We start from the raw sequence: 57,116 nt of genomic DNA on the forward strand, positions 1-57,116 counted from the left end.
CGGACGGGTGGGGTGAAGTGACCGCTCAGGCAGGCGGGGTGAGGTGGCGGTTCAAGCGGGCGGGGTGAAGGTGGCGGATCAGGCGGGCGGGGTGAAGGTGAAGCGCAGCGACCTGACGCGGTGGTCGAAGCTGGACGGGACCAGCTCCGGCTCACCCGCCGAGCGGACGTCCGGGAGCCGGGTGAACAGCTCGCGGTACAGCGCCTTCATCTCCTGCCGGGCGAGGTGGGCGCCGAGACAGAAGTGCGGGCCGCCGCCGCCGAACCCCAGGTGCGGGTTGGGCGACCGGGTGATGTCGAAGGCCTCCGGATCGGTGAAGACGGCCTCGTCGCGGTTGGCCGAACCGAAGAACAGCACCACCTTGTCGCCCGCGGCCAGCGGCGCGCCGTTGAGCACGTGGTCGGCGGCCAGGGTGCGGCGGAACTGGATGATCGGGGTGCTGTGCCGGACGATCTCCTCCACCGCGCCGCCGAGCCGGCCGTCGAGATCGGCAGTCAGCAGGGCGCGTTGCTCCGGGTGCTCGGTCAGCAGGTGCAGTCCGTGGGCGAGCGCGTTGCGGGTGGTCTCCACCCCGGCCACCAGCAGCAACGAGAAGAAGGCGCCCAGCTCACGGGAGTTGAGGCGGCGGCCGTCCACGTCCGCGGTGACCAGCGCCGAGATCAGGTCGTCGGCCGGGTGACGGCGGCGCTCCCGTCCGAGCGCGGCGATCACCCCCTGCATCCGGGCCAGCGCCCGCAGGCCCCGGCCGGGCACCCGGATCCGGCTGCGGGCCACCCCGGTGTGCTCGGAGGCGTGGTTGACCTGCGCCAGGATCTCCCGGCGCTGGCGCTCGGGAATGCCCATCATGTTGCAGATCACCTGGTACGGGAGTTCGGCGGCGACCGCGGTGACGAAATCCTGCGGCCGGTGCTCGACCACGTCGTCGACGATCCGCGCGGCCACCGCCCGGATGTCGTCCTCGACCCGGGCGATCAGCCGCGGGGTGAACGCACGCGACACGATCCGGCGCAGGTCGGCGTGGCGCGGATCGTCCAGGTTGACCATCGAGTCGCCGAACACCGCCCGCACCCAGCGGGCCGGCTCCGGCGTGGTCACCCCGGGCCCGCTCAGGAACACGTCCGGCGTCCGGCTGGCCGCCACCACATCGGCGTGCCGGACCAGCGCGTGGAAGGCGCGGCCGGTGGCCCGGTCGGTGAAGACCGCCGGGCGCTCCAGGGCGCGCAGCCGGGCGAACGCCTCGGACCGCTCGGCGGCCGGCCGCCGCCAGAACGCCGGATCGGCCAGATCGGTCGGATCGGTCCCGGACGGGAAATCGGTGCGCACCGGTGCACTCATGAGGAGATTTATCGTGCACCGGCGGACGCACTGTCAAATTGCCTGGGAATTCGAATAATTGGCCGCGCCTGCTATTCCCGTCCTATTCCTTGGAGAAATCGATCGGCCGTTCCGCGACCGTCCCGGGCCCGTTCCCCAAGTCGTCCGCCGGCTCGCCCTCGGGCTCGTCCTCGGACTCCGGCGCGGCCAGCTCCCGGCCCAGCAGGGTGGCGCCGGCCACCGCGCCGGGCATCGCCAGCACCGTCACGAAGGGCACCAGGAACAGCAGCGTCACGCCGACCCCGAAGCCCAGTGCCAGCGGCATCCGGCGGCGCAGCAGCCGCAGCCGCTCGCGCTGGCCGATCCCCCGGCGCTGCAGCGCGACCGCCGACAGTTCGGCGGTCAGGTAGTACCCGGACACGCAGACCCCGAGCACCGGCACCACGGTCTGGCCCACCACCGGGATGAACCCGGCGGCGAACAGCAGCAACCCGAAGCCCGCCACCCGCAGCAGCACCTGGAGACTGTCGCGGGCCGACACCAGCAGCTCGCGCCAGAGCGGCACGTCCGGCGCCGGCGGGGCGCCGCCCTCGCTCGCGTCCACCTTCTCGCACAGCGACTCGTAGAACGGCTGCCCGACCAGCAGCGTCACCGCCGTGAACGTCACCAGCGCCAGCAGCCCGCCGCCGGCCACCAGAGCCACCACCACCAGACCGCGCAGCAGTCCCTGCCAGGGCGAGGTCCAGTGGTCGGCGAACGGCGTCGCCCAGTCGGCCACGTCACCCGACCACACCACCAGCGCAGCCAGCGCCGCCACGTACCCGACCAGCGTGATCAGCGCGGGAATCATCCCGAACCCCCACCACCGGCCGTGCCGCGCCACCCAGCGCTGCCCCTGGAACAGATAGCCGACCCCCGCCGCAAAATCTCGCATGTCCGCAGCCTACGGGGGTCGGGACGGCCGCCATCCGGCGGATCCCGGGGCGGGCTCCGGCGGTGAGGACCTGACGGATCGGGTGGCGGCGGTGCGGCGGGGCCGTGGCGGAGCGGCCAAGCGGGCCGGAGCGGCGGGCCATGGCGGAGCGGTGCGGCGCGGGTTCAGCCGCGGGCGGCGGGACCCGGGTACGGGAAGGCGCGGCTGACGGCCAGCCACCGGGCGAGGTCGCCGGCGGCGCCCGCCCGGGGCAGCCGGAGCAGGTCGCGCGGGTCGACCGAGCCGTTGCGGACGGACGTACGAGCGGTGGTCGTGGTGCGCGGAACGGCCGCTGCTCCGAGGGGAGTCCGCGGTCCGCGCATCGCTCCGGGGTACGGGTCGGCCGCATGGCCGACGAGGGTCACGGCGCCGACCGGGCCCGTACGTCGTGCCCGGACGCCGGGCGCCGTGGGCGGCGCGCGGCCAATCCAACCCGTCGGACCTTGCCGCCCCGTGGCGCGGTGTGACACCCGCGTGAATTCCGCGCGAACGGACGGCCGGGCCGGGTCGCCGGTGCGGCGCGGGCGGCCGCCCGGCCCGGGGCGCGAAGATGAGGTGTGGGGCGGCCCGGGCGCGGGCAGGCAGGTCCGGGGCGATGAAGGCGGTGAGCGGCGGTGGACATCGGACGGATGCTGGCGGTGGCGGTCGAGGAGGCCAGGGCCGGGCTCGCCGAGGGCGGGATCCCGATCGGCGCCGCACTGTTCGGGGCGGACGGGGAGTTGCTCGGGCGCGGCCGCAACCGCCGGGTGCAGGACGGTGATCCGTCGATGCACGCCGAGACGGCCGCCTTCCGGGCCGCCGGCCGGCTGCGCGGCTACCGGCGCACCACGATGGTCACCACCCTCGCGCCGTGCTGGTACTGCTCCGGGCTGGTCCGGCAGTTCGGCATCGGTCAGGTGGTGATCGGCGAGGCCAGGACCTTCGACGGCGGCCAGGCGTGGCTGGCCGAGCACGGGGTCGGCATCACGGTGCTGGACGACCCCGAGTGCGTCCGGATGATGAGCGGCTTCATCACCGCGCGGCCGGACCTGTGGTCCGAGGACATCGGCGAGTGACCGTCCACCCGTAGGGACGACCGTGCCCGCCCGGGCGGCGATCACCCGGGCGGGCACGGTCAGGACCAGCGGGAACGGCCTACGGCCGACGGCCTTCGGATCAGGCGCGAGCCTCGGTGACGGCGGCGCCCAGCGCCTCCTTGATCCGGGGCCCGAGCCGGGCGAAGCCCAGCTCCTTCATCGCGGCCCGCAGCAGCTCGTCGTCCGAGCGCTCCACACCGTCGGTGTCGATCCAGCGGACCAGCGCGGTCAGCTCGGCGGCGGAGTACGCGGTGACGGCACGGCCGGGCGTGAGCTCCGGCTTCTCCGGCCGCCCGGCCTGGTCGTTCGGCTCCTCCGCCTCGACGGCAGGCTCGGCCTCAACTACGGGCTCCGCCGCCACGACGGGCTCGACGTCGGCGACGGGCTCGGCCACCGGATCGGCCTCAACCTCGGCGACAAGCTCAACCTCGGCCTGGACCTCGACGACCGGCTCCGCCTCGGCGGCAGGCTCTGCCTCGACAGGCGCCTCGACGACCTCGGCCACCGGCTCGGCCTCAACCTCGGCGACGGGCTCAGCCTCGGCCTGGACCTCGACGGCAGGCTCAGCCTCGACAGCCGGCGCAGCCTCAGCGACCGGCTCGGCCTCGGTGGCCTCAGCGACCGGCTCAACCTCAGCCTCGGTGGCAACCTCGGCCTCGAGCTCAACCTCGGCGGCCTCAACAACCGGCTCAGCCTCGACCTCGGCGACGAGCTCGACCTCGGCCTCGACCGCCTCGGGCTCAACCTCGGCCACCGGCTCAGCAACGGCCTCGGCCTCGACCACCGGCACAGCCTCCACGACGGGCTCAACCTCAGCAACCTCCGCCACCGGCGCAGCGTCCGCGACGGGCTCGACCTCGGCGGCCTCGACCACCAGCTCAGCCTCGACCTCGGCGACGAGCTCGACCTCAGCCTCGACCGCCTCGGGCTCAACCTCGGCCACCGGCTCAGCAACGGCCTCGGCCTCGACCACCGGCACAGCCTCCACGGCAGGCTCGGCCTCGGCGGCCTCGACCACCGGCTCAGCCTCAACCTCGGCGACGAGCTCGACCTCAGCCTCAACCGCCTCGGGCTCAACCTCGGCCACCGGCTCAGCAACGGCCTCGGCCTCGACCACCGGCGCAGCCTCAGCCTCGGCCTCGGCGACCGGCTCAGCGTCAACAGCCGTCTCAACGGCCTCGGCGCCGGCCTCGGCATCGGCCGCGACCTCGTCGTCCGCCTCCGCCGGTGTGTCCTCGCCGTCCCGCGGCCCCGCCGCGAGTGCCTGCCGGGCCGTCTGCTCGTCGGTGCCGACGTGGCGGTCGTAGGCGGCGAGCGCCGCCTCGCGGTCGGCCTGGCGCTCGGTGAGCTCGGTGAGCAGGGGCTCCAGGTCGGCCGCAGCCAGCTCCTCGCGCAGGGCGCGGAGGGCGGGCAGGCGGTAGAGGGTGCCCTCGTCGGCGGCCAGGCGGTCGACGAGGTCGGCGAGTTCGCCGAGCGGCAGGGCCGGCAGGTCGCGCTCGGGCAGCAGGCGGCCGAGCGAGCGGACGGCGGTGCCGAGGGATTCGACGGCCTGCGCGGTCTCGGTGATCAGGGTGCCGCCGACCGGGACGACCGGCTTGGCGGTGCTCGCGTCCTCGGACAGGGCCGCCCAGTCGGTGCGGACCGCGGCGGCGGCCAGCAGCGCGGCGTGCAGGTCGGTCCGGCTGGTGCGGCCGCCGACGGTGAGGCCCTTGGCCTTGGACCGCAGCGACCAGCGGCGCCCGAGCGGCAGGCTGATGCCCTGCTGCTTGCGCCAACGGCCGTCCGCGGTGGCCGCGGTGAGCTGGTCCAGGTCGGCGTCGTAGGCGTCGGCGCTGAGGGTGCCGGAGGTGCGCTGGACCCGCTGGAAGAGGTCGAGCAGCAGGTCGAGGCCGTTCAGGGTGTCGGGGATGTTCAGTCCGGCCTTGGCGGCGAGTCCGGTGACTGCCGCGCCGACGGCGCGGATGTCTCCGTTGCGCAGCTCGGCCAGCACGGTGGAGGCGGCGCGGGCGTCCTCCGCTCCGGCGACGTGGTCTGCGGCCTCGATCCAGGGGTTGGTGTCGGTGGTCAGGGTGAAGCCACCCTGCTCGGCGTACCGACCGAGCTCCTCACGGGTGCTCCGGCGGCCTTCGCCGTCGGGGGTCTCCGCTGGGGCCGGCACCGTGGCGTCGGCGTCGTTCAGAAAGCGCACTGTCATGGCTGGTCCGGTTCTGGCGGGGGGCTGGCGGGGAACGTTCGGCGGTGTCGGGGCGTCGCGAGCAGCCCGGCTCGCGCGGCGCGGGAGGCCAGGATACGGGTGAGCGTTCGAGGCACGCACGCACCGGGGCCCTTATAACTCCCCGCGCCGCCGGGCGCCACCCGGACACCGGTCGTGCCGGGCGGGTTCACCGGTGCCGCCGGGGCAGCAGGTGGGCGACGTCGTGACGGCTCACCGGGCGGAGGTAGTCGCGGACCGGGGTGCGGTGCCACCAGTCCCCGGTGGCCCGGCGTTCGCTCCAGGAGGTGAACCGGTAGCGGTAGAGCCGTGCCCGGACGAAGGTGGGCGGCGCGCCGGGGAACGGGTTGTCGCGCAGCAGGGCGAGGGTGTCGCGGTCGTTGACCAGGAGTCTGGCCACGAAGGAGTCGAACCAGGGCCCGGCGTAGGCGGGTGAGATCGCGGCGAACCACATCAGCCAGTCGAGCCGCAGGTGGTACGGCGCGAACTGACGGGGCATCCTGCCGGGCTCGGTGGGTTTGCCCTTGAAGCCGTACTCGCGCCAGCCGGTGCCGTCCGTGACCACCGGCTCGTCGGTTCCTTCGAGCACCACCTCGTGGCGGAGTCGGCCGACCGTGCCGAACGCGCCGTACGCGTTGACCAGGTGGAGGCGGTTGAAGGAGCGGTTCATCTGCTGGTGGCGCGAGAGCAGGTTGCGGGCGGGCCAGTAGCTGAGGACGGCGATCAGCACGGTCAGGGCGATCACCAGTGCTTCGTACCAGTGCGGTTCGGCCAGGTGGCCGGGGGCGGCAGGCAGGGGGAGGTGGCGGGCGTCGACGGCGGACAGCGCGAGCGCGATGGTGAGCCAGTTCAGCCAGGCGAAGTTGCCGGAGAGCACCAGCCAGAGCTGGGTGGCGGTGATCAGGGCGCCGGCGATGCCCGCGACCGGCTGGGGCAGGAAGAGGCCGAACGGGACGGCCAGCTGGACCACGTGGTTCGCGGCCGCCTCGACGCGGTGCAGCGGCCGGGGCAGGTGGTGGAAGAACCAGCTGAGCGGGCCGGGCATCGGCTGGGTCTCGTGGTGGTAGTAGAGGCAGGTGAGGTCGCGCCAGCAGCGGTCGCCGCGCCATTTGATCAGTCCGGCGCCGAACTCGACCCGGAACAGCAGCCAGCGCAGCAGCCACATGCCGAGGACCGGCGGGGCGGTGTCGTCGTTGCCGAGGAAGACGGCCAGGAAGCCGGTCTCCAGCAGCAGGGACTCCCAGCCGAAGGCGTACCAGGTCTGGCCGACGTTGACGATGGAGAGGTAGAGCACCCACGGGACCGCCCAGAGCAGCATCGCGGCCCAGAGCGGCACCAGGTCGTCGGCGCCGGCGAGCAGGGCGGCGGTGACCGCGGCGCCGGTCCAGCAGACGGCGGCGAAGGCCCGGTCCGAGTAGTGCAGGTGGAACAGTCCGGGGGCCCGGCGGGCGGGGACGCGGGCGGTGAAGCGGGGCACCGGGAGCATGCCGTGTTCGCCGATCAGGGCGCGGAACTGGGCGACGGCGGTGAGGAAGGCGGTCAGGTAGACGGCTGCCAGCAGCCGCTGGAAGACCTCCCGGGCGAACCAGTACTCGGGTGCCGCGAACCAGTCCACCCGCACCTCTCCTCGGATCGGCCCCGCCGGGACGGCTCCCATCCGTACCACCCGCTCGCGCCGTCGCGCGGGGCGGGCGCACCCCGGCCGGGCGGCGTTCATCCGGTCGGCGCACCCGGCCGGCGGCGCCGGGTCCGCGGCGCCGGGGCCACGGGAACGGGCGAGCTGCGACGGGGGCTGCGTGTACGTCCGGCCGTGGATGTGGTCTCATACCCGCGCAGGGACCCAACAGGACCAAACTCGGGAGTCGCACATGTCATCCTCGGTTCCGCAGCGGCCGGCGGACACCCTCGCCCCCGGGTCGACCGTCGCCGCCCCGGTCGGGGCGCCCCGGATCGGCGGGGCGGTGTGGGCGGCGCTCGGCATCGTGTACGTGGTGTGGGGCTCCACCTACCTGGCCATCCGGGTGGTGGTGGAGACCATGCCGCCGCTCCTCTCGGCGAGTGCCAGGTTCTCCGCCGCGGCGCCGCTGCTGGCGCTGCTGCTCATCTGGCGCCAGGGGGTGGGCGCGCTGCGGGTGACCCGGCGCCAGCTCGCCTCGGCGGCGCTGGTCGGCGTGCTGCTACTGGTCGGCGGCAACGGACTGGTGGTCCTGGCGGAGCGCTCGGTGCCGTCCGGGATGGCCGCGCTGCTGGTGGCCAGCGTGCCGCTGTGGGTGGTGGTGCTGAACCTGGCCGGCGGCCGGCGCCCGGCAGTGGCGACGCTGGCCGGGGTGCTGCTCGGACTGGCCGGCCTGGCGGTGCTGACCTCGCCCGGGCTGAGCGGCCGGGTGAAGCTCGCCGGCCTGCTGTCGGTCGTGCTCGGGGCGCTGATCTGGGCCTTCGGCTCGTTCCTGGCGGGCCGGCTGGAGATGCCGGCCAATGCGATGGCGGCCAGCGTGTACGAGATGGCGGCCGCGGGCCTGGGCGCCGGACTGCTCGCGGTGGTGCGGCACGAACCGCAGCACTTCGACCCGGCCGCCGTCTCCGGCCGCTCCTGGGCCGCACTGGCCTACCTGGTCGTCTTCGGTTCGCTGATCGCCTTCACGGCGTACGCCTGGCTGCTCCAGCGCGCGCCGCTGTCGCTGGTGGCGACGTACGCGTACGTCAACCCGGTGGTGGCCGTGCTGCTGGGGTGGCTGGTCCTGGCCGAGCCGCTGACCTGGCCGGTCCTGCTGGGCGGCGCGATCGTGGTGAGCGGGGTCTTCCTGGTGGTCCGGGCCGAACGGTAGCGGGGCCCGGCTCGGGGCCCGGCTCCCCTTCGGGTGGGGGGAGTTGGGCACCTGCCTTGAAGGCTTGACCTATCCGAATTCCAGGGCCGGACGTCTCCGCAGGTCACGGGGGAAGATCATTCAAGAATGTAACGACTTGGTCGACATTGTAAGTGGGATGCTTTAATTATTGACGTCACATCGGGGTGCCAGCTTGACTCCCCTTCACTCGCCGCAGGCTGCGGCGCTGTCAGGGAGGCACCACCCACCATGAACGCAATGACGCGTCGCCTGCTCGTCGGCACGGCCGCTGTGTCGATGACGCTGTCGCTCGCCGCCTGCGGCTCGAGCGGCTCCACGCCGTCCGCCGGCGCCAACAAGACCATCGGTCTCCTGCTGCCCGAGCGCGCCTCGTCGACCCGCTACGACACCTTCGACAAGCCGCTGATCGAGTCCTCGATCAGCGGCCTGTGCACCAAGTGCACCGTCGACTACGCCAACGCCGACGGCGACGAGGGCACCCAGAAGCAGCAGTTCGACGACATGCTGGCGCGGGGCGTCAAGGTCATCCTGCTGGACGCGGTCAACGCCAAGATCACCGCCCCCTGGGTCGACGCGGCCGCCAAGAAGGGCGCCAAGGTCATCGCGTACGACCGCCTGGCCTCGGGCAACGTCGCCGCGTACGTCTCCTTCGACAACAAGCGCACCGGCGAGCTCCAGGGCCAGGCCCTGGTCGAGGCGCTCGGCAACAAGGCCGCCAATGCGCAGGTCGTCATGGTCAACGGCGCGGAGAGCGACCCGAACGCCGCCGACTTCAAGGCCGGCGCCCACAAGTCGCTCGACGGCAAGGTCAAGGGCATCGTCTACGAGCAGTCCGGTGAGTGGAAGCCCGAGGTGGCGGCCGCCAAGATGACCGAGGCCATCGGCAAGCTCGGCAAGAACGGCTTCCAGGCCGTCTACTCCGCCAACGACGGCATGGCGGCGTCCATCATCGAGACCCTGAAGAAGGCCGGCCTCGAGAACATCCCGGTCGGCGGCCAGGACGCCTCCCTGGACGCCATCCAGCGGGTGCTCACCGGCGAGCAGGCCTACACGATCTTCAAGCCGTACGCGCCGGAGACCGACGCCGCCGCCAACATCGCGGTCTACCTGGTCAAGGGCCTGGACGTGACCACCGTCGCGACCGCCATGACCGACAGCAACGGCGCCCAGATCCCGTCGATGCTGCTCAGCCCGATCGTCGTCACCAAGCAGCGGATCAACGACACGGTGATCGCCGGCGGCCTCTACACCGCCGCCCAGATCTGCGACCCCGCGCACGCGGCGGCCTGCAAGGCAGCCGGGATCCAGTAACCGTCCCGGCCGCCACCACCGGCCGCCCGCTCTCCGGGTCCGCGGCCGACGCCCCGACGGCGTCAGCCGCGGACCCGCTGGGTGACCGCGATGCAGCCCAGCACGGCCAGCGCGGCCACCGGCGCGGCCGGGGACGGCCGCTCCCCCAGCACCAGCACGGCCCAGCCCAGCGTCAGCAGCGGCTGGGCCAGCTGGAGCTGACTGGCCCTGGGCACCCCGATCGACGCCATGCCCCGGTACCAGAGCACGAACCCGCCGAACTGGGACACCCACGCCAGGTAGAGCAGGCCGGCCACCGCCTGCGGCCCGGCGTGCACCGGCTCCGCCGCCAGCGCGAACGCCGTCACCGGCACGGTCACCGGCAGCGCCGCCAGCACACCCCAGGCGATCACCTGCCAGCCCGGCATCCGCCGCGCCAGCCGGCCGCCCTCGGCGTACCCCGCCGCACACACCAGCAGCGCCGCGAACAGCAGCACATCGGCCAGGCCCAGCCCACCGTGGCTCTGCGTCACCGTGAAGGCCAGGACCGCCGCCGCCCCCGCCAGCGCCGCCCACCAGAACGCCCGGGCCGGCCGGGCGCCGCTGCGCAGCACCGCGAAGACGGCGGTGGCCAGCGGCAGCAGGCCGATCACCACGGCGGAGTGGGCGGCCGAGGAGATCTCCAGCGCGAGCGTGGTGAGCAGCGGGAACCCGACCACGCACCCCGCCGCGACCACCACCAGTCCGGCCCGGTCCGCGCGGCGGGGCAGCGGCGCCCTGGCGGCCAGCAGACAGCCGGCGGCGACCACGGCCGCCAGCACCCCGCGCAGACCGGTCGCGGTCCAGGGGCCGAACCCGTGCAGCGCCCAGACGGTCGCCGGGAAGCTGAAGGAGAAGGAGAGGACGGCGGTCGCGGCGAGCAGGGTACCGCCGACCGCCGTACCGCCGGGCGTGGTGCCGCCGAGCTCGGTACCGCCCACCGCAGTGCCGGGGACCGCTATCGCCATCGACCCGGTAGCGCTATCTTGTGCTGTCATGAACGAGCGTAGCAGCGGCGCGGAGCTGGCCGCCATCCTCCGCGGCGAGCTCAACCGCTACTCACCGGGTGAGAAGCTGCCGTCCAGCCGGGCCCTGATGGTGCGCCACCAGGTGAGCCCCGTGACGGTCTCCCGGGCCATCGCCGAGCTGGCCGCCCAGGGGCTGGTGGTCACCCGGCCCGGCGCCGGGGTGTTCCGCGCCGAGGCCGGGCCCGGCGCCGGCACGGAACACCCCGGCGGATCCGGCGGTACGGCGCCGCCCGACACCTCCTGGCAGGAGGTCGCGCTCAGCGCGGAGGCCGGGGTGCCGCCGAGCCGCAGCGCCGACGCCTCCGGGGTACTGGCCGCGCTCGCCCTCGCACCACCCGAAGTGGTCGATCTGAACAGCGGCTACCTGCACCCCGTGCTGCAACCCGAACGAGCGCTCGCCGCCGCCCTGGCCCGGGCCGGCCGCCGACCCGGCGCCTGGGAGCGGCCGCCGATCGACGGCCTGCCCGAGCTGCGCGCCTGGTTCGCCCGCGACATCGGCGGCGCCCTCACCGCGTCCGACGTGCTGATCACCGCCGGCGGCCAGAGCGCCCTGACCACGGCCCTGCGCTCGCTGGCCGCACCGGGGGCGCCCGTCCTGGTGGAGTCGCCGACCTACCCGGGCACGGTGGCCGTCGCCCGCGCCGCCGGGCTGCGGCCGGTCCCGGTACCGGTGGACGCGGACGGCCTGCGGACCGACCTGCTGGCCGACGCCTTCGCCGCCACCCGGGCCCGGGTGCTGGTCTGCCAGCCGCTGTTCCAGAACCCGACCGGCGCCGTGCTGTCCGAGGCCCGCCGGCCCGAGGTGCTGCGGATCGCCCGCGCGGCCGGCGCGTTCGTGGTGGAGGACGACTTCGCCCGGCGGCTGGTCCACGCCGACGCCCCCGCCCTGCCGGTCCCGCTCGCCGCCGAGGACCCCGACGGCGTGGTCGTGCACATCAGGTCGCTGACCAAACCGACCTCGCCGAGCCTGCGGGTGGGCGCGATCACCGCCCGCGGACCCGCCTACCAGCGGCTGCGCGCCGTCCAGGCGATGGACAGCTTCTTCGTCCCGCGCCCGCTCCAGGAGACCACCCTGGAACTGGTCGCCTCCCCCGCCTGGTCCCACCACCTGCGCACCCTGGCGGGCGCCCTGCACGAGCGCCGGCAGACCCTCGCCGTCGCCCTGCGGCAGCTGCTGCCCGACCTGCTGCCCGACCGGCTCCCGTACGGCGGCTACCACCTGTGGCTGCGGCTGCCCGACGGCCGGGACGACGGCGCGCTGGCCGCCGCCGCACTACGGGCGGGCGTGGCCGTCACCGCCGGCCGCGGGTACTTCACCGCCGAGGCGCCCGGGCCGCACCTGCGGCTCAGCTACGCGTGCGCGGACAGCCCCGAGCGGCTCACCGAGGGCGTACGGCGGCTCCACCGGGCGTACGGGGAGCCGCTCTGACGGGACGACGGCACGGGCGTCGGCGGCACGGGCGGGCCGGGCGGGCCGGGCGGCCGAGGCGGCCGACCAGGGGTGCGACCGGGCCGGTCGGGCGCGGGTCGGGGCCGGTCAGGGCCGATCAGGCGGTCCGCCAGGCGTCCGCGCACAGGGCGGTGGCCAGCTCCTCCCGGTAGCAGGACGCGGCGAGCCAGGCCAGCGCGAACGCCAGCGGGTCACCCTCCCGGAGCCGGCCGAAGACGTCGCGTTCGCGGTCGGCGGCCGCCGCGTACAGGGCCGCCAGCAGGTCGGCGGCGGTACCGAGGCCCGCCGCGCGCAGCCGGTCCGCCTCCGGCGCGGCCGGGCCGGGGGCGAGCGCGCGGCGGCCGGCCGTGACGGCCTGCTCCAGACGCCGGGTCAGCACCTCCACCGGGGGCTCCGGGACGGCACCGGCGGACGGCGGCGGCGCCGATTCCACCGGCTCCGGGGCGGACGGCAGGTCGGCCTGCTGGAGCCGTTCCAGACCGAGGCCGATCCGGCCCGCCCGGGCGTCCGGCAGCCGCAGACCCGCCGGGCCCGGCACCTGACCGGCCGCCAGCAGCCGCAGCCTCGGGTGGGCCGCCCGCTCCAGCCGGCCGATCACCCGCAGCCGCAGTCCCGGCACCGAGGCCAGCAGGGCCTGGTTGTCGCGGCACGGCAGCGCCGGGTGCGCGGCGGCCGGCGAGAGGGCCAGCGTCAGACCGGCGCAGTCGGCCAGGACCTCACCGGGCACCGGGCCGGGCCCGACCACCGTGACGTCCAGGAACAGCAGGTCCGCACCGGCCGGCCGGTCCTCCTCGGGCAGCCGGCCGGCCGCCAGCGCCCGGCGGGCCTGGGACGCCGCCGGCTCGGACCAGAGCGCCGCCGACGGCTGCTCGTGCCAGCCGGCACCGGCCGCCCGGACGGCCCGCACCTTCGCCCCGGCCCCCAGCCGGCCCGACTCCGTCCGGGTCGCCGACTGGACCACCAGCCCCGCCCGGGAGAACTCACGGTGGCTCAGCGAAGCGTCCCCCAGCCGCACCGGACGCGACCCGGCCGTCAGCGCGGCCTCGGCGGCGGCGTCGGCACCGGAGTGCGGGGTGACGTCGGAGACGGTGCTGAGCCGCCCGGCCGGGTCCACCGCCCAGGCCACCACGCCCGCGTGGGTCGCGGTCAGCACCGGCTCGGCGAACAGCCCGTACAGGCGCAGCCCGCCGCCTTCCCGGTAGGTCTGCCGGGCCGTACCGCGCAACCCGGCGGCGGGCGCCGGGCCGAGCAGCGCCGTGGTGACCTCCAGCAGCTCCCGCAGGACCGCCGCCAGGTCGGCGAGCCGGTGCTCGGCCTGCCGGGCCCGGGCGGCCCGCAGCCGGGTGGCCAGCGCGACGGCGAGCGCGGCCGGCCGGTGCAGGCCGAGCAGCCGCGCCTGGTGCGCCGCCCGCAGCACCTCGGCCTGCAGAACACCGCCCGCGCCGCCGATCCCGGCGGCGAGCACCTCGGCGGCGGCCGCCCGCAGCTGCCGCACCGCGTCTGCCTCACGCACGCTCAGCGGCGCGGGCGCGGCGGGGGGAGCGGGCGCGGCGGGGTCCCCCGGCTCCCCCGGCTCCCCTGGCGGCTCCGGCTGGTCCGGCTGGTCCGGCTGCTCCGGGTCACCCTGCTCACCCGGCGGCTCCGGGTCACCGGGCTGCGCGAGGTCGGCCGCGCTGACGGCGGCGGCCCGGTGCAGGCAGCCCGGCGCCAGCAGACAGCCGCAGCGGACATCGGCCGCCGAGGCGACCACGCCTCCGGGTGCGTGCAGGACCAGCTCGCTCTCCTCGTCGACCCTGATCCGCCAGTCGTCCCCGTCCCGGACGGCCGCCAGGCCGCCCAGCTTGGCGACCGCCCCGTCCAGCCGCTTGCGCAGCCTGGGCGTCAGACCGCCCACCACCTCGGCGGCCACCTCGGGCCGTACGGCGGGCAGGGTGCCGCCTCCGGTCATCGTTCCGGTCCCGGTCATCCGATCTTCTCCCCCACCCAGCGGGCCAGTTCCAACGGGCTCAGCGCGGCCACCGGCATCCCGGCGGCGACCAGCTGCCCGGCCACCGCCTTGGAGTACCGGGCCCGGCCGGTGTCGTCCAGGGCCGCGCAGCCGAGCAGGTGGCAGCCCTCGCCGACCAGCGCCCGGGTCTGCGCGAGCAGTCCGCCGACCGGGTAGCCCTCCTCGAAGTCGCTGATCACCGCGATCAGCGTGCGGGACGGCACCGTGACCAGCTCCCGCGCGTACGCCAGCCCGGCCGCGATGTGCGTGCCACCGCCGACCCGGACCTCCAGCAGCAGCCCGAGCGGGTCCGCCACCCGGCCGCTGAGGTCGGCCACCTCGGTGGAGAAGGCCACGAAGTGCGTCGTCAGGGACGGGACGCCCGCCAGGATCGCGGCCGTCATGGCGGCCCAGATGGTCGAGGGCTCCATCGAGCCGGAGACGTCCACCACCAGGATCAGGCGCCAGTCGGCGGACCTGGCCGCCCGGCTGCGGAACACCGGCCGCTCCGGCACCACCAGGGTGGTGCCGTCCGGGCCGGGGCGGGCGGTCGCCAGATTGGCGCGGATCGTCCGGTCGAGGTCGAGCGCGCCACCGGGACGGCGGCTCGGCCGCGGGACGGTGAGCCCGGTCAGGGCCGGACGCAAGGTCTGCGCCAGCTCCCGGGTCAGCTCCTCCACCAGCCGCCGCACCAGCGGCCGCAGGGCCGCCACCTTGGACTCGGGCAGGCCACCGGCGTGGTCCAGCACGGTCCGCAGCAGGTCCACGGAGGGCCGGACGCCCGCCGGGTCGAGGCTCGCCAGGACGTCGGAGCGCCCGTGCGCGGCGGCCGCCGCCAGGACCTCCTCGCGGATGCCGGGGCCGAACAGCGCGGCCAGCTCCTCGGACCACTCCCGCACCCCCGGGTACGGGGCCTCGCGGCCGCCACGGCCGCCCGGTGCGAGGTCGAGCCCGGCACCCTCGCCGCGGCCGTGACCGTACAGCTCGTCCAGCGCGGTGGCGAGCCGGCCGGCCGGGCCCGACGGCCGGCGGCTGCCGGGGCGGCCGAGCAGCAGCCGCCAGCGGTCGGCGGCGGCCAGCCGGTGCGAGGGCCCGGCGGGAACGCCGTCCGGCACCGGCGCCTGCACCCGGGGGCCGGCCGCCCCAAGGTCGGTGGTGCCGGCGGCGGGCAGCAGTCCCTTGGCGGCCAGTGCCTGCCGGGCAGCCAGGTCGGCCCTGGCCCAGGCACCGAGCACGGCGGGCGGCCGGTCGGCGGGGAGGGTGTCGACGTGCTCGCCGAGCTGCTCCTCGACCAGCGTCAGCAGCCGGTCCCGGGCGGCCGGGCTCAGCGCGTCGAATCCGCCGCGCAGGGCCGGCAGGCGGTCCAGGAAAGCGGTGTCGGGCAGCGCGGCCACCCGCTCAAGCAGCGGGGCGAGGGCGTCGGGCGCGCTGTCGAGCAGCCCCTCGGCCGCGGTCAGCAGACCGGTGAGCGCGCGGACCAGCGTGTGCCGGCGGTCGGCGTCGGTGGCGCCGTCCACCCAGGAGGCGACCCGGCCGCCGAGTTCACCGGCGGACCGCTCGCCCAGCAGCACCAGAACGGCCCCCGCGGCGCCCCGGACCAGCGGCGAACCCTGGTCGGCCAGCTGCCGCAGGGTGTGGCCCAGCCGCAGACCGCCCTGGCCGTGGGCCCGGCGGGCGAACTCCAGCAGCGCGTGGGCGTCCGCCGGGTCGTCGGAGCCGGCCAGGCCGTCGAGCCGGCCGACCGCGGCCGTGGTGAGCAGCACCGCGGTCGGCGCGGCGGCATCCGGGTGCGCCGGGCCGCTGCCCTCGGACGGGAAGTGACCGGCCGCCAGCTGGTCCACCAGGGCCAGGCCGGCCAGCAGTTCGGGCAGGCTGCCGGTGGCGGGCAGCACCTCGGCCAGCTGCTCCAGCCGCACCGCGGTGAGCGCGGCCAGCCCGCAGCCCGCCGCGTCGGCGAGACCGTCGATCACCTGACGGGCGGTCGGCCCGTCCGCCTCCCGCTCACGGCGCAGCCGCTCCCCGAGCGTGCCCTCGGCGGCCTGGGCGGCCGTCACCCCCCGGCTCCCGGCGACCGCCAGCATGGCCTGGACCGCCGGGGTCCAGCGCACCCGCCACCGGCTGCCGAGCGCCTCGGTGCCGCCCGCCCCGCCGGTGGCGACGCGCTCCCCGTACGGGACGCCGCAGACCTCGAGGCGGCGCAGCAACAGGGCGCGGCGGGCGTCCAGCGGGCTGCGCAGCGGGTCGAGCCGCAGGTCGCGCGGGGCCGCGTCGGCGCTGTCCGCGGGCCCGGGCAGGCCGAGTTCGGCGAGCTGGGCCTCGACGGCCGGGCCGAGTCCGCCGCGCGGGGCGGCGGGGGTCGGCCGGCCGGTGCGGGTGCCGACCAGGACCCGCTCCAGGGCGCGCGCCACCGCTCGGCCGCGGCCGAGCGGCTCGCCCTGGGCCAGCACCGTCCGGACGGCTTCGGCGAGTTCGCCGCGGCCGGGCGCGGGCAGTCCGCGCAGCCTCGCGAGGTCGCCGGCCAGCCGGACGATCTCCCGGGCGTCCGCCGGACCGGCCGGGTGGCCCTCGGCGCGCAGGCGCTCGCAGATCCGTACGGCCGTGCCGATCACGGCCTCCGCGAGGCGGTCCGGGTCGCCGCCGGCGCCGAGCACGGAGTGCTGCCACTCGGGGTCGCGGATGCCCGCCGGGTAGCCGGAACGGGAGTCCAGCAGCGGGTAGGTGTAGGGGATCAGCGAGACCACGTGGGTGCCGGGCGCCACCCCGGGTGCTTCCCCGGGCGCCGGCGCGGCGGGCGGCTGCGCACCGGGTGCCACTGCGCTCGTCGGGGCGGTGGGCGCCGCCCGGCCGGAGCCCGACAGGGCGGGGTGCGAGGGCCCGGCCGGCGCGAGCTCCGGCCGTCCCGCCGGGGGCTCGCCGTGGACCCCGGCGTCCGCCCGCGCGCCGGGGTCCGGCGACCCGGCACCCGGCTCGTCCGCCGCGCGCGTCCGCCCGGCCTCCGGCCCGCTGTGGGTGAGGTGGCCGTCACCGGCCGGCCCGGGCCGGTGGCCCGGCCCGGGCGCGGGCCCGGGCTGCAGCAGTGCGGGGGCGTGGAAGGCGCCGACCACGGCGGCGACCCGCCGGCCGTCGGCGCCGGCCTGCCGGATCCGCTCGCGCATCCACTCCTCCCGGCGCAGGTCGACCGGGTCGACGCCGCCGGACCGTTCGGCGTCCGCCCGCAGCGCCCAGCCGACCAGCAGCGCGGCGCGGCGCACCGCCTCCGGTGTGCTGCCGGGGGCGGGCGCCTCGACCAGGCGGTCCCACAGGTCCTCGCCGGGGCGGCCGGTGAGCCGCGTGCGCAGCGCGTCGGCGAGGCCCGGCGCCTCGGGGCCGGCGGCCCGGCGGTGCTCGGCCCGTTCGGCCAGCGGCAGGTCGCAGGCGACGGCGGGGACGCCGTGGGTGCGGGCCCAGCGCAGTGCGGCCAGCTCGGGCGAGAAGTCGGCGAACGGGTAGAACGCCGGGCCGGTGCCGTCCGGTTCGGGCCCGGCGGCGGCCAGGGCGACCGGGGCGCAGGTCCGCTCGTCCGCCAGCAGGCCGAGCCAGGGTTGGAACTCGGCGGGCAGCTCGACCAGCAGCACCTCGGGCCGGGCCGCGTCGAGCAGGTCGGGCAGCACGGCGGCGATCGAGGGCGCGTGGTGGCGCACCCCGACCAGGTACGGCCCCGGGGCGCCCAGGCCGGCGGCGGCGAGGCGGTCGGCCTCGGCCACCACCCGCGGGCGGACGTCGGTGGTCACCGCGGTCAGCCCTCCAGTACCGGGCGCAGGTCCCACAGGGTGCGCCAGGTCGCGGCGCCCTGCTCGGCGCGGCGGCGCACCGGACCGTCCCAGTAGCCGAGCAGCCGGGCCGCGTCGCCCGGGTCGTCCTTGCGGACCACGCCGATCAGCTGGCCGGGCAGGCCGCCGAGCGGGTCGCCGCCGGCGTCCAGGTAGGCCGCCGAGACGCCGAGCGAGGTGGCCACCGAGACCGCCTCGGCGGTGCTCATCACGGTGGACGGCCGCTCCACGTCCCAGCCCTCGACCGAGCGTCCGGTGCGCAGGTCGCGGAAGGCGGTGACCAGGGCCTCCAGCACGGTGTCGTCGACGCCGTAGGCCGCTCCGGCCCGGGCCACGGCGGCCGTGGACTGGCGGCGGACCAGCTCGATCTCGGCGGCGAGGTCGCCGATCGGGCCGACCGTCTCGAAGTTGAAGCGCCGCTTGAGCGCCGCGGACATCTCGGAGACGCCCTTGTCCCGCAGGTTGGCGGTGGCGATCAGGGTGAAGCCCGGCGCCGCGTGCAGCTGGGCGTCGGCGCTGCCGGCCAGTTCGGGCACCGCGATCCGCCGCTCGGACAGCAGCGAGACCAGCGCGTCCTGCACCTCGGGCAGGCAGCGGGTGACCTCCTCGACCCGGGCGACCGCGCCGGTGGTCATCGCGGTCAGCACCGGCGACGGCACCAGGGCCTCCCGGCTGGGGCCCTTGGCCAGCAGCAGGGCGTAGTTCCAGCCGTACTTGAGCTGGTCCTCGGTGGTGCCCGCGGTGCCCTGGACGGTGAGCGCGCTGCTGCCGCACACGGCGGCGGCCAGCAGCTCGGAGAGCATCGACTTGGCGGTGCCCGGCTCGCCGACCAGCAGCAGGCCGCGCTCGCCCGCGAGGGTCACCACGCAGCGTTCGACCAGCGCGCGGTCGCCGACGAACTTCGGCTCGATCAGCAGGCCGCGCCGGCCCTGCTTGAGCTTCTCGCCGTCGCTGCCGAGCACGAAGGTGACCACGGCCCGCGGGGTGAGCCGCCAGCCGGGCGGGCGCGGGCCGTCGTCGTACCCGGCGAGGAACTCCAGCTCGGCGGCGTACCGCTGCTCGGGCGGGACGACCTGACGGTCCGGGAGGCTGGTGCTGGTCATCGGGGTCCCTTCGAACGGGTGGTGGTGGTGCGCAGCTGCTCGTAGCCGGGGCGGTCGCCGTCGGCGATCCGCTGCCAGGCCCGGGCGAACAGCTCGGGGGCGGGCAGCGGCGGGACGACCGGCCGGCCGGCCGTGATCGGGTAGAGGCCGGCCTTCCAGGTCTCCACGGGCAGGCCGGGCGCCTTGGACTCCTGCCAGCCGCCGGGCAGGAACAGGGTCCGCCCGGCCCTGGCCCGCTTGGCCTGAAGGACCAGGTCGGTGGCGGCCAGTTCGGCCCGGGCCCGCTTCAGCCGGGCCGGCTTCCAGCCGGTCCAGCGGGCGGTGTTGCGGTCGGTCGGGTCGGGCAGGGCGAGGATCTGCAGGTAGAGCGCGGCGGCGTCGTCACCGAGGCCGTACGCCTGCGTCGCCTGCGCGACCAGCGCGGGGGCGCTGCGCTGCGGGTCCTGCGGGTGGCCCGGCGGCTCGTCGGCGGCGCAGCCGTCGGTGACCAGCCGCTCGATCGCGTCGCCGAGCAGGGCCCGCAGCGCGGGCAGGACCTGGTCGGTGAAGTGGCCGGCGGACAGGCCTTCCAGGAGGGCGAGTTGCGGGTCGTCCGGGCCGGTCAGCGCGGCGGTCCGCAGGTACGGCAGCTCGCCGCGGGCGTCGGGGGCCAGCACCAGTGCCTCGCCGACCGCGACCAGGCCGTCGGGGCCTGCCCCGCCGTGCTCGGGCAGCCCGGCCGCCTCCCTCAGCTGGGCGGCGAGCGTCCGGTTCCACACCCGGGGGGCGGCGTCCACCGACAGCAGCAGGCCGGGGTCGGCCAGCCGCTGCCGCAGCGCGGCCAGGGCCCGGGGCAGCAGCGGGCGCAGCGGGTCGCCGTACGGCAGGTGGTGGGCGAGCCGGTGCAGCGCGTCGACGGATTCGGCGAGCCGCCGGCCGCCGGGCAGCACCCGCGGCTGCTCGGCGACCAGCACCGGGACGCCGTCGACGGTCCGGATCCGCTGGCCGGTGGTGCGGGCGATCCACGGGGTGGTGGACCAGTTGAGCACCGCTTCGACCGCCTTGACGGGCACGGTCGTGAGCGCGGCCTGCGCCTCCTCGGAGAGGGTGGTGAGCCGGCCGCGCCGGGCCAGCCACTGCTCGGCGGCCGGGCCGACGGCCGGGCCGGTGCTCCACAGGTCGGCGGGGTCGGCGGGCAGCAGCGCGGCGCGGATCGACTCCAGCAGCGGCCGGTGGAGCTCGCGGACCCAGGGACCGGCGAGCCGGGCCTGTGCAGGGGTGAGCCCGAGCAGGGCCAGGCCGTCGGCGGTGGCCTGCTCGTCCCAGGACCAGCCGAGCAGGCCGCCGGGGGCGCCGACGATCAGGGCCGCGCGGGAGCGGCCGACCCCGGTGGCGGCGTCGAACCGCTCGGCGAGGGTGTGGTCCCAGGTGATCGGCCCGCGCTCGCGCAGCAGCGCCGTGAAGGCCGCCACCCACGCGCCGGACAGCTCGTCCACCACCCGCTGGTCCCCGGCCAGGCCGAGGTCGGCGACGGCGGTGAACTCACCGGACGGGTCGTGGTCGAGGGCCCGCCAGTGCCGCTCGTCCGCGGACTGCTGGTGGTGCTGGCCGCCGACGATCAGGACGGTGCGCCCGCCGTTGCGGAGCACCTGGCCGACCCGGAGCCGGGTGAGGTCGTTGCCCTTCGGCGGGAGCTTCTCGACCAGCCGCACCACCCGCAGTTCGGGGCCGCGGTCGGCGAGCCAGCCGCCGGCCAGCTCGTCCAGCAGCAGGGCCAGGGTGGCCCGCTCGGCGTCCCCGGTGGCGGCGGTGGCCGCGCCGACCGCGAACTGCGTGGTCCGGCCGAGCAGGTGGAGCCAGCCCTGGTACTCGGGGCCGCCGGGCAGGCTCAGCGCCCGGTCGTCCCTGGTCCAGCCGTCCCGCCAGGCGGACGAGTCGGCCGGCGGGCCGGCGGTGAGCAGCGTGGTGACGGCGCGCAGGCCGTTCAGCACGCGCCAGCGCGGTTCGGTGCTCCCGCCGCGGTCGGAGCCCAGGTCGGAGTAGGTGCCGAGGACGCCGCCGACGGCCGCGCGCAGCTGTGCGTCGCTCCCGTGCTGCGGCCGGTGGGCGGGTACCGGGGCGGCGGCCCGGCCGCCCTCCTCGGCGGAGGACGGGCGCGGGGCGAAACGGACGGCGCGGACGGCGAGTTCGACGGCCGCCTTGGCCTGGCCGGCGACCCCGGCGGCCAGCAGCGGATGGGCCAGCGCGGGCAGGACCGCGGCGACCGCCCCGACCGGGACGGCGGCGCGGGCCCGCTGCCCGGCCACCCGTCGCCGCACGCCGCGGACCGTCAGGTGCTCGGCCTGGGCGGGCGGGGTGTCCTCGGGACCGTCGACCGGCCAGGCCGCGTCGAACAGCTCGGCCGCCTGACCGTCGGTCAGCGCACGCAGCAGCGCGGAGCCCTCCGCGTCGCGCGGGCGCAGGACGTGCCAGTGGTCGACCGGGAGCACCAGCGGGGTACCGGCCGCGTCCGTGCCCGGGTTCTGCAGGGGGGTGAGTGCGGCGAGCACCTCGGCGCGGGCTCCGGTGCCCTCGCCCGGCAGCAGGACCAGGCCGTGGTCGCGGCGGGCGAGGGTCAGTGCCGCGCCACCGGGCAGCTCGATCCGGCCGAGCGGCCGGCGGTCGCCGTCGACGGGCAGCACGGCGGTCCGGCCGTCGGGGCCGTACGCCGTCACCCGGCCGCCGTGGGTGCGGATCCAGCCGCCGAGCACGGCGCCGTCGGTGCCGAGCGGGCTGCCGGCCAGGCCGGGGAGCAGCGGCAGCAGCCGGGAGTGCTCGTGGTCGAGCGCGCCCTCGCCGCCGGCCAGCCGCGGCGGGGTGCCGGCCCGCCCGTGGTGACCGGTGGCCGGGTCGTACTCCACGAGCGCGTACCCGCCGGCGGTGGACCGCACCCAGTGGCCGGTGCCGTCGCCCAGCACCTGCTGGCTGCCGGGCAGTTCGGTGTCGCCCGGGTGCAGGACGCGGCCGCCGGTGGCCCGGCCGCCGCCGGGCAGCGGGATCGAGGCGGGCGGGTCGTGGTGGAACGGCTGGTAGCCGACCGCCCAGGCGCCGGTCAGCCGGAACACCCGTTCGGGGCTGCCGGACCAGTAGGCGTGCTGCTCGCCGTCCTCGTACCAGATCACCAGCAGCTCACCGTCGACGAACCGCAACCGGGGCTGACCCCAGTGGCCGGTGGCCTTCGGCACCCGCAGGTCGTGCTCCAGCAGGACGCCCTCGGGGCCGACCACGACGGCCTTGCGGCCGCGGTGCAGGATCAGCGCCGGCCAGGCCTCGTCGACCTGCAGACCGTCCCGGCGGACCGTGCCGAGGGTGCTGCCCGGCGGCGGCGCGTCGTAGCCCAGACGGCCGAGCGCCTCCTCCAGGGCGGGCCAGCCGAGCTCGTCCAGGATGCCGGCGCGCAGGGTGCGGGCCAGCAGGGCGGGGACGTCCAGGGCCGCGATCCGTTCGGCGGCCGCCGGGTTGACCTCGCGGACGCCGCCGCGGACGGTGCCGAGCAGGCGCAGCAGCTCGTCCGCGCCGGCCAGGCCGGTGGCCGCGTGCAGCTCGGCGGCGCGGTCGTCGGCCCACTCGGCGAACAGCTCGCGCAGCACCGGCAGACCGTTCGCCCCCGGGCCGCTCCAGGCGCCGGGGACGGCCGCCTTGAGCAGCGGGCGGTACCGCCCGTCGGCGGCGACCGCCGCCAGGTCCCGGCGGCCGGCCACGCCGTGCGCCAGCCAGCCCGCCAGCGACAGGTCGAGCCGGGCGGGCGGGTCGGCGACCGGGACCTGCCCGGCGAGCAGCAGGTCGAGCAGGCTGAGCTGGGTGGCGTGGGAGTGCCCGGTGCCGTACACGGCGACGGGCTCGCCCTCCGCGCGCAGCCGTTCGGCCATCCGGGCGGCCAGCTCCAGCGTCGGCAGGGAGGCCTCGCGGGTCTGCCAGCCGCGGTTGAGATGGGCGGTCCAGCGCTCGAGCCAGCGGGCGGCCGGCTCGTCGAGCCGCACCTGCGGGTCCGTCAGCAGTTCCTCGGCGCCGCTCTCGGCCAGCAGGTGCAGCCAGACCTCGTCGAACGCGTGGTCGGCGGCGGCGGGCAGGATCTCCAGCAGCCGCAGCCGGACGGTCTCCTCGCGCCGGGCCAGCCCGGTCAGCGCGGACCGGGAGGCCTTCCAGAACGCGCCCGGCGCGCGGCCGATCGCCGGCGAGGCGATCAGCTCGGCGAGCAGCGCCTGCTCCTCCTGCGCCTGGTCCAGCCCGGCCGCCCTGATCAGCGTGCGGGCGTCCTCGGCCAGGCCCGCGTACGGTGCCATCCCGGCGGCGGACCGCTCGGCGCACAGCCGGCGGAAGCGCTGCCACGCCGTCGGACCGCCGAGCCGGGCCGCCAAGTCCTTGACGTACTGGCGCAGAGCCTTCACGGTCAGCGCGCCGGCCAGCGCGAACTCCAGGAAGACCGCGCGCAGCCGCTCCTCGTCGATCTCCAGGCCGAAGGTGCGTTCCGCCTCGCGGGCGCGGCCGAACCACGTCCCGGCGGACGCCTGGTTGCCCTGGGCCAGGAAGATCCGGGCGACCTGCTCGCAGTACGTCGGCAGGAAGTGCGGCACGGCCCGCCCGAGGCGGTCGGCCAGCTCCTCGAAACCCTCCTTGGCGGCCTTCGGCTTGGCGGCCACCTGCCGGGTCGGCCGCTCCATCTCCTTGACCACGGCGAGCGCGTGGTGGCCGTTGGCCGGGTCGTTGACCAGGGCCCACGCGGGGAAGCCGAGCGCCTCCCGCCGGACCTGCCCCACCTCGACGGGCGGCGCGTCGGCGCTCAGGCCGAGGAACTCCAGAGCCGCGTCCTCGGCGCCGCCGAGCAGCCCCGGCACCAGCCGGACCACCAGGCGGTCGTCCAGCACCGGATGGCGGTAGCCGCGGGCCGTCAGGACGTCCGCGGCGCTGTCGGGGCCGCCGGCGCCGGACAGCGTCCCGACCGGCAGTACGGCGCCCGCGTCGAGCAGCCGCTCGCCGTCCCGGGCGGTGTCCTGATCCTTGGTGTGCCCGGCGCTCATGCCGACTCCTCCCCTTCGACCGTGCGGCCGGCGTGCAGCGCGGCAGCCATCCGCATCCCCTCCGACCAGGCCACCGGCCCGACCTCCCGCAACGGCACCTGACGGCCGTCCGGACCGGCCCAGCTCAACGGGCCCGTCTCGCACTCGTCGTACTCGTAGTAGTCCCCCACCCAGACCCGGGCCTCCAGCAGCCGGCCGCCCTCCACCACCGACACCACCGCGGACCCGCCGCGGACCCGGTACCCCAGCCGCGCACAGCGGCCGACCAGTTCGCGCAACTCCCCGTACCGGGCGCCCGCGTACGTGTCGCACTCGACGGCCTTCGCGGCCAGGTCGGCCGGACGCGGCCACACCTCGCGGTGCAGTTGCTGCACCCGCTGGGCGACCCCGAGCTCCACCGCGAACTCCCGCAGGTCCGCCAGGTCCTCCAGCAGCGCCGGATGCGGGATCAGCACCTCGACGCCGGACAGCCGGACGGTGTCACCGTCCAGATCCACCACGCCGACGCCGCGGTCCCGGTCGGCGCCGCGCAGGAAACCGGCCGTCCCGTCCTGCGGGTCGGTGACCACCAGATCGCGCAGCACCGACTGCCAGGCGGGGTCCGGCCAGACGGCCGCGAGCACGGCGGCGGGCACCGGCAGCGAACGGATCATCCACCGCTCGACCGTGCCCAGGCACTCCTGCTCGTGGCCCTCCAGCCACTCGGCGAGCCGCCGCAGACGGCTCAGCGCGGGGTCGTCCTTGAGCTTCCCCGGCACCGATTTCAGCTGCCGCCCGGCCGCGTTGCGGCACACGACCTTCCGGTCGGAGTCAAGGGCGATCTCGTAGTCGCCCGCTGTAACCCACCCCACGGCGCTGCCTCCCAGCTGCGGTTTCCTCCGGCTGGCACAGAACGTAACGACCCGCACTGACAATCGACCGAGGAGGCGGAGCGCTGCGCGAGCAGCGAGCGCCGCACCCGTCGGCGGGCCACCCCGCCCGGAGCGCCACCGGTCGCGCCTCGCGGATCGCGCAGTTCCACCCCCAGCCTCCGGCCGGGGGTGCCCCGGGGTGCCCCCTGCGCCGCCCAAAACCCACCCCACCCACTGGACGGCGGAGCGCTACAGGAACACCGCGCCACGCGCCGTCGGGCGGGGTCAGCCGTGGGTGAGTTCGAGGACCGCGATGCCGGCGAGGACGGTGGCGCTGGCGGCGAGGCGGATGCGGCCGAGGCCTTCGTGGAGGACGAGTGCGCCGATGATCGCGGCGATCACGATGCTGGTCTCGCGCAGGGCCGCGACGGTGGCCAGGTCGCTGCCGGGCTGGGCCTGCGCCCAGACGACCAGGCCGTAGGCGGTGAGGGACATCAGGCCGCCCGCCAAGCCGCTGCGCCAGCCGGTGCGGAGCTGGCCGGCCAGGGCGCGTCCGCGCAGGGCGGTGGCGACGGTGAGCATCGCCGCGCCCTGGGTGAGGAACATCCACGCGATGTACCCGGACGGGGTGCCGGAGACGCGGACGCCGGTGCCGTCGACGACGGTGTAGCCGGCGATCATCACACCGGTGCCGACCGCGGCGGCCAGTGCGGGGAGCTGGGCACGGCCGGGGAGGCCGCCCGCGAGGGCGAGTCCGGCCAGGCCGAGCGAGATGACGAGCACACCGGCGAGTCTGGCCGCGGGCAGGCCCGGGCCGAGCACGGTGGCGGCGAGCAGCGCGACCACCAGTGGTGAGGTGCCGCGGGCGATCGGGTACATCTGGCCGAAGTCGCCCAGCCGGTAGGCCTGGAGCAGCAGCAGCTGGTAGCCGACCTGGAGGGCGGTGGAGGCGGCGATGTACGGCCAGGCGGCCGGGTCCGGCACGGGGGTGAGGCAGGCGAGTGCCGCGCCGCAGCCCAGGAAGGCGGTGTTCATCAGGGCGAACCCGGCCAGTTTGTCCCGGACCCCGTGGGCGAGCGCGTTCCACACGGCGTGCAGGACGGCGGAGGCGAGCACCACGAGCGGGACGGTCTGAGCGGGCACGCCGCTCCTTCCGGGTGAGGGAAAGGCGAAGGGGCCGGGAAGGCGAAGGGGCCGGGAAGGCGGGGGTCGGGGGGCGGTGCGGGCCCCGGCGCCACTGCCGGGCGCCGGGGCCGCGCCGCGCGTCGTCAGCGAGCCTGGATCGCCCAGAACTCGTCGAAGGACAGCAGGCCGTCCCGGCTGGTGTCGGCGTCGCTGATGAGCGCCTGGGCCTTGGGCACGGTGATGTAGGGGTCGCCCATCTCCGCCATGACCTTGGAGTACTCCTCCGGGGAGATGTGTCCGTCACCGTCGATGTCGAACCGGGCGAAGACCGCCTTGGCCGTGTCGATGTCCATCTGGCTGTCCTCCACTTGAGTGTCACTGTGACGGCGGTACCCTACCCGGCCGCCCCCGGGTGTCCGATACGTCCCCCCTCGGCCGCGGTGGCCGCCGGTCCGGTGGCGGGCGAGACTGGCGGTGTGCCGGAGCTGCCCGAAGTCCAAGCCCTGGCCGAGCGCATGACCGCGGACTGCGCCGGCCGCACCCTCACCCGGATGGACGTCCTGTCGGTGCAGGTGCTGAAGACCTTCGACCCGCCCGCCCACGCGCTGCACGGACAGGCCGTCACCGGGGTGGGCCGGTACGGCAAGTTCCTCGACCTGGCGACGGCGGACGGGCTGCACCTGGTGCTGCACCTGGCCCGGGCGGGCTGGATCCGGCACCGCGGGTCGTTCCCGGACCGCCCACCGTCCCGGCGCGGGCCGCTGGCGCTGCGGCTGGTACTGGACGACGGCTCGGGCTTCGAGGTGACCGAGCAGGGCACCACCAAGCGGCTCGCGGCGTACGTGGTGACCGATCCGCTGGCCGTGCCGGGGGTGGCCCGGCTGGGGGTGGATCCGCTGGGCGCGGAGTTCACGGTGGCGGTGCTGGCCGGGCTGACCTCCGGCGTCCGCAAGCGGCTGAAGACGCTGCTGACCGACCAGACCGTGCTGGCCGGCATCGGCAACGCGTACTCGGACGAGATCCTGCACGCGGCCAGGCTGTCGCCGTACGCACTGGCCGCCTCGCTGGACGAGGAGCAGCTGGGCCGGCTGTACACGGGGATCCGGGAGGTGCTGGCCGGGGCGCTGGAACGGGCGCGGACGGTGGCGGGGGCGGACGGGCTGAAGGCGGAGAAGAAGGCCGGCCTCGCCGTGCACGGGCGGGCCGGGGAGCGCTGCCCGCGCTGCGGGGACACCGTGCGGTCCGTCAACTTCGCGGACTCCTCGCTGCAGTACTGCCCGACCTGCCAGACCGGCGGGCGGATGCTGGCCGACCGGAGGCTGTCGCGACTGCTCAAGTAGGTGATTGAATGTGCGCGAAAATGCCATGTATCGCGCATGAAACGTCACTGGGGAGTCAGCAGTCGTGATCCTGATCGTCACGCCCAACCCCGCCCTCGACCTCACCTACACCGTCCCCGCACTCCGGCCGCACACCAGCCACCGGGTGTCGGAGGTCACCGCCCAGGCCGGCGGCAAGGGCGTGAACGTCGCCCGGGTGCTGACCGCGCTCGGCCGCGCCACGCTCACCGTGCTGCCGCTCGGCGGCCCGACCGGCACGGCCGTCGCGGACGGGCTGGCGGCGGCGGGGATCCCGTTCACGGCCGTACCGGTCGCCGGCGCGACCCGGCGGACCGTCGCCGTGGTCGACCCGGTGGACGCCACCCTGCTGAACGAACCCGGCCCCCGGCTCACCGGCGCCGAGTGGACGGCGCTGCGGCGCGAGGTGGACACCCGGCTGTCGGCGGCCGGCGTCCTGGTGCTGTCCGGCAGCCTGCCGCCCGGGATGCCCGAGGACGCCTACGCCGACCTGGTCGCCCTCGCCCGGCGGCACGGCGTACCGACCGTCCTGGACGCCGACGGCTCCGCCCTGACCGCCGCCCTGGCCGCCGGGCCGACCGTGGTCAAGCCCAACGCCGCCGAGCTGCGGGCGGCCACCGGCCTGGCCGACGTCCCCGCCGCGGCGGCCGAGCTGCGGGCCCGCGGCGCCCGTACGGTGGTCGCCTCGCTCGGCCCGGGCGGGCTGTACGCGCTCTCCGAGGACGGCGCCTGGCAGTGCGCGCCGCCCACCGTCGTCACCGGCAACCCGACCGGCGCGGGGGACTCCGCGGTGGCCGCCATCGCCGCCGGACTGCTCGGCGGCGCCGGCTGGCCCGCGGTGCTCCCCGACGCGGTCGCACTGTCCGCCGCCACCGTCCTCGCGCCGTCCGCGGGACGGTTCGACCTCGCGGCCTACCGCCGCTTCCGCGCCACCGCGACCGCGCACGCCGCCCCCGCCCCGGCCCCCGCCCCGGCGACGGCCCGTCAGAGCTGAGACAGTGGGCCCGACATCATGATCACGGAGGTGGCGGGCATGATCGGTGACCGGTCCAACGGCGAGGTCGACGCCGTCGTGGTGGGGTCCGGACCGAACGGCCTGGCGGCGGCGCTGGTCCTGGCCGGCGCCGGGCTGCGGGTCGAGGTGCACGAGGCCGCCGACACCCCCGGGGGCGGCGCCCGGACCGCCGCGACCACCCTGCCCGGCTTCCGGCACGACCTGTGCTCGGTGGCCCACCCGATGGCGCTCGCCTCACCGTTCTTCCGCGCCTTCGGACTGGCCCGCCGGGTCGAGCTGCTCCAGCCCGAGATCGCGTACGCCCAGCCCCTGGACGACGGCCCCGCCGGCCTGGCCTGGCGCGACCTGGACCGCACCGCGGCGGGCCTCGGCCGGGACGGCGCCGCCTGGCGGGCCCTGTTCGGACCGCTCGCCGAACGCTGGCAGGGCCTGGTCGGCACGGTCCTGTCGGACGGGCGCCGCCCGCCCGCCGACCCGCTCACCGCCCTGCGCCTGGCCCTGCGGACCGCCGAGCTCGGCACCCCCGCCTGGTCGGCGCGGCTGCGCACGGAGACCGCGCGGGCGCTGCTGGCCGGGGTCGCCGCCCACGCCGTCCGCCCGCCGCGCGAACTCGCCCCCGCCGGGGCCGCCCTGCTGCTGGGCACCCTGGCGCACGCCGTCGGCTGGCCCGTCCCGCGCGGCGGCAGCCAGGCCGTCACGGACGCGATGACCGCCGAACTCGCCCGGCGCGGCGGACGGATCGTCACCGGCCACCCGGTCGGCGCCCACACCGACCTCCCGCTCGCCCGCGCCGTCCTGCTGGACACCTCCCCCGCCGGCCTGCTGCGGATCGCCGGACGCCGTCTGCCCGACCGCTACACCCGCCGGCTGCGCGGCTACCGCTACGGCGCGGGCGTCTGCCGGGTCGACTTCGCGCTGGCCGGGCCGGTCCCCTGGCGCGACCCCGACTGCGCCCGGGCCGGCACCCTGCACCTGTCCGGCAGCAGGGCCCAGACCCTCGCCGCCGAACGCGAGATCGCCGCGGGCCGGCACGCCGAGCGCCCCTACGTCCTGACCGTCCAGCCCGGCGTGGTCGACGACAGCCGCGCCCCCGCCGGACACCACACCCTGTACAGCTACGCCCACGTGCCGCACGGGTCGACGGCCGACCTCGCCGACACCGTGACCGCCCAGGTGGAGCGTTTCGCCCCCGGCTTCCGCGACCTGGTGCTCGCCCACCACACCACCACCGCCGCCGACCTGGCCGCCCACAACGCCAACTACGTCGGGGGCGACATCGGCGCGGGCGCCATGACGCTGCGCCAGACCCTGCTGCGCCCGGTGCCCGCACTGGACCCGTACGCGACACCGCTGCCCGGCCTGTACCTGTGCTCGGCCGCCGCCCCGCCCGGCCCCGGGGTGCACGGGATGTCCGGGCTGCACGCGGCCGGGCGGGCCCTGCGGCAGGTCTTCGGCATCACCACCCCACCGCTGGAGCTGGCCGCGGGCTGATGCCCGGGCTCCACGCGGCCGGCGGACACCGCGCGGCCGAGCAGCGGTCCGTCAGGGCCGGCGGGACTCCGGCGGGGGCAGGAACCGCCGACCGCCGACCGCCGTCCTTCCCGGGCGGGAGGGACAGTGACCGAAGGACGGACCCCGGCCTCGCGGGGCAGGTGGGGTTGCCTGCTCCTCGCCGTCGGGGCGTTCCTCGGCCTGTCGGCCGAGGCCACAGCCGGCGAGCTGATCAGCAGCACCTGGTCGTACTGCGCGGACCTGCCGTGGCCGCAGGCGTACGACGTGACGGACAGTCCCCGCTTCTCCCTGCTCCTCTGCCTCCCGCTCGTCGCCGCGTACTGCTGCGCCTTCCCGCTGGGCCTTCTCCTCACCGCACGCCTCCCCATCCGGTCGCACCGCCGCCTGGTCCGGGTACTGGCCGGGCTGCTGACGCTCTCGGCCGTCCTGGCCGGGGACCTGGTGCACAACCTCGCCCCGCCGCACGGGAACTACCTGAGCGCCCGCTGTCCGCACGGCCGACCGCCCGGGTGGCCGCCGCCCCTGCCGCTTCGCGACTCGCCGTTCGCGGACTTCGAGCACCGCGGCTGACCGGACGGGCCACTCGGCGGTACGCGACCGCGGCGCGGCCGGGCGGCGGGCAGCGGAGTGACCGGGCGGCGGACGGCGGGGCGGACGGCTCGGGTAAAGACTCGGCAAAGTGGCGGGACGTCCGGGGGTGCGCGGTGCTCCTGCACAGGAACGGGCCGACGCCGGGCCCGCCGCCCCTGCCGAGCCCCGCCGCCCGAGGACAGCCGCCATGATCCGTCTGAACCGACCGTTGCTGCGCCCCGCCGACCGGCCGGGGCCCGCCTCCGTACCCGACCCCGACCTGCTCCGCGAAGCCGGCTACGGCCGGGACGCCGCCTACCAGCAGCTCGTCGAACGCCACCGGGCCGCCGTCCGCGGCTACCTCGGCACCTGCGTCGCCGACCCGCCGACGGCCGACCGGCTGACCGGGCTCACCTTCACCAGGGCCCAGGAGACGGTCCGCCGCGGTGACGCCAGCACCGGCCCGTGGCGGGTCCGGCTGCTCGCCACCGCCCGGACCGCCACCCTCCAGGAGTGGCGGCGGGAGCCGGACGCGGTCCCGCTCACCGAGGGGTTCCGCAGCTGGGCCGCGGCCGGCGGCGCCTGGCCGCTGGACGGGAGCGACCGGCTGACCGAGGCGTACCGGATCCTCCCCCTCCCCTGGCAGACCGTCCTGTGGCACGGCGTGGTGGAGCAGGAGGACCCGCGGACCACCGCCGCGGTCACCGGCCTGCACCCCGACCAGGTCGGCGACCTCACCGACCGGGCGCTCGCCGGACTCCGCAGCACCTTCACCGCCCTGCACCGCCGGGCGGTGGCCCACCGTCCGGCCTGCACGGCGGCCCTGACCGCCCTGACCGCGGGCCCCGGCCGGCCCGCCCCCGTCCCCGACCCCGCCGGGGCCGCCCACCTGGCGGACTGCCCGCTCTGCGGGGCCGCCGCACTGGACCTGGCCGACCTCCCCGGCCGGCTGCGCGGCCAGCTGCCCGAGCGGCTGCTCGGCTGGTGGGACGAGGAGGCCCGGCAGCGCGGACACGAGGAGGCCGCGTCGGCCGCGGCCGACGCGCAGGACCCCCGGCCCGCGCCCGCAAGCCGGACCTTCCGGCTCCCCGACGCGCACCGGCGGTCGAAGACCGAGCTCGCCGCCGGGACGGTCCTCGCGCTGGTGGCCGCGCTGGCCGCCGGGTTCGGCGGCCCACCGCCCGCGGCACCGGCGGCGGCCGGGGCGTCCCCCACCGCCTCGGCGCGGGTGATCCCGTCACGGCCGGGGGTCACCACCCCGGCGACCGCCCTGATCCCCGCCTCGGCCTTCGCCGCCGCGGAGGGCACCGCGCCGATCTCCGCGACCGGCCGGGCGCTGACCCCGGCCGGCTGGCTCCGGTTCGACAACGTGGACTTCGGTGCCACGGCGAAGACCTTCGTGAGGATCCGGTTCGACCCGCGCGGGGCGGAGTCCGCCGAGATCCTGGTACGGCTGGACGACCCCGGTACGCCTGCGGTCGCGGCGGCCCGCCCCGCCGCACCCGAGACCCGGCTGACCCGGGCGGTCACCGGGCTGCACAACGTCTACCTGTTCGCGCGCTGCCCGAGCACCACGGCGTGCGCGGAGATCGAAGGGTTCTCGTTCCGCTGAACCGCCCGTTCCCCCTCCGCCACCGGGCCGCACCCGCCGCCCGCCGCGCAGCCGGGTGACGTCGCGAGGCGCGCCGCATGACCCGCACCCGCAGCGGCGACACTCCCCCGAGGTGACCACCGGAGGAGTGAGCGACGGATGAGCGATGTGAGCGACGGCGGGCTGTCGGAGGCGCGGCTCGCCCGGCTGCGCCAGGTGCTGGCCGGGTACGTGGAGCGCGGCGAGGTGCCCGGGCTGGTGGCGGTGGTGCAGCGGCGCGGACACGTGCACATCGAGGTGCACGGCACCCTGGCGGCCGGCGGCGGCGAACCGATGCGGCGCGACAGCATCTTCCGGATCTCCTCGATGACCAAACCGGTCACCGCCACCGCCGCGATGATCCTGGTCGAGGAGGGCCGGCTGCGGCTGGACGACCCGGTGGACGCCCTGCTGCCCGAACTCGCCGACCGCCGGGTGCTGCGCGCACTGAACGGCCCGGTCGAGGACACCGTGCCCGCCCTGCGGCCGATCACCCTGCGCGACCTGCTGACGTTCCGGCTCGGCTACGGAGCGCTGATGGTCCCGCCGGGCACCTACCCCGTTCAGCAGGCGGTCGCCGACAGCGGCCTGCACGTCGGCCCGCCGGACCCGGCCAAGGACCCGGAACCGGACGAGTGGCTGCGTCGGCTCGCCACCCTCCCGCTGTTCCACCAGCCGGGCGAACGCTGGATGTACCACACCGGCGCGGAGGTGACCGGGGTCCTGGTCGCCCGCGCCGCCGGCCGTCCGCTGGAGGAGTTCCTGCACGAGCGGATCTTCGAGCCGCTGGGCATGCGCGACACCTCCTTCAGCGTGCCCGCCGCCAAGCTCGACCGTTTCACCACCAGCTACCTGAGCGACCCCGCCGGCGGCGCGCCGATCCCGTACGACCGTCCCGCGGGCGGGAGTTGGAGCCGGCCGCCGGCGTTCCCCGGCGGCGGCGCCGGGCTGGTCTCCACCGCCGACGACTACCTCGCCTTCAGCCGGATGCTGCTGGGCCTCGGCCGGTACGCCGGACGCCGGGTGCTGTCCCGCCCGGCCGTCGAACTGATGACGACCGACCAGCTGACCCCCGCCCAGAAGGATGCCTCCGGGCTGTTCCCCGGTCAGCTCGACGACTTCGGCTGGGGGTTCGGGGTGGGTGTCACCACCGTGCGCACCGACCTCGCCCGCTCGGTCGGCTCGTTCGGCTGGGACGGCGGCCTCGGCACCTGCTGGACCGCCGACCCGCGCGAGGAGCTGACCCTGCTGCTGCTCACCCAGCGCGCCTGGGCCAGCCCCGAACCACCCGAGCTGGTGCGCGACTTCCGCACCCTCGCCTACCAGGCCATCGACGACTGAACGGCCCGCGCGACGGCGGGGGCCGGCCGATCACCCGAGGTCCATCACCGCAGGTCGATCACCGCGCGGCCGAGGAAGTCCTCCTCGTCCAGGAGTTCGGCGAGGCCCGGGTCGCGGAAGGCGGGCGCGAGCGGGAGCCAGGCCAGAAAGGATCCGTAGCCGCCGCAGGTGGCCTCGCCGCCGTCGCCGCCGCACACGACGCCGGGCTCCGAGGTCAGCTCCGGCCGGTACGGGTCCTGGGCGATCCGCAGGCCGAAGGCGTTGGCCCGCAGGTGCGGACCGTCGGGCGTGCTGAACGGGTCCGCCGTCGCCGGATGCCCGTCGCCCCACCGGAACAGCGTGCGGGCGCCCGCCCCGCAGGCGTACTCCCACTCGTCGGGGGTGGGCAGCCGCACACCGTCGTCCCGCCCCCGCTCCCCGTCGGCCTCGGCCGGCTCGACGCTCATCAGGAAGGACGGCAGCAGCACCGAGCGCCGCGGGGCCAGCACCCCGGCGAGGTGTGCGGCGAGGTCGGCGGGGAAGCCGAACTCCTCGGCACTGCGCGCGTACGAGGCCGCCTGCTCGGCGGTCGGGCGGAAGGCCGCCGGGTCGACCCCCAGCTCGGCCCGGCCACCCGGCACCAGGGCGAACTCCCGACCGCCCAGCCGGAACAGGGCCACCGGACCGGCCTCGGCCCGTTCGAGGGTCCACTGCGGCGCCCCGACCCGGGCGGCCACGGCGGCCGCGTGCACCCGGGCCCGGTCGTCCGTCGCGGACCGCCAGCGGTCGAGTGTCATGGTGGTACTCGTCATGCGCGGGAGTCTGCCACCGGGGACCGACACCGCCCGCCGCCCGGCACGGCCCCACCCGACGCCGCCCCGAACAGCAACCGGCGCGGCCTGGGCCGGGTCTGCGCCCGGCACGCGGGCGACCTCGTCGGGTTCGTGGACGTGGCCCTGGGAGCTGGTCGCGGCAGCCGTCGCCGGAGCCCGGGCGGCGGGGTGCGAGTGGCTGCACGTCGACTTCGGCGAGCGGCTGCGGCCGTTCTCCTCCGAGTCCTGCGGCTTCGTCCCGACCGAGGCCGGGCCGGTCCGGCGCTGAGCGCCGCCGGCCGGGGGCCGCCGCGGGCGCCGCCGCGCGGTAGCCTGGCGGGCCGGTGGCCCGGGGCCGGGTCCGGTACGGAAGGTGGCGACGGTGGCGGGTGGCGAGGCGAAGCGGCTGGTGGCGGCCGTGGACGTCGGCGGGACGAAGATCGCGGCCGCGCTGGTGGACCAGGACGGCACGCTGACCGCCCGGGTCCAGCGCCCGACCCCGGCGCGAGCCGCGGCCGGGGTGGTGCTGGACACCGTCCTGGGCCTGGTCGACGAGCTCTCGGCGGACCCGCGCTGGTCCGAGGTGGGCGCGGTCGGCATCGGCAGCGCCGGGCCGGTGGACGCCGCCGCGGGCACCGTCAGCCCGGTCAACATCCCCGCCTGGCGGGACTTCCCGCTGACCGCCCGGGTGGCCGCGCACCGCGCGGTCGGCGTCCCGGTCACCCTGATCGGCGACGGCGTCGCCATCGCCGAGGCCGAGTACTGGCAGGGTGCCGCCGCCGGTCACCGCAGCGCACTGTGCATGGTCGTGTCGACCGGCGTCGGCGGCGGCCTGATCCTGGACGGCCGGGTGCACGCCGGGCCGACCGGCAACGCCGGACACATCGGCCACATCAGCGTCGACCTGGACGGCGACCCCTGCCCGTGCGGCGGCGTCGGCTGCGTGGAGGGCCTGGCCAGCGGCACCGCCATCGCCCGGTACGCGCTGGCGCACGGTTGGCGGGCGCCGGGCGAGGACGCCACGGCGGCGGCGGTCGCCGAGGCCGCGAAGGGCGGGGACGAGGTGGCACTGGCCGCCTTCGACCGGTCGGCGCGGGCGCTGGCCGCCGCGATCGCGGCGACGGCGACCCTGGTGGAGATCGAGGCGGTGGTGATCGGCGGCGGGGTGGCCCAGGCCGGCCCGGTGCTGTTCGACCCGCTCGCCCGGCACCTGGACACCTTCGCCGCGCTGCCGTTCGCCCGGGGCATCCAGGTGCACCGGGCCCGGCTGGGCACGGACGCGGGCCTGGTCGGCGCCGCGGCGGCCGCCCTGCGCAGCTGACCGTCCGACACGCCGTTCCGGCCCACGCCCCGCTTCCGGCCTCGCCCCGTCCCGCCCCGCCGCAGGCTCAGCCCGCGGCGGGCCGGTTGACGAAGCTCGCGAGCGGGGCGTGGGTGCGCCAGCCGAGCGTCTCGTACAGGGCCCGGCCCTCGGTGCTGCCGCCGAGCAGGCCGGTACCGGCGCCCCGGTCGAGGGCCGCGTCGGCGAGGGCTCCCATCACCAGGCTGCCGAGGCCGCGCCTGCGGTGTCCGGCGGCGGTCTCGATCTGGTCGACCACCGATACCCCGCCGACCGGCGCGCACTGTCCCCGGGCGGCGAGCGAGCCGTCGGCGGCGAGCACCCGGACCCGGGTGACCCCGGCCGTGGTGTCGCTGGTCAGGGTGTACCCGTCGGGGGTACGGGGGGTGCCCCGGCGCAGGTCGGTGGCCATCAGGAAGCCGGGGGCGTCGTCGGTCCAGCCGGCACCGAGCCAGCCGGCCATCAGGTCCGGTTCGACGAACGCCTTGAGCCAGGTGCCGGGCGCGGTGACGGTGCCGGCGACCTTGCGGACGGTCACCTCGTCGGCGTCCGGGAACACGTGGCGCACCACGTGGTCCGGCAGCCCGACGTCGACCCGCAGGCCCCACGGTTCCTCGACCGCCGACGGCGTGCCCCGCGACACCGTCCAGCCGGCCACCCAGGCACGGACCAGCTCCGGTACACCGGCGTGCTCCAGCTCCACCACGACACCCCCAGGTAATAGTCCAACTGCTCGAGAGCACCTTACCCGAGGGTGGACCGACAGGTCAGCCGGATTCCCGCTCGGCGGCAGCGCCGACCGCCGCGGGCCGCTGGTGCTCCGGGATCCCCTCCAGCAGTTCCTCGACGATCAGCCGCTTGGAGATGGTGTCCACCGCGGCCCGCAGCTCGGCGCTGCGCGGCCGGCCCCGGTCCTTCTCCAACTGCTCGTTGAGCCAGCCGGCCCAGGCGCGGTTGAGGGCGTCCGCCTCCCGCCGGCCGGACCCGGTGTGGGAGTAGAAGGTGCCGGCCCGGCTGAGGTACCCGCCCGTCACCATCCGTTCGAAGGCCGGCTCCAGCACCTCCGGCGGGAGCTTGCGGCGGGCCGCGATCAGGTTGAGGTTGGCGTGGCCGACGGTCCGGGTGAACAGCTCGACCTGCATCACCGCCCACGCCCCGGCGATGTCCAGATGGGAGTCGGAGGTGCGCAGGATCCGCCGCGCGGTGTCCAGGTCGGCGCGGCGCAGGATGTTGCCGACCGACAGTTCCAGCAGCCGGGCGGAGTCGCCGCCGGTCGGCGAGCCGAAGCCCTCGCCCAGGTCGGTGGAGGTGGCCCGGGCCGAGTCGCGGAGCTTGACCTGCTTGAGGAACAGCGCCACCACGAAGCCCAGCAGCGCGACCGGGACCGTCCACAGGAAGACGGTGTGCAGGGTGTCCGCGTACGCGTCGATGATCGGCGCCGCCTGCTCGGGCGGCAGCGCGTGCAGCCCCTCGGGGCTCTGCGCCGCCCGGGTCAGTTCCGCCGGGTCGCCGCCGAGGGCGGCCGCGGTGGTGACGCCGTCCACGAGGTTGGTCCGCAGGCTGTTGGTGTAGATGGTGCCGAAGACCGCGGTGCCGAACGAGCTGCCCAGGGTCCGGAAGAAGGTGACGCCGGAGGTCGCGGTGCCGAGGTCCGCGTAGTCGACGGTGTTCTGCACCGCGATGGTCAGCACCTGCATGCACAGGCCGATGCCGGTGCCGAGGACGAACATGTACAGCGACTCCAGCCCGCTGCCGCTGTCCGGCCCCATCAGCGACAGCAGGTACAGGCCCGCCGCCATCACCAGTGAGCCGACGATCGGGAAGATCCGGTAGCGGCCGGTCCGGGAGACCACGTTGCCGCTGAACACCGAGGCGATCAGCAGACCGAAGACCATCGGCAGGGTCCGCACCCCGGAGACGGTGGCGGAGTCGCCGTCCACGTACTGCAGGTAGGTCGGCAGGAAGGTCATCGCGCCGAGCATCGCGAAACCGACGATGAAGCTGAGCACCGAGCAGACCGTGAAGACCGGGTTGCAGAACAGCCGCATCGGCAGCATCGGCTCGGCGGCCCTGGTCTCCACCAGGCAGAACAGGGCCAGCGCCAGCACCCCGAGGACGAACAGCCCGATGATGGTGGCCGAGCCCCAGGCGTACTCGTTGCCGCCCCAGCTGGTCGCCAGGATCAGCGAGCTGGCACCGACCGCCACCAGCGCGATGCCCAGGTAGTCGATCACCGGGCGGGCCGCCGAACGCAGCGACGGGATGTTCCGGGCGGCGGCGATCACCACCACGATCGCGATCGGCACGTTGACGTAGAACGCCCAGCGCCAGGTCAGGTGGTCGGTGAACAGGCCGCCGAGGAGCGGGCCGATCACCGTGGCGACGCCGAAGACCGCGCCGATCGCGCCCTGGTACTTGCCCCGCTCGCGCAGCGGGATGACGTCCGCGATCAGGGCCATCGCGGTGACCATCAGACCGCCCGCACCCACGCCCTGCAGCGCCCGCCAGCCGATCAGCAGCGACATGTTGGTCGCCAGGCCGCAGAAGAAGGAACCGGTGATGAACACGATCGCGGAGACCTGGAAGACCACCTTGCGGCCGAACAGGTCCCCGAACTTGCCGACCAGCGCGGTGGTGACGGTCTCCGCCAGCAGGTAGGCGGTGACCACCCAGGACATGTGCTCCGCGCCGCCGAGGTCGGCCACGATGGTGGGCAGCGCGGTGCCGACGATGGTCTGGTCCAGGGCCGCCAGCAGCATGCCGAGCACGATGGTGCCGAAGACGATGTTGCGCTGCCGCTTGTCGAGCACGGGCGGCGCCGCCTCCGGCGCGGCCGGGGCGCTCTCGCTGGTGGTGGTCACGCTCGCATCCTCACACCGGCCCGGGCCGGGCGCCCGCGCTGACGTCCGGCAAGGTGAGGGTCCGTCGGCCGGGCCGGATCCGGCCCGGCTGCCACAGAACCCGGCCCCCGGAGCGTTGAAGGGACATGGACCGCACAACGACGACGAGTTCGGCGCCGCCGGAGCAGCAGCCGGACTTCCTTGAGTTCGCTGCGGCACGGGGACGACATCTGATCCGCACCGCCTTCCTGCTCACCGGCGGGGACGGCTACCTGGCCGAGGACCTGGTCCAGGAGACGCTGGCGCGGATCTACCTCAGGTGGCGGCGGATAGCCGCGCTCGACAACCCGGCCGCCTACGCCCAGACCGCGCTGGTGAACACCTTCCTGTCGCACCGCCGGCGGCGCAGCAGCACCGAGCACGTCACCGACCGGTTCGCCGAGGTGGCGACCGCCCCCCAGGATCCGGCGCTGCGGGTGACGCTGCTGCGGGCGCTGGCCGAACTGCCGGCGCCGGACCGCGCGGTGCTGGTGCTGCGCTACTGGGAGGACCGCAGCGTGGAGGAGACCGCGGCGGCCCTGCGGCTCGGGCCGACCGCGGTGCGCTCGCGCAGCAGCCGGGCGCTGGCCCGGATGCGTGCCGCGCTCGGGGACGAGCTCGGTGAGCTCGCCGGCGCCTGACCGCACCCCGGCGCCCCGGCCCGGACCACTGACCAGCCCGACCCGTGACAGGGGATCAGCCATGACCTTCGAGGAAGACTTCAGCCATGCCCTGCGGGACGCCGCGGAGCTCTCGCCCGACCCGCCGGCCGTCGCGCTGGCGCATTCCGCAGCCCGGATCGGCCGGCTTCGCAGGCAGCGCCGGCGCGCCGTCCTGGTGACGTCGTCGCTGGCCGCGGTGGTCCTGGCCGGGCTGACCGTGGTCGGGGCCCACCTTCCGGGCCTGCGGACCGCGCCCTCCGGCGGCCACCGGTCCGACCGGATCACCGGGCCGTTCATGGACCGGACCATCCGGGCGCTGCTGCCCACCGGCGAGGTCCAGGAGAGCCGGGCCTTCGGCCTCGGCGAGGTGCAGCCGCCCGGCGCCGGCCCGCTGGTGTCGGTCGTCTTCGACGACGGCCGGGGCGCCGCCATGGTCACCCTGACCACCGACCGGGTGGCGCTGCCGATCACCGGGAAGACCAACGGCACCGCGTGCTGGGACAGCTTCTCCTCGCCGGTCGAGGCCTGCACCCGCACCCCGCGCCCGGACGGCTCGGTGCTGCTGATCCAGAAGCTCCACCCGCGGAACCAGTACGACGTACGGACCTGGACGGCGGTCTACACCGGCGCCGACGGCCACCAGATCCGGGTGGACGAGACCAACTCCCGCAACGCGGGCCTGCCGCTGACCCGGGACGCCCCGCCGCTCAACGACGAGCAGCTCACCGCACTGGTGACCAGCAGGCTCTGGGACCCGGTGTTCGAGGAGTTCACCGGCCCGGCGACACCCCGTCCGACGGCGCCCGTCACCCGGGCCCCGGCCCCGCCGCCGGCCTCGGCCGAGGTGCTGGCCAAGGCGACGGCGCTGCTGCCCGAGGGGGTCACGGCCGCGGACGGCGGCAGCCAGGAGACCGCGGGCACGGCCCACTTCCCGGTCACCTCGCAGGGCCGGGCGAGCATGCTGTCGGTCACCGTCACCCCGCACTGGCGCGAGGAGGACCAGGACGACCCGAAGGCGTTCTTCCGGGGGTTCGGCGACAGCGGCACCCTCAGCACCCTGCCGGACGGCACCCTCGTGATCCTCCGGGTGACCGGGGCGAGCAAGGGCAGCCCGGAGCCGGCGCTGCACTGGAGCGTGGAGGCGCTGCACCCGGACGGCACCATGGTCCAGGTCGGCGAATGGAACGGCACCACTGCCTGGGACGCCGTCCCCGGCACCCCGGCGCTGACCACCGATCAGCTGACCGCGCTGGTCACCGGCCCCGCCTGGCGGGGCTGACCGGGCGGCCGGGGGACAATCGCGGGGTGGAGTGCATCTTCTGTGCGGCCGTGGCCGGCACGGCGCCGGTCCACCGGGTGCTGGCGGACGAGGTGGCGGTGGCCTTCCTGGACCACCGCCCGCTCTTCCCCGGCCACGTCCTGGTGGTGCCCCGGGAGCACGTCGAGACACTGTCCGACCTGCCCCCGGCGCTGGTCGGCCCGTTCTTCGCGCGGGTCCGGCGGGTCACCGGGGCCGTGGAGGCGGGGATGGTGGCGGCGGGCAGCTTCGTCGCGGCCAACAACCGGATCAGCCAGTCGGTGCCGCACCTCCACTTCCACGTGGTGCCCCGCAACCCCAAGGACGGGCTGCGCGGCTTCTTCTGGCCCCGCACCCGCTACCGGGACGAGGCGCACGCGGCCGGGACGGCCGCCCGGGTGAGGGCGGCGATGCCGCCGGACCCGTTGCCACCGGAATGATTTGACGGATCATCAGGCCAATTCCCGACGCGCGCCCCTTAACTCCCGTTCCGGCTGTGGATCTACCGGTCGGCACGATATGTTTCGAGCCGTTGCCCACCGAATCCTCACACCGGCATTGGAGTCTTCGCCATGGCCGTTCCCAGGTCGCTCACCGCCCTCGTCGGCGCAGCCACGCTCTCGATCGCCCTGGCCGGCTGCGCGGACCCCCCGGTCGGCACCATCACGGCGAGCGACGGCACGACGGTCGTGAAGCTCAGCGGTCCGTTCAACAGCAAGTGCCAGGGCTTCGCCGGGCAGGGCGTCACCTCGGTGATCAACCGGACCCTGGTCGACATCGTGCTGCACCACGGCCCGGACTGCACCGACCCCAAGGACGCCGCCACCTTCTACCTGGCCACCGACACCTCGATCGAGGACAGCTCGGACCGCTGGCTCAGCTTCTCGGTCGTCAACTGACCGGCCCGGCCGCCGCTCCCCGCGTGGCACACTGGCCCGCATGATCGAGCTGAACGGCGGGCCCGCCCGGGCGGCGGACCTCGCGGCGCTGGCACTGACCGGCTACGGCCACTTCACCACGCTGCGGCTGGCGGACGGGCGGATCCGCGGCCTGGACCTGCACCTGGCCCGGCTGGTCCGGGACTGCCGGGTGGTGTTCGGCGCGGAGCTCGACCCCGATCGGGTCCGGGACCGGCTGCGCGCGGTGGCGGCCCGGGCCGAGGGGCCGGTCACCGTGCGGGTCACCGTGTTCGATCCCGGGCTCGCCCTGGAGCGGCCCGGCGCCGACGCCACACCCCACCTGCTGGTCACCACCCGGCCCGCGGCGGCGGCCGCACCGGCGCCGCTGCGGGTCCGCACCGTCGAACACCGGCGGGAGCTGCCCGAGGTCAAGCACACCGGGCTGTTCGGCCTGCTGCACCAGCGGCGGCTGGCCCAGCTCGCCGGTTTCGACGACGCCCTGCTGACCGGCCCGGACGCGGCCGTCTCCGAGGGCACCACCTGGAACGTCGGCTTCCACGACGGCCGGCAGCTGGTCTGGCCGGACGCCGACTGCCTGCCCGGTGTCACCGCGGCGCTGCTGGCCGGGGCGTACGACGGTCCGCAGCGGCGGGAGCCGGTCTCCGCGGCCGGGCTGGGCCGGTTCACGGCGGCGTTCGCCGCCAACGCGGGCTTCGGGGTACGCCCGATCGCCGCCGTCGACGGCCACCACTTCGACCCGGCCCACCCGGTGCTCGACCGGCTGCGCGCGGCCTATCTGGCCGTCCCCGCCGACCGGCCGTAGCAGCGGACGGCGGTCACAGGCCGAAGCGGGCCCGCCGGTCGGCCGGGACCAGGTCGGTGTAGTCCGGGTGGCGGCCGATCCACTTCCGTACGTAGGGGCAGTAGGGCAGCACCGCCAGCCCCCGCCGCCGGGCGTCGTCGAGGGCGGCCCGGACCAGCCGGCCGGCCAGACCCCGGCCCTCGAAGACGGGGTCGACCTCGGTGTGGATGAGGGCCAGTTCCCCCTCGGAGAGGTGGTACTCGGCGAAGCCGACCGGCTCCCCCGAGCCGTCCGCGGCTCCGGGACCGATCCGGATCTCGTAGCGGGACGCCTGCGGATCGTCCGTGACCCGCTCCTGCTCCTGCTCCTGCTCCTGCGGGGTGTCGTCCATGCCGGCTCCCGTCCTGCTGCTGGGGCCGCCCGGCTCCGGGTGCGGAGCCGGGCGCCGTCGTCGAGGTGCGGGCAGGATAGGGCGCTGGCGGGGCCGGGTTCAGTCGACCCGCAGGGCGGCGAGCTGCTGGGCGAACGGGACCACCCGGTCGGCCGCCCGCGCCGGGGCGGGCCGGCCCGCCACCAGGTCCGCCAGCTCACCGGCCGCCCGGGCGATCCGGGCGGCCAGGTCGCCGCCCCGGCCGTCGCCGGCCGACCCCCAGTCCTCGGAGGCCGCGTAGACGCCGGTCGGGACCACCACCGCCCGCAGGTACGCGAACAGCGGGCGCAGGGCGTGGTCGAGGACCAGCGAGTGCCGGGCGCTGCCGCCGGTGGCGGCGATCAGCACCGGCCGGCCGGTCAGCGCGTCCGGGTCGACCAGGTCGAAGAAGGACTTGAAGAGGCCGCTGTAGGAGGCGGAGAAGACCGGGGTGACGGCGATCAGGCCGTCCGCCGCGGTGACCGCCGCCAGCGCCTCGCGCAGCGCGGGACCGGGGAATCCGGTGACCAGGTGGTCGGCGATCTCCCGGGCCAGTTCCCGGAGTTCGACCACCTGGAGCTCCACCGGGTGCCCGGCGTCGGCGAGTTGGCGCTCGGCGGCCTGGCCGAGCCGGTCGGCGAGCAGCCGGGTGGAGGACGGGACGCCCAGCCCCGCGGTGACGGCGACCAGCTTCATCGGGCGCTCCCCTGCAGCTTCTCGCCGCCGACCGCGGCGTCGGCGTTCGCCCGGCGGTCGCGGAGCCCGGCGTGGGTGGGTGCGGCGGGCACGGTCGAGGGCCGGCCGGCGGCGAACTCCTTGCGCAGCACCGGGACCACCTCCTCGCCGAGCAGGTCCAGCTGCTCCAGCACGGTCTTCAGCGGCAGGCCCGCGTGGTCGACCAGGAACAGCTGCCGCTGGTAGTCGCCGAAGGTCTCGCGGAAGGTCAGGGTCTTCTCGATGACCTGCTGCGGGCTGCCGACGGTGAGCGGGGTCTGCTCGGTGAACTCCTCCAGCGAGGGTCCGTGGCCGTAGACCGGCGCGTTGTCGAAGTACGGGCGGAACTCGCGGACCGCGTCCTGGGAGTTGCGGCGCATGAAGAGCTGGCCGCCGAGCCCGACGACGGCCTGCTCCGGGGTGCCGTGGCCGTAGTGGGCGTAGCGCTCGCGGTAGAGGCCGACCAGCTGCTGGAAGTGCTCCTTGGGCCAGAAGATGTGGTTGGCGAAGAAGCCGTCGCCGTAGTAGGCGGCCTGTTCGGCGATCTCGGGGCTGCGGATGGAGCCGTGCCAGACGAACGGCGGGACGCCGTCGAGCGGCCGGGGCGTGGAGGTGAAGCCCTGCAGCGGGGTGCGGAAGCGGCCCTGCCAGTCGACCACGTCCTCGTCCCACAGCCGGCGCAGCAGTGCGTAGTTCTCGATCGCCAGCGGGATGCCCTGGCGGATGTCCTGGCCGAACCACGGGTAGACCGGGCCGGTGTTGCCGCGGCCGAGCATCAGGTCGACCCGGCCGTCGGCCAGGTGCTGGAGCATCGCGAAGTCCTCGGCGATCTTCACGGGGTCGTTGGTGGTGATCAGGGTGGTCGAGGTGGAGAGGATCAGCCGGTCGGTGGCGGCGGCGAGGTAGCCGAGCATGGTGGTGGGCGAGGAGGGCACGAACGGCGGGTTGTGGTGCTCGCCGGTGGCGAAGACGTCCAGCCCGACCTCCTCGGCCTTGCGGGCGATCGCCACCATGGCCTTGATCCGCTCGTGCTCGGTCGGCGTGCGGCCGGTGGTCGGGTCGGTGGTGACGTCGCCGACGGTGAAGATCCCGAACTGCACGGGACTCACTCCCCTCAAATTGATTCCACATTCAACTACCTCGGCAACCAGGGCCACCGAACGCCTATTCCCGGCCGAGCCTCCTGGTCCCCGACGGCTCCGGCCGCCCACCGTCGGACCGTGCGACGACGGATCATCCCGTCGGGACGCACGCTGATCCGACAGGATCCGCCCGACCGGCCCTGGCCACCGAACTCCCGGCCCCGTACGTCGTCACCGGCCGCAACCTGGCCACCGGCCGGAACCCGGCCTCCGCCGGGCCGCTCGCCGAGGAGCTGGTCAGGCGCCCGGCCCAGGATCCGGCTCCGGGCGCACCTCGTCCGCCACCACGGCCGCCGCCTCGGTCAGCCACTGCACCCAGAACGACTCCAGGCTGATCCCCGCCTGCAGCACCAGGTGCTGCAGGCGGTTCTCCCGGCCGGCCCGCTCGACCGGGAAGTCCCGCTGCTCGATCTGCCGGTACTCCTCCAACTGCGCCCGGTGCAGGCCGAGATGGCGGCGCAGCTCGACGTCGAGACCGGCCGCGCCGACCACCGCGGCGGCCCGCAGCCGCAGCAGCAGGGCGTCCCGGACCGGCTTGGGGTCATGCTCCTCGGCCACCCAGGCGGCCAGTTCGGCCCGGCCGGCCGGCAGCACCTCGTACTCCTTGCGGCGGCCGCGGGCCGGGGTCTCGTGCGGCAGCTCCCTGATCTGCCCGGTCTCCTCCAGCCGGCCGAGCTCCCGGTAGATCTGCTGGTGGGTGGCGGACCAGAAGTAGCCGATCGACCGGTCGAAGCGGCGCGTCAGCTCCAGCCCCGAGGACGGCTTCTCCAGCAGGGCGGTGAGGATGGCGTGCGGCAGCGACATGGGACGGGCGGGACCTCTCCGGGCTGACGGCGCAGCGGCTGCCCGGTGGGCGGCCGCTGCGTGGCAGCTGCATCCTACGAGCCAGGCCGCCGGTCAGAGGGTCGCCGCGAGCCGGGTGCCCTGGTCGATGGCCCGCTTGGCGTCCAGTTCGGCGGCCAGGTCCGCGCCGCCGATCAGGTGCGGCTCGTGGCCGAGCGCGCACAGCCGCTCGTACAGGTCGCGGCGCGGCTCCTGACCGGCGCAGAGCACCACGGTGTCGACGGCCAGCAGGCGCGGGGCGCCGTCGACGGTCAGGTGCAGGCCCTCGTCGTCGATCCGCTCGTAGGTCACGCCCGCCACCATCTCCACGCCGCGGTGGCGCAGTTCGGTGCGGTGGATCCAGCCAGTGGTCTTGCCGAGGCCCGCGCCGACCTTGGTGGTGGAGCGCTGCAGCAGGTGGACGGTGCGGGCGGCGGGGTGGCGGACCGGGGTGCGCAGCGCGCCGCCGGTGCGGTACTCGGTGTCGACGCCCCACTGCTCGAAGAAGACGGCCGGGTCCTGCGCGGCGCCCTTGCCCGGGTCGGTGAGGTACTCGGCGACGTCGAAGCCGATGCCGCCGGCCCCGACGACGGCGACCCGCGACCCGACCTCGGCGCGGCCGCCCAGCACGTCCAGGTAGCTGACCACGCTGGGGTGGCCGACGCCCGGGATGTCCGGGGTGCGCGGGGTGACGCCGGTGGCCAGCACCAGCTCGTCGTACCCCTCGGCGGCGAGCGCCTCGGCGGTGGCGGTGGTGGACAGCCGCAGGTCGACGCCGTGCAGCTCCAGCTGCCGCCGGTAGTAGCGCAGCGTCTCGTCGAACTCCTCCTTGCCGGGCACCTGCCGGGCGAGGTTGAGCTGGCCGCCGATCCGGTCGGCGCTGTCGTACAGGGTGACGGCGTGGCCGCGCCCGGCGGCCGCGACGGCGAGGGCGAGGCCGGCGGGTCCGGCGCCGACCACGCCGATCCGCTTGCGGCGGCGGGTCGGCGAGAGCACCAGCTCGGTCTCGTGGCAGGCCCGGGGGTTGACCAGGCAGGAGGTGATCCGGCCGCTGAAGGTGTGGTCCAGACAGGCCTGGTTGCAGCCGATGCAGGTGTTGATGGTGTCGGCCTGCGCGGCGCCCGCCTTGGCGACGAACTCCGGGTCGGCCAGCAGCGGTCGGGCCAGCGAGACCAGGTCGGCGTGGCCGTCGGCGAGCAGCTGTTCGGCCAGCTCGGGGGTGTTGATGCGGTTGCTGGTGACCAGCGGCACCGTGACCGCGCCCATCAGCTTCCGGGTCACCCAGGTCCAGGCGCCGCGCGGCACCGAGGTGGCGATGGTAGGGATCCTGGCCTCGTGCCAGCCGATGCCGGTGTTGATGATGGTGGCGCCGGCCGCCTCGACGGCCCGGGCCAGCTCGACGACCTCGGCCAGGGTGGAGCCGCCGGGCACCAGGTCGAGCATGGACAGCCGGTAGATCAGGATGAACTCGGGTCCGACCCGCTCGCGCACCCGCCGGACGATCTCCACCGGGAACCGCATCCGGTGCTCGAACGGACCGCCCCAGCGGTCCTCGCGCCGGTTGGTGCAGGCGGCCGTGAACTCGTTGATCAGGTAGCCCTCGGAGCCCATGATCTCGACGCCGTCGTAGCCGGCCCGCTGGGCGAGCGCGGCGGCGTCGGCGAAGTCCTCGATGGTCCGCTCGACCTCCTCGCCGGTCAGCGCGCGGGGCGGGAACGGGCTGATCGGCGCCTGCAGCGCGCTCGGCGCGACCAGGTCGGGGTGGTAGGCGTAGCGGCCGAAGTGCAGCAGCTGCAGGGCGATCCGCCCGCCCTCGCGGTGCACCGCCTCGGTGATCACCCGGTGCTCGTCGGCCTCCTCCTCGGTGGTCAGCTTGGCGCCGCCGGACCACGGGCGGCCCGCCTCGTTGGGGGCGATGCCGCCGGTGACGATCAGGCCGACGCCGCCGCGGGCGCGCTCGGCGTAGAAGGCGGCCATCCGCTCGAAGCCGCCCTCCGCCTCCTCCAGGCCGACGTGCATCGAGCCCATCACCACCCGGTTGGGCAGGGTGGTGAAGCCCAGGTCGAGCGGGCTGAGCAGCTGGGGGTACGCGGTCATCCGACGCCTCCTGGTCCGTGGTCGCCGCCTCACGGTAGGACGCGCCGAAGCTATATGCAACTAGTTGCACAACCGGTCTGCGTCACACCGCCGCCGTCCGCCGCTCCTTCAGCCGGTGCTTCAGCCCCAGCAGCGCGCCCGTACCGCCGCGCGGCACCAGCCAGGACTCGTCGAAACGGTCCACCGCGCCGAACCGGTACTTGTACGGCTCGGTCCCGCGCAGGAAGTCGAACGTGGCGAGCCCCTGCTCCGCGCAGCTGCGCACCGCCGCCGCGATCACCGCCGTCCCCAGCCGCAGCGGGGCCAGCTCCGGCTCCCAGCCGATCTGGTAGTACGCGAAACCGGCGCCCCAGCGGAACCCGTACAGCACCCCCACCACCCGCTCGCCCCGCTCGGCGAGCAGGAAGGCCGGCCCGTCCTGCGGCGAACCCGCCACGGCCGACCGCTCCAGCACCCGGGCGTGCAGCTCGCGGCGGCGCCCGTCGAAGGTGGTGGCCTTGCCCATCGCCTCCCGGCGCTGCCCGTGCAGCCGCAGTACGGTGTCCAGCAGCTCCGGCCCGGCCTCCTGGGGCGGCACCCAGCGGAACGCCACCCCGGCGGCGGCCAGCTTGCGCCCGTACCGGCGCAGGTCCGCCCGGAACTGGCGGGAGCCGATCGCGTCGAAGCCGCCGGTCAGGTCCGTGCGCGGGCACGCGGCGCGGGCCACCCGCCGGGCGCCGGGCGGCAGCACAGCACCCTGGTCCGGGTCCAGGTCGGGCAGCCAGAGCGAGCCGCGGCCGGCCCGGCCGGCCAGGAACTCCCTTACCTCGGAACGCCGTTCGGGGCGGGCCGGGAAGCCGCAGTGGTCGGCCGCGCCCGGGCCCGAGCCGAGCGCCGTGAACACCGGCGCCGACAGCGGCAGCCGCGGATGCAGCCGCTCCCGGGTGCGCAGCAGCGGTACCACCGCCTCGACCCGCCCATCGTCCCCCCGCCAGATCGCCACCTCCGCCGCACCGGCCGGCAGCCCCGCCCCCAGCGTCTCCCACCAGGAGAGCACCCACTCGGGCGTCATGAACCAGGACCCGGCCGGATCGGCCGCCACCAGCTCCCGCCAGCCGTCCACCGCCTCCGCCGGCAGCCCCGCCACCGTCCGGTGGATCTCCGGACCGCGCACCCCCGCCGCCCGCCCCTGCACCGCCACCATCGTCCGCGACCCCCACCCCTGGCCCCGGCCCGGCCGCCGGCCGGCGGGTCCGGGCCCGAGTGAATTGTGCCGAACGGCGGTGCGGTCCGGCCGGGTTTCGCCCGAACCCGCCCGGTCCGCACCGGAACACCCCGGTGACGCTCCGTCAGTGACCGGCGACCGTACGGCGAATCCACCGGGCCGCCTCCATCTGAGTTTGCCTCAAGTCTCGACGGGACCGGCCCAGTTGATCCACGGTGGTGCTCGCAACCGGACCGCCCCGCTCCTGACCCGGGAGACCGCGGCGGACCACCAGGCACGGCCCGAAGGATGGAGACCACCCCATGACCACTCCGGCGGACCTCACCGTCTGCATCGTCGGCGCCGGACCGCGCGGCCTGTCCGTGCTGGAACGGCTCTGCGCCCACGAGCGCAAGTCCCCCGCCTTCACCGCGGTCACCGTGCACCTGGTCGACCCGGCCGCCCCCGGCGCCGGCCGGGTCTGGCGCACCGACCAGTCCCCGCACCTGCTGATGAACACCGTGGCCTCGCAGATCACCGTCTACACCGACGCCAGCGTCCGCATCGACGGGCCGATCGAACCCGGGCCCAGCCTCTACGAGTGGGCCCAGCAGCTGGCACACCCCGACCACCCGGACGGCCAGGACGAGGCCGCCCTCACCGAGGCCCGCACCCTCGGCCCGGACTGCTACCCGACCCGCGCCTTCTACGGGCGCTACCTGGCCGACGCGTTCCGCCGGATCACCGAACAGGCACCCGCCCACGTCGACATCCGGGTCCACCGCACCCGGGCCGTCGCCCTCACCGACACCACCGGCCGGCCCGGCGGCCCCCAGCACCTCACCCTGGCCGACGGCCGGCGGCTCGGCGGCCTGGACGCCGTGGTCCTCGCCCAGGGCCACCTGCCCGCCCGGCCGACCCCCGCCGAACAGCGGTCCCATGCCCTCGCCCGCACCCACGGCCTGCGCCACCTGCTCCCCGCCAACCCCGCCGACGTCGACCTCGACCCCATCGCGCCCGGCGAGCCCGTCCTGCTGCGCGGACTCGGCCTGAACTTCTTCGACTACCTGGCGCTGTTCACCCTCGGCCGCGGCGGCACCTTCGAACGGTCCGGCGACCACCTGGTCTACCGGCCATCCGGCCGCGAACCACGCCTGTACGCCAGCTCCCGGCGGGGCGTGCCGTACCACGCGCGCGGCGAGAACCAGAAGGGCGCCCACGGCCGCCACCTGCCCCGGCTGCTGACCCCCCGCTACCTCGCCGCCCTGCGCCGGCGCGCCGAGGACGGCGACCCGGCCGGCTTCAGAGCCGAGCTGTGGCCACTGGTCTCCGCCGAGGTGCAGGGCGTCTACTACCGCACCCTGCTGGAGTCGCACGGCCGCCCGGCCGCCGGCGCCGACCTCGCCGACCGCTACCTCGCCGCCGACGCCCGCGAACGGGAACCACTGCTGGCCCGGCTGCTGGACGCCCACGGCATCGCCGCCGCCGACCGGTGGAGCTGGGAACGGCTCGCCGACCCCTACCCCGCCCGGGGCTTCGCCGACCGGGCCGAGTTCCGCCACTGGCTGCTCGACCACCTGGACCGGGACGTCCGCGCGGCCCGGGCCGGGAACGTCACCGGCCCGCTCAAGGCCGCCCTGGACGTCCTGCGCGACCTGCGCAACGAGCTGCGGCTCGCGGTCGACCACGGCGGACTGACCGGCGACTCCCACCGCGACGAACTGGACCGCTGGTACACCCCGTTGAACGCCTTCCTGTCGATCGGACCCCCGCTCGGACGGATCCAGCAGATGCACGCCCTGATCCGCTGCGGCCTGCTCGACCTCACCGGCCCCGGCACCGAGATCACCCTCGACCCGGACCGGCCCGCCTTCACCGCCCGCTCCCACCGGGTACCCGGCGCCCCCGTCCACGCCACCGTCCTGATCGAGGCCCGGCTGCCCGAACCCGACCTGCACCGCACCGCCGATCCCCTGCTGCGCCACCTGCTCGACACCGGCCAGTGCGCCCCGTACCGGATCGGCCGCCACCTCAGCGGCGGACTGGCCGTCACCCCGCGCCCGAACCGGCTGCTGGACGCCCACGGCCGGCCCCACCCCCGCCGGTTCGCCTACGGGGTGCCCACCGAGGGCGTCCACTGGGTGACCGCGGCCGGGATCCGCCCCGGCGTCGACTCCGTCACGCTCGGCGACTCCGAGGCGATAGCCCGCGCGGTGCTGACCCCGGGCCACGTCCTAGGGTTGACGGCTGACGCACCGACAGGAGAGCCCGCGGCTCCCGTCGGCACCGACCGGATCGGAGTGATCGCATGACCGAGAACCTCGACGACCTGACCGACGCCGGCCTGCTCTCCCCGGTCCGCGCCGGTACCGCCGTCGAGGCGGCCACCGGCGACCGGGCCTGGCTGCAGGCCATGCTGGACGCCGAAGCCGCCCTCGCCCGCGCCCAGGCCCGGCTCGGCACCCTGCCCAAGGACGCCGCCGAGGCCGTCACCGCCGCCGCCCGCGCCGACCGGCTCGACCTGCGCGCCCTGGCACTGGCCGCCCGGGAGACCGCCAACCCGGTGGTCGGCCTGGTCCAGGCGCTCACCCGGGCGGTCGCCGACACCGACCCGGCCGCCGCCGAGTACGTCCACCGCGGCTCCACCAGCCAGGACGTCTTCGACACCGGCGCGATGCTGGTCGCCGCCCGGGCCCTGCGGATCATCCGCACCGACCTCGACCGCACCGCCCGCGCCCTGGCCGCTTTGGCCGCCGGCCACCGCGACACCACGATGGCCGGCCGCACCCTCGCCCTGCACGCCGTCCCCACCACCTTCGGCCTCAAGGCGGCCGGCTGGCGGCAGCTCGTCCTGGACGCCGACCGCCGCCTCGCCGACCTGCTCGACCACGGCCTGCCGGTCGCCCTCGGCGGCGCCGCCGGCACCCTCGCGGGCTACCTGGAGTACGCCCGGATCGACGGCGACCGGCCCGACCGGGACCCCGGCGACTACCTCGACCTGCTCGTCGACGCCTACGCCGAGGAGACCGGCCTCGCCCGGCCGGTCCTGCCCTGGCACGCACTGCGCACCCCGATGGCCGACCTCGCCGCCGCGCTCGCGCTCACCACCGGCGCCCTCGGGAAGATCGCGGTGGACGTCCAGGTGCTGGCCCGCACCGAGGTCCGCGAGGTCGCCGAACCGGCCGTGGCCGGCCGCGGCAGCTCCTCGGCGATGCCGCACAAGCGCAACCCCGTGCTCTCCACCCTGATCCGCAGCGCCGCACTCCAGGTCCCGGTGCTGGCGGCCGGCCTGACCCAGTGCCTGATCGCCGAGGACGAACGCTCCGCGGGCGTCTGGCACGCCGAGTGGCAACTGCTGCGCGAGTGCCTGCGGCTGGCCGGGGGCGCCGCCGCCACCGCCGCCGAACTGGCCGAGGGGCTGGACGTACGGCCCGACCGGATGGCCGAGAACCTGCAGCTGACCGGCAGCCAGCTGGTCTCCGAGCGGATCGCCGCGGTCCTCGCCCCGCACCTCGGCAAGGCACCGGCGAAGGACCTGCTCACCCGGGCCTCCGCGACCGCCGAGCGGACCGGCCGGCCGCTGCCCGAGGTCCTGGCCGGACTCCCGGAACTGGCCGAGCGGTTCACCCCCGCCGAACTGGCCGACCTGTGCGACCCGGCCGCCTACCGCGGGGCCGCCGGCGCCCTGGTGGACCGGGCGCTGCGCACCGGCCCGCCCGCCGGGGCCGGCGGCGGCCCGGCGACCGTTACCGGACCGGGACACCCGGGCCGAACCGGGGACCGCACCCCCCGCGTGTGACTGCACATGGGCCCCACCGGCCCGGACACCCTCAGGAGGACCCATGAACCGCCGTACGTCCAAGGCTGCCGTCGCACTGCTGGCGGTCACGGTGCTCGGTCTGGCCGCCACCGGCTGCTCGAGCGCGCCGAAGCCGACGGCGTCCACGGCCACCGGCGCGGCACAGCCCGCCGCCACCACGGCCACCACCGCCACCCAGGCGGCCGGCGGCGGCACCACCTCCGGCACCGCCCCCACCCGGGGGGCGACGGCCGCCGCCACCCCGGCCGCCGCCGACCGCTGCCACACCGGCGAGGTCAAGGCCGACATCCAGCTGCAGGGAGACCGTCCCGGCTCGGCGATGCTGATGCTGGTCAACAAGTCCACCCGCACCTGCACCGTGTTCGGCTACCCGGGCGTCGGCGGGCTGCTCGCCGACAACAGCAAGGTCGAACTGACCGCCAACCGGGTGGCCCACCCCGGCGCGCCGGTCGCGGTCACCCTGAAGCCCGGCACCACCGCCTTCGCCGGTCTGGACTGGGCGCCGTGCAGCAAGTCCGACGCGGACTGCAAGGTGCTGGCGGGCCTCGAGCTGACCCCGCCGGACGAGACCACGCAGGTCATCGCCACCGTGCTCGGCACCGACGGCAAGCCGGTCAACGCGCTGACCGTCTCCAAGGCGGGCGTGCGGATCGGCTCGCTGCAGCCGGCCTCGCAGGGCGTGGTGTTCACCGGCTGAGCCCGCCGCACGCTCCCCACGGCCCACCGGCCGGCCCCGGCGGCGGTCACGTCTCGCTTCCGCCGGGCCGGCCCGGTGTCCGGCCCGACCAGAGCGGCTCGACCCGCTCCCAGGCCGGCTCCCAGGCGGCCACGGCCCGCCGGTCCAGCACCCGGTACCGCAGGGCGCAGCCCAGCGCCGCCACGGTGGCCGCCGCCGACGTCGCGAGCACCCCGGTCACCGCGGCGCTGAGCACGATGTCGGTCCCCGACCGGGGCGCGGGCACCGCACGGCCGTCGTCGCCGACCCAGACCGGCACCGTGCTGCCGGCCGGCGTCCCCGGCACCACCGACACCCAGCCGGTGACCTGCCCCGCCGGACCGGACACCCAGGTGGCCTCGACCGGCACCCCCGCGGCGTCGTCGGCGGGCGACCCGCCGCTGTCGGCCGGCACGGCCGCCTCCTGGGTGGTCGCGGTGGTCCGGTGCCGGTGCTGGGCCTCCACCGCCGCCTCGTGCAGCCCTCCGCGCCAGGCCAGCGCCGCCAGCGCCAGACCGGCCGCGAGCGAGAGGACCAGGCCCAGCAGGAACGCGGCCAGCAGACGGCTGCGGGAACGGTCCGCGGTCCGGCACAGCGGGTTGGCGTCCCGGCCCGCGGCACGGCACAGGTGGCCCCGCAGGGTGGTGTGGGCGATCGGGCTGCCGGGCCCGGACGGTCTGCGCGCCATGGTGCTCCTCCTCGGCGGGGAGTTGCCGGGGTGCGGCGCCACGGGCCGCGGCCCGCGCGGGCACCCCCTCCAGTCTCGCTCTCCCGGCGCCCGAGGTCACCGCCGGACGGGAGGACCGGGCCCGACCTGGGCGGACCTGGGCGGACCGGGCCGCGGGGCGCACCATGGAGAGGAGGCCCGGCACCGTCGTCCCAGGAGGTGCGTCATGGTCCACCGGTGGCACCACGGGTATCCGAGCGGGTGGGGGTACGGCCTGGCCGCCCTGCTGCTGCTCGGCGTCGTGGTGATGATCGCCCTGCTGGCCGTCCTGGTGTACCACCAGTACGCCGCCCGCCGCCCCGCACCGGCCCGCGGCCCGGCCGTCCCGCCGGCCGTCCCGCCCGGGCCACCGGCCGCCGCCCCGGCGCCCGCGGCCGAACAGCTGCTGGCCGAACGGTACGCGCGCGGCGAGATCGACGACGAGGAGTACCGGCGACGCCTGGACGTGCTGAGACAGCACCACCGGGAGTGACCCGCGGGGACCGACCCGCGGCTCTAGGCCTCGGCCAGCGGCAGTTCGGCGCCGTCCAGCTCCAGCACGCAGGCGAGGGCGTCCCGGTCCCCGCCGGGGTGTTCGATCCGCAGCGCGAACGGCCGGGCGGGCGAGCCGGGCAGCTCACCCGCCAGCAGCTCCACCGCGTGGCCGTGGCGACGGTCCCGGCGGTAGCCGACCTCCTTGCCGTCCACCAGCAGCTCGTACTCGATCCGCCGGCCGGCCCGGACGTTGAGGGTGACCGAGTGCCCGGTGTGGTCGAGGTGGAACCGGCGGTGACGGCTCATGGCGGGCGCTCCGGGGGAGGTCGGTCGGCGGGACCACTCCATGCTGCGCCCGCCCGGCACCGGCCGCCGCCCCGCGCCGGGGCCCGCCCGGCGGTCGGCGACCCGGCGGTCAGCGGCGCAGCGCCAGCGCCGCCAGCAGGGCGGCGCCGTCGGCGAGCACCTCCTCGTCGAAGGCCGCCTCGGGCGAGTGGTTGTAGGGGGCGGTGTCCGGGGTGCGGCCGGGCAGGGTGGCCCCGAGGAAGAAGTACGCGCCGGGCACCCGGTTCAGCACGAACGAGAAGTCCTCGGAGCCGGCCAGCGGCTGCGGCAGGTCGGTGTAGCGCTCGGCGCCGAGCAGCTCGCGGGCAGTGTCCGCGACGAACGCGGCCTCGGCGGCGTGGTTGGCGGTCACCGGGTAGTCGTGCCGGTACTCCGCCTCCACCGCGAGGCCGTGCGCCTCGGCGATCCCCCGGACCACCCGGGGCAGCACCTCCGCGGCCCGGGCGGCGGCCTGCGCGGAGAAGCTCCGCACGGTCGCCGTGAACGCCGCCTCGTCGGGGATCACGTTGTGGGCGTCGCCGGCGTGGAAGGCGCCGACCGTGACCACCACCGGGTCGAACGCGGAGAAGGTCCGGGTGACGGCGGTCTGCAGGGCGGTCACCATCTCGCAGGCCGCCGGGATCGGGTCGAGCGCCGCGTGCGGCGAGGAGCCGTGCCCGCCGCGGCCGCGGACGACCACGTGCAGCCGGTCCGCCGCCGCCATGATCGGGCCGGGCCGGGTGGCCACCACGCCGCTCGGCAGCAGCGCCGAGGAGACGTGCAGGGTGTACCCGGCGGCGACCGGGCGGTCCGCCCCCGCCGCCGTCAGCACCCCCTCCTCGACCATGATCTCGGCGCCGCCGTCGCCCTCCTCGCCGGGCTGGAACATCAGCACCACGTCGCCGGGCAGCTGCTCGCGCCGCTCGGCGAGCAGCCGGGCCGCGCCGACCAGGATCGCGGTGTGCAGATCGTGGCCGCAGGCGTGCATCCGCCCGGGCAGGGCGGAGGCCGGGTGCCCGGCGGGGGCCCGCTCGTGCACCGGCAGGGCGTCCATGTCACCGCGCAGCAGCACGGTCGGGCCGCCGCCCGAGCCGCGCAGCACCGCCGTCACCGAGTCCAGCGCGGCGCCCGTGGTCACCTCCAGCGGCAGGCCGTCCAGCGCGGCGAGCACCCGGCGCTGGGTGGCGGGCAGGCGCAGCCCGATCTCGGGCTCGGCGTGCAGCTCCCGGCGCAGCGCGACCAGCTCGGGCTGCAGACTGCGGGCGGCTTCCAGCAGGTCCATCCTCGGACTCCTCGTTCACGGCTTAGCGGTACCGGTGGTCGAACGCCTGCCCAACCTCTCCGACATTCACTCGTTCGGGTAGCAGTGACTCCTCCGGACGGCTCAGCGGCTCGTGAAGATCTAGTGTTCCGATCGGGTGGATCGGTTCTCCATACCCGTCATTTTGCCTTTGCCGAAGCTGATTTGACGCTCCGCCAGGACATCCGGGCGGCGCGCCGGACCCACACGAAGGAGCTCCTGCCGATGCCCGTGGACGCAAGCCCGGAGACACAGCAGGCACAGCAGGCGCAGTCCAGTCTCGCGACAGCGGCTGCCCGCAATCTCGCCACCACGACCAAGTCCGCCCCGCAGATGCAGGAGATCACCTCCCGCTGGCTGCTGAAGATGCTCCCCTGGGTGCAGACCTCGGGCGGCGCCTACCGGGTCAACCGGCGGCTCACCTACACGGTCGGCGACGGCCGGATCGAGTTCGTCAAGTCCGGGCCGGAGGTCCGGGTCATCCCGCGCGAGCTCGGCGAGCTGGCGCTGCTGCGCGGCTTCGACGACGACGCCGTGCTGATCGCGCTCGCCGACCGCTGCGTCCAGCGGGACTTCGGCCCCGGTGAGGTGCTGGCCGAGCGCGGCACCCCGGCCGACCAGATCCACCTGATCGCCCACGGCAAGATCAACAAGGTCGGCACCGGCAAGTACGGCGACACCACCGTCCTGGAGACCCTGGGTGACGGCGACCGCTTCGGCGAGCAGAGCCTGCTCGACCCGGACGCCGCCTGGGAGTACACCGCCACCACGCTGACCTCCGGCACCGTGCTCTCGCTCTCCCGGGCCGAGTTCGAGGCGGTGCTGGCCGGCTCCGAGGCGCTGCGGACCCACCTGGCGGAGTTCCGCTCCCTCCCGATGCAGCGGCAGAACGAGCGCGGCGAGGCCGAGATCGCCCTGTCGGCCGGCCACACCGGCGAGTTCCAGCTCCCCGGCGCCTTCGTGGACTACGAGCTCAAGCCGCGCGAGTACGAGCTGAGCATCGCGCAGACGGTGCTGCGGGTGCACACCCGGGTCGCCGACCTCTACAACCAGCCGATGAACCAGACCGAGCAGCAGTTGAAGCTCACCATCGAGGCGCTGCGCGAGCGCCAGGAGCACGAGCTGATCAACAACCGCGAGTTCGGCCTGCTCAAC

The 57,116-nt window shown here is 76.0% G+C and carries 46 protein-coding genes and 1 pseudogene (1 of these 47 only partly in view); 22 read left to right on the forward strand and 25 right to left on the reverse strand.

The features are described 5' to 3' along the window. Positions 1–78: 78 nt before the first annotated feature. The 3 genes from AC2TEW_RS07625 to AC2TEW_RS07635 all read right to left on the reverse strand — a co-directional run bounded on the left by AC2TEW_RS07625 (position 79) and on the right by AC2TEW_RS07635 (position 2,610). A complete protein-coding gene (locus tag AC2TEW_RS07625; RefSeq protein WP_484622571.1) occupies positions 79–1,335 on the reverse strand; it encodes a cytochrome P450 in 1,257 nt (418 codons plus the stop codon). A gap of 82 nt (positions 1,336–1,417) precedes the next feature. Then, the gene (locus AC2TEW_RS07630) at positions 1,418–2,248 is read right to left on the reverse strand and encodes an EI24 domain-containing protein (protein ID WP_484622572.1); all 831 of its coding nucleotides are present in this window, start codon (positions 2,246–2,248) and stop codon (positions 1,418–1,420) included. Positions 2,249–2,412: 164 nt separating this feature from the next. Further along, on the reverse strand, positions 2,413–2,610 hold the full coding sequence (locus tag AC2TEW_RS07635; protein ID WP_484622573.1) for a hypothetical protein: 198 nt from the start codon (positions 2,608–2,610) through the stop codon (positions 2,413–2,415). 306 nt (positions 2,611–2,916) lie between these two features. Between AC2TEW_RS07635 and AC2TEW_RS07640 the strand changes: the two genes are divergently transcribed. Continuing rightward, positions 2,917–3,342 carry a nucleoside deaminase gene (locus AC2TEW_RS07640; RefSeq protein ID WP_484622713.1) on the forward strand — a complete coding sequence of 142 codons (426 nt, stop codon included), beginning with the start codon at positions 2,917–2,919 and terminating at the stop codon, positions 3,340–3,342. Positions 3,343–3,442: 100 nt separating this feature from the next. On the opposite strand, the gene AC2TEW_RS07645 is transcribed toward AC2TEW_RS07640, so the two are convergent. Beyond that, complete coding sequence (locus tag AC2TEW_RS07645) at positions 3,443–5,557, reverse strand: hypothetical protein (protein WP_484622574.1); 2,115 nt, start codon at positions 5,555–5,557, stop codon at positions 3,443–3,445. A 187-nt stretch (positions 5,558–5,744) separates the two neighbouring features. Then, complete coding sequence (locus tag AC2TEW_RS07650; RefSeq protein ID WP_484622575.1) at positions 5,745–7,190, reverse strand: lipase maturation factor family protein; 1,446 nt, start codon at positions 7,188–7,190, stop codon at positions 5,745–5,747. Between the two features lie 253 nt (positions 7,191–7,443). On the opposite strand from AC2TEW_RS07650, the gene AC2TEW_RS07655 reads away from it, so the two are divergent. Both AC2TEW_RS07655 and AC2TEW_RS07660 read left to right on the forward strand, forming a co-directional pair. Beyond that, positions 7,444–8,400, forward strand: a complete 957-nt coding sequence (locus AC2TEW_RS07655) for an EamA family transporter (protein WP_484622576.1) — start codon at positions 7,444–7,446, stop codon at positions 8,398–8,400. 249 nt (positions 8,401–8,649) lie between these two features. Next, the gene (locus AC2TEW_RS07660; RefSeq protein ID WP_484622577.1) at positions 8,650–9,732 is read left to right on the forward strand and encodes a sugar ABC transporter substrate-binding protein; all 1,083 of its coding nucleotides are present in this window, start codon (positions 8,650–8,652) and stop codon (positions 9,730–9,732) included. Positions 9,733–9,794: 62 nt separating this feature from the next. On the opposite strand, the gene AC2TEW_RS07665 is transcribed toward AC2TEW_RS07660, so the two are convergent. Further along, positions 9,795–10,748, reverse strand: a complete 954-nt coding sequence (locus AC2TEW_RS07665; protein WP_484622578.1) for a DMT family transporter — start codon at positions 10,746–10,748, stop codon at positions 9,795–9,797. Here AC2TEW_RS07665 and AC2TEW_RS07670 point away from each other — a divergent pair. Beyond that, entirely contained in the window at positions 10,747–12,207 is a 1,461-nt protein-coding gene (locus tag AC2TEW_RS07670; protein WP_484622579.1) for an aminotransferase-like domain-containing protein, read from the forward strand. The two genes, AC2TEW_RS07665 and AC2TEW_RS07670, sit on opposite strands and share 2 nt — an antisense overlap. A 118-nt stretch (positions 12,208–12,325) precedes the next feature. On the opposite strand, the gene AC2TEW_RS07675 is transcribed toward AC2TEW_RS07670, so the two are convergent. The 7 genes from AC2TEW_RS07675 to AC2TEW_RS07705 form a co-directional block, all read right to left on the reverse strand. Then, positions 12,326–14,194, reverse strand: coding sequence for a hypothetical protein (locus tag AC2TEW_RS07675; protein WP_484622580.1), 1,869 nt, complete (start codon positions 14,192–14,194; stop codon positions 12,326–12,328). Next, a complete protein-coding gene (locus tag AC2TEW_RS07680) occupies positions 14,191–17,985 on the reverse strand; it encodes a DUF5682 family protein (protein WP_484622581.1) in 3,795 nt (1,264 codons plus the stop codon). Before AC2TEW_RS07680 ends, AC2TEW_RS07675 begins: the two co-directional genes overlap by 4 nt. Positions 17,986–17,990: 5 nt before the next feature. Beyond that, entirely contained in the window at positions 17,991–19,127 is a 1,137-nt protein-coding gene (locus tag AC2TEW_RS07685; RefSeq protein WP_484622582.1) for an ATP-binding protein, read from the reverse strand. Further along, on the reverse strand, positions 19,124–24,163 hold the full coding sequence (locus AC2TEW_RS07690; RefSeq protein WP_484622583.1) for a hypothetical protein: 5,040 nt from the start codon (positions 24,161–24,163) through the stop codon (positions 19,124–19,126). Before AC2TEW_RS07690 ends, AC2TEW_RS07685 begins: the two co-directional genes overlap by 4 nt. Next, a complete protein-coding gene (locus AC2TEW_RS07695) occupies positions 24,160–25,014 on the reverse strand; it encodes a DUF4132 domain-containing protein (protein WP_484622584.1) in 855 nt (284 codons plus the stop codon). Before AC2TEW_RS07695 ends, AC2TEW_RS07690 begins: the two co-directional genes overlap by 4 nt. A 285-nt stretch (positions 25,015–25,299) precedes the next feature. After that, on the reverse strand, positions 25,300–26,157 hold the full coding sequence (locus AC2TEW_RS07700) for an EamA family transporter (protein WP_484622585.1): 858 nt from the start codon (positions 26,155–26,157) through the stop codon (positions 25,300–25,302). Between the two features lie 125 nt (positions 26,158–26,282). Further along, positions 26,283–26,492 (reverse strand): EF-hand domain-containing protein, encoded by a 210-nt coding sequence (locus AC2TEW_RS07705; RefSeq protein WP_033818122.1) that lies wholly within the window; start codon positions 26,490–26,492, stop codon positions 26,283–26,285. Positions 26,493–26,615: 123 nt separating this feature from the next. Between AC2TEW_RS07705 and AC2TEW_RS07710 the strand changes: the two genes are divergently transcribed. From AC2TEW_RS07710 to AC2TEW_RS07735, 6 genes are all read left to right on the forward strand, one after another. Continuing rightward, positions 26,616–27,479, forward strand: coding sequence for an Fpg/Nei family DNA glycosylase (locus AC2TEW_RS07710; protein WP_484622586.1), 864 nt, complete (start codon positions 26,616–26,618; stop codon positions 27,477–27,479). Positions 27,480–27,543: 64 nt separating this feature from the next. Next, positions 27,544–28,491 carry a 1-phosphofructokinase family hexose kinase gene (locus AC2TEW_RS07715; RefSeq protein WP_484622587.1) on the forward strand — a complete coding sequence of 316 codons (948 nt, stop codon included), beginning with the start codon at positions 27,544–27,546 and terminating at the stop codon, positions 28,489–28,491. A gap of 39 nt (positions 28,492–28,530) precedes the next feature. Further along, positions 28,531–30,003, forward strand: a complete 1,473-nt coding sequence (locus AC2TEW_RS07720; protein WP_484622588.1) for a phytoene desaturase family protein — start codon at positions 28,531–28,533, stop codon at positions 30,001–30,003. A gap of 126 nt (positions 30,004–30,129) precedes the next feature. Further along, complete coding sequence (locus AC2TEW_RS07725; protein WP_484622589.1) at positions 30,130–30,594, forward strand: hypothetical protein; 465 nt, start codon at positions 30,130–30,132, stop codon at positions 30,592–30,594. Between the two features lie 208 nt (positions 30,595–30,802). After that, the gene (locus AC2TEW_RS07730) at positions 30,803–32,206 is read left to right on the forward strand and encodes a hypothetical protein (RefSeq protein ID WP_484622590.1); all 1,404 of its coding nucleotides are present in this window, start codon (positions 30,803–30,805) and stop codon (positions 32,204–32,206) included. Positions 32,207–32,344: 138 nt separating this feature from the next. Then, complete coding sequence (locus tag AC2TEW_RS07735) at positions 32,345–33,565, forward strand: serine hydrolase domain-containing protein (RefSeq protein WP_484622591.1); 1,221 nt, start codon at positions 32,345–32,347, stop codon at positions 33,563–33,565. A 44-nt stretch (positions 33,566–33,609) separates the two neighbouring features. Here the strand turns inward: AC2TEW_RS07735 and AC2TEW_RS07740 are convergent, their stop codons facing one another. Continuing rightward, the gene (locus tag AC2TEW_RS07740; RefSeq protein WP_484622592.1) at positions 33,610–34,356 is read right to left on the reverse strand and encodes an SUMF1/EgtB/PvdO family nonheme iron enzyme; all 747 of its coding nucleotides are present in this window, start codon (positions 34,354–34,356) and stop codon (positions 33,610–33,612) included. Between AC2TEW_RS07740 and AC2TEW_RS07745 the strand changes: the two are divergent. After that, positions 34,291–34,645 (forward strand): annotated as a pseudogene (locus AC2TEW_RS07745) (GNAT family N-acetyltransferase). The gene AC2TEW_RS07740 and the pseudogene AC2TEW_RS07745 sit on opposite strands and share 66 nt — an antisense overlap. A gap of 84 nt (positions 34,646–34,729) precedes the next feature. Then, entirely contained in the window at positions 34,730–35,677 is a 948-nt protein-coding gene (locus tag AC2TEW_RS07750) for an ROK family protein (RefSeq protein ID WP_484622593.1), read from the forward strand. A 67-nt stretch (positions 35,678–35,744) separates the two neighbouring features. Here the strand turns inward: AC2TEW_RS07750 and AC2TEW_RS07755 are convergent, their stop codons facing one another. Both AC2TEW_RS07755 and AC2TEW_RS07760 read right to left on the reverse strand, forming a co-directional pair. Beyond that, positions 35,745–36,398 carry a GNAT family N-acetyltransferase gene (locus AC2TEW_RS07755; RefSeq protein ID WP_484622594.1) on the reverse strand — a complete coding sequence of 218 codons (654 nt, stop codon included), beginning with the start codon at positions 36,396–36,398 and terminating at the stop codon, positions 35,745–35,747. A gap of 64 nt (positions 36,399–36,462) precedes the next feature. Then, the gene (locus tag AC2TEW_RS07760; protein WP_484622595.1) at positions 36,463–38,556 is read right to left on the reverse strand and encodes an MDR family MFS transporter; all 2,094 of its coding nucleotides are present in this window, start codon (positions 38,554–38,556) and stop codon (positions 36,463–36,465) included. A gap of 125 nt (positions 38,557–38,681) precedes the next feature. Between AC2TEW_RS07760 and AC2TEW_RS07765 the strand changes: the two genes are divergently transcribed. The 5 genes from AC2TEW_RS07765 (at position 38,682) to AC2TEW_RS07785 (ending at position 42,255) form a co-directional block, all read left to right on the forward strand. Continuing rightward, on the forward strand, positions 38,682–39,215 hold the full coding sequence (locus AC2TEW_RS07765; protein ID WP_484622596.1) for a SigE family RNA polymerase sigma factor: 534 nt from the start codon (positions 38,682–38,684) through the stop codon (positions 39,213–39,215). A 61-nt stretch (positions 39,216–39,276) separates the two neighbouring features. Continuing rightward, positions 39,277–40,515 carry a hypothetical protein gene (locus AC2TEW_RS07770; protein WP_484622597.1) on the forward strand — a complete coding sequence of 413 codons (1,239 nt, stop codon included), beginning with the start codon at positions 39,277–39,279 and terminating at the stop codon, positions 40,513–40,515. Positions 40,516–40,541: 26 nt separating this feature from the next. Beyond that, entirely contained in the window at positions 40,542–40,973 is a 432-nt protein-coding gene (locus AC2TEW_RS07775; protein ID WP_484622598.1) for an HIT family protein, read from the forward strand. A gap of 132 nt (positions 40,974–41,105) precedes the next feature. Beyond that, positions 41,106–41,432, forward strand: coding sequence for a hypothetical protein (locus AC2TEW_RS07780; RefSeq protein ID WP_484622599.1), 327 nt, complete (start codon positions 41,106–41,108; stop codon positions 41,430–41,432). A 40-nt stretch (positions 41,433–41,472) separates the two neighbouring features. Next, complete coding sequence (locus tag AC2TEW_RS07785) at positions 41,473–42,255, forward strand: aminotransferase class IV (protein ID WP_484622600.1); 783 nt, start codon at positions 41,473–41,475, stop codon at positions 42,253–42,255. Between the two features lie 13 nt (positions 42,256–42,268). Here the strand turns inward: AC2TEW_RS07785 and AC2TEW_RS07790 are convergent, their stop codons facing one another. From AC2TEW_RS07790 to AC2TEW_RS07815, 6 genes are all read right to left on the reverse strand, one after another. Further along, the gene (locus AC2TEW_RS07790) at positions 42,269–42,625 is read right to left on the reverse strand and encodes a GNAT family N-acetyltransferase (protein ID WP_484622601.1); all 357 of its coding nucleotides are present in this window, start codon (positions 42,623–42,625) and stop codon (positions 42,269–42,271) included. A gap of 99 nt (positions 42,626–42,724) precedes the next feature. Then, on the reverse strand, positions 42,725–43,339 hold the full coding sequence (locus tag AC2TEW_RS07795; RefSeq protein WP_484622602.1) for an FMN reductase: 615 nt from the start codon (positions 43,337–43,339) through the stop codon (positions 42,725–42,727). Beyond that, positions 43,336–44,457, reverse strand: a complete 1,122-nt coding sequence (locus AC2TEW_RS07800; protein WP_484622603.1) for an LLM class flavin-dependent oxidoreductase — start codon at positions 44,455–44,457, stop codon at positions 43,336–43,338. The genes AC2TEW_RS07795 and AC2TEW_RS07800 overlap by 4 nt, the downstream gene beginning before the upstream one ends. 279 nt (positions 44,458–44,736) lie before the next feature. Continuing rightward, positions 44,737–45,303: a PadR family transcriptional regulator gene (locus tag AC2TEW_RS07805; protein ID WP_484622604.1), complete on the reverse strand. Its 567-nt coding sequence runs from the start codon at positions 45,301–45,303 to the stop codon at positions 44,737–44,739. Between the two features lie 93 nt (positions 45,304–45,396). Continuing rightward, on the reverse strand, positions 45,397–47,418 hold the full coding sequence (locus tag AC2TEW_RS07810) for an oxidoreductase (RefSeq protein ID WP_484622605.1): 2,022 nt from the start codon (positions 47,416–47,418) through the stop codon (positions 45,397–45,399). A gap of 82 nt (positions 47,419–47,500) precedes the next feature. Then, positions 47,501–48,601, reverse strand: coding sequence for a GNAT family N-acetyltransferase (locus AC2TEW_RS07815; protein WP_484622606.1), 1,101 nt, complete (start codon positions 48,599–48,601; stop codon positions 47,501–47,503). Between the two features lie 323 nt (positions 48,602–48,924). Here AC2TEW_RS07815 and AC2TEW_RS07820 point away from each other — a divergent pair, with 323 nt between their 5' ends. The 3 genes from AC2TEW_RS07820 to AC2TEW_RS07830 are packed head-to-tail and all read left to right on the forward strand — an operon-like array spanning position 48,925 to position 53,118. Further along, positions 48,925–50,913, forward strand: a complete 1,989-nt coding sequence (locus AC2TEW_RS07820) for an FAD/NAD(P)-binding protein (RefSeq protein ID WP_484622607.1) — start codon at positions 48,925–48,927, stop codon at positions 50,911–50,913. Further along, complete coding sequence (locus tag AC2TEW_RS07825) at positions 50,910–52,400, forward strand: nitrosuccinate lyase (RefSeq protein ID WP_484622608.1); 1,491 nt, start codon at positions 50,910–50,912, stop codon at positions 52,398–52,400. The genes AC2TEW_RS07820 and AC2TEW_RS07825 overlap by 4 nt, the downstream gene beginning before the upstream one ends. Positions 52,401–52,443: 43 nt before the next feature. Beyond that, positions 52,444–53,118, forward strand: coding sequence for a DUF4232 domain-containing protein (locus AC2TEW_RS07830; protein ID WP_484622609.1), 675 nt, complete (start codon positions 52,444–52,446; stop codon positions 53,116–53,118). Positions 53,119–53,164: 46 nt separating this feature from the next. On the opposite strand, the gene AC2TEW_RS07835 is transcribed toward AC2TEW_RS07830, so the two are convergent. Beyond that, positions 53,165–53,824 (reverse strand): Rv1733c family protein, encoded by a 660-nt coding sequence (locus tag AC2TEW_RS07835; RefSeq protein WP_484622610.1) that lies wholly within the window; start codon positions 53,822–53,824, stop codon positions 53,165–53,167. Positions 53,825–54,029: 205 nt separating this feature from the next. Between AC2TEW_RS07835 and AC2TEW_RS07840 the strand changes: the two genes are divergently transcribed. Further along, complete coding sequence (locus AC2TEW_RS07840) at positions 54,030–54,335, forward strand: SHOCT domain-containing protein (protein ID WP_484622611.1); 306 nt, start codon at positions 54,030–54,032, stop codon at positions 54,333–54,335. Between the two features lie 23 nt (positions 54,336–54,358). On the opposite strand, the gene AC2TEW_RS07845 is transcribed toward AC2TEW_RS07840, so the two are convergent. Together AC2TEW_RS07845 and AC2TEW_RS07850 are read right to left on the reverse strand one after the other, a co-directional pair. Continuing rightward, on the reverse strand, positions 54,359–54,643 hold the full coding sequence (locus AC2TEW_RS07845) for a hypothetical protein (RefSeq protein WP_484622612.1): 285 nt from the start codon (positions 54,641–54,643) through the stop codon (positions 54,359–54,361). Between the two features lie 109 nt (positions 54,644–54,752). Then, positions 54,753–55,943: a M20 metallopeptidase family protein gene (locus tag AC2TEW_RS07850; RefSeq protein WP_484622613.1), complete on the reverse strand. Its 1,191-nt coding sequence runs from the start codon at positions 55,941–55,943 to the stop codon at positions 54,753–54,755. Positions 55,944–56,186: 243 nt separating this feature from the next. On the opposite strand from AC2TEW_RS07850, the gene AC2TEW_RS07855 reads away from it, so the two are divergent. Continuing rightward, on the forward strand, positions 56,187–57,116 hold the 5' portion of the coding sequence (locus tag AC2TEW_RS07855) for a family 2B encapsulin nanocompartment shell protein (RefSeq protein WP_484622614.1). It continues 483 nt past the right edge of the window; only the first 930 of its 1,413 coding nucleotides appear in the window; the start codon lies at positions 56,187–56,189; its stop codon lies off the right edge, out of view.

The organism is Kitasatospora sp. NEAU-CNBT7, from assembly GCF_057220535.1.

Coding starts and splice junctions, on each gene's coding strand:
- AC2TEW_RS07625 (WP_484622571.1), bottom strand. CDS start 1,335: ATGAGTGCACCGGTGCGCACCGATTTCCCGTCCGGGACCGATCCGACC.
- AC2TEW_RS07630 (WP_484622572.1), bottom strand. CDS start 2,248: ATGCGAGATTTTGCGGCGGGGGTCGGCTATCTGTTCCAGGGGCAGCGC.
- AC2TEW_RS07635 (WP_484622573.1), bottom strand. CDS start 2,610: ATGCGCGGACCGCGGACTCCCCTCGGAGCAGCGGCCGTTCCGCGCACC.
- AC2TEW_RS07640 (WP_484622713.1), top strand. CDS start 2,917: ATGCTGGCGGTGGCGGTCGAGGAGGCCAGGGCCGGGCTCGCCGAGGGC.
- AC2TEW_RS07645 (WP_484622574.1), bottom strand. CDS start 5,557: ATGACAGTGCGCTTTCTGAACGACGCCGACGCCACGGTGCCGGCCCCA.
- AC2TEW_RS07655 (WP_484622576.1), top strand. CDS start 7,444: ATGTCATCCTCGGTTCCGCAGCGGCCGGCGGACACCCTCGCCCCCGGG.
- AC2TEW_RS07660 (WP_484622577.1), top strand. CDS start 8,650: ATGAACGCAATGACGCGTCGCCTGCTCGTCGGCACGGCCGCTGTGTCG.
- AC2TEW_RS07670 (WP_484622579.1), top strand. CDS start 10,747: ATGAACGAGCGTAGCAGCGGCGCGGAGCTGGCCGCCATCCTCCGCGGC.
- AC2TEW_RS07665 (WP_484622578.1), bottom strand. CDS start 10,748: ATGACAGCACAAGATAGCGCTACCGGGTCGATGGCGATAGCGGTCCCC.
- AC2TEW_RS07675 (WP_484622580.1), bottom strand. CDS start 14,194: ATGACCGGGACCGGAACGATGACCGGAGGCGGCACCCTGCCCGCCGTA.
- AC2TEW_RS07685 (WP_484622582.1), bottom strand. CDS start 19,127: ATGACCAGCACCAGCCTCCCGGACCGTCAGGTCGTCCCGCCCGAGCAG.
- AC2TEW_RS07690 (WP_484622583.1), bottom strand. CDS start 24,163: ATGAGCGCCGGGCACACCAAGGATCAGGACACCGCCCGGGACGGCGAG.
- AC2TEW_RS07705 (WP_033818122.1), bottom strand. CDS start 26,492: ATGGACATCGACACGGCCAAGGCGGTCTTCGCCCGGTTCGACATCGAC.
- AC2TEW_RS07720 (WP_484622588.1), top strand. CDS start 28,531: ATGATCGGTGACCGGTCCAACGGCGAGGTCGACGCCGTCGTGGTGGGG.
- AC2TEW_RS07730 (WP_484622590.1), top strand. CDS start 30,803: ATGATCCGTCTGAACCGACCGTTGCTGCGCCCCGCCGACCGGCCGGGG.
- AC2TEW_RS07735 (WP_484622591.1), top strand. CDS start 32,345: ATGAGCGATGTGAGCGACGGCGGGCTGTCGGAGGCGCGGCTCGCCCGG.
- AC2TEW_RS07740 (WP_484622592.1), bottom strand. CDS start 34,356: ATGACGAGTACCACCATGACACTCGACCGCTGGCGGTCCGCGACGGAC.
- AC2TEW_RS07765 (WP_484622596.1), top strand. CDS start 38,682: ATGGACCGCACAACGACGACGAGTTCGGCGCCGCCGGAGCAGCAGCCG.
- AC2TEW_RS07770 (WP_484622597.1), top strand. CDS start 39,277: ATGACCTTCGAGGAAGACTTCAGCCATGCCCTGCGGGACGCCGCGGAG.
- AC2TEW_RS07780 (WP_484622599.1), top strand. CDS start 41,106: ATGGCCGTTCCCAGGTCGCTCACCGCCCTCGTCGGCGCAGCCACGCTC.
- AC2TEW_RS07785 (WP_484622600.1), top strand. CDS start 41,473: ATGATCGAGCTGAACGGCGGGCCCGCCCGGGCGGCGGACCTCGCGGCG.
- AC2TEW_RS07790 (WP_484622601.1), bottom strand. CDS start 42,625: ATGGACGACACCCCGCAGGAGCAGGAGCAGGAGCAGGAGCGGGTCACG.
- AC2TEW_RS07795 (WP_484622602.1), bottom strand. CDS start 43,339: ATGAAGCTGGTCGCCGTCACCGCGGGGCTGGGCGTCCCGTCCTCCACC.
- AC2TEW_RS07805 (WP_484622604.1), bottom strand. CDS start 45,303: ATGTCGCTGCCGCACGCCATCCTCACCGCCCTGCTGGAGAAGCCGTCC.
- AC2TEW_RS07810 (WP_484622605.1), bottom strand. CDS start 47,418: ATGACCGCGTACCCCCAGCTGCTCAGCCCGCTCGACCTGGGCTTCACC.
- AC2TEW_RS07815 (WP_484622606.1), bottom strand. CDS start 48,601: ATGGTGGCGGTGCAGGGGCGGGCGGCGGGGGTGCGCGGTCCGGAGATC.
- AC2TEW_RS07820 (WP_484622607.1), top strand. CDS start 48,925: ATGACCACTCCGGCGGACCTCACCGTCTGCATCGTCGGCGCCGGACCG.
- AC2TEW_RS07825 (WP_484622608.1), top strand. CDS start 50,910: ATGACCGAGAACCTCGACGACCTGACCGACGCCGGCCTGCTCTCCCCG.
- AC2TEW_RS07830 (WP_484622609.1), top strand. CDS start 52,444: ATGAACCGCCGTACGTCCAAGGCTGCCGTCGCACTGCTGGCGGTCACG.
- AC2TEW_RS07835 (WP_484622610.1), bottom strand. CDS start 53,824: ATGGCGCGCAGACCGTCCGGGCCCGGCAGCCCGATCGCCCACACCACC.
- AC2TEW_RS07840 (WP_484622611.1), top strand. CDS start 54,030: ATGGTCCACCGGTGGCACCACGGGTATCCGAGCGGGTGGGGGTACGGC.
- AC2TEW_RS07845 (WP_484622612.1), bottom strand. CDS start 54,643: ATGAGCCGTCACCGCCGGTTCCACCTCGACCACACCGGGCACTCGGTC.
- AC2TEW_RS07850 (WP_484622613.1), bottom strand. CDS start 55,943: ATGGACCTGCTGGAAGCCGCCCGCAGTCTGCAGCCCGAGCTGGTCGCG.